General features: G+C 60.6%; 55 protein-coding genes (2 of these 55 running past the window's edge). 24 read left to right on the top strand and 31 right to left on the bottom strand.

Translation table 11 applies throughout. The annotated features are described in order from the left end of the window. Positions 1-191: the end of an aldolase/citrate lyase family protein gene (locus tag R3F07_12505; protein ID MEZ5277194.1), read on the top strand. It extends 586 nt beyond the left edge of the window; only the last 191 of its 777 coding nucleotides appear in the window; its start codon lies beyond the left edge, outside the window; it ends in the stop codon at positions 189-191. Between the two features lie 314 nt (positions 192-505). Further along, a complete protein-coding gene (locus R3F07_12510; GenBank protein MEZ5277195.1) occupies positions 506-2,956 on the top strand; it encodes a TonB-dependent receptor in 2,451 nt (816 codons plus the stop codon). A 233-nt stretch (positions 2,957-3,189) separates the two neighbouring features. Here R3F07_12510 and R3F07_12515 read toward each other — a convergent pair whose 3' ends face one another. The 10 genes from R3F07_12515 to R3F07_12560 form a co-directional block, all read right to left on the bottom strand. Beyond that, complete coding sequence (locus R3F07_12515) at positions 3,190-4,347, bottom strand: ABC transporter permease (GenBank protein ID MEZ5277196.1); 1,158 nt, start codon at positions 4,345-4,347, stop codon at positions 3,190-3,192. Then, positions 4,344-7,652, bottom strand: coding sequence for an ABC transporter substrate-binding protein (locus tag R3F07_12520; GenBank protein MEZ5277197.1), 3,309 nt, complete (start codon positions 7,650-7,652; stop codon positions 4,344-4,346). Before R3F07_12520 ends, R3F07_12515 begins: the two co-directional genes overlap by 4 nt. Before the next feature lie 137 nt (positions 7,653-7,789). Then, positions 7,790-8,491, bottom strand: a complete 702-nt coding sequence (locus tag R3F07_12525) for a peptidase E (GenBank protein ID MEZ5277198.1) — start codon at positions 8,489-8,491, stop codon at positions 7,790-7,792. 62 nt (positions 8,492-8,553) lie between these two features. Beyond that, positions 8,554-8,904, bottom strand: a complete 351-nt coding sequence (arsC, locus tag R3F07_12530; GenBank protein ID MEZ5277199.1) for an arsenate reductase (glutaredoxin) — start codon at positions 8,902-8,904, stop codon at positions 8,554-8,556. Positions 8,905-8,948: 44 nt separating this feature from the next. Continuing rightward, the gene (eno, locus tag R3F07_12535; GenBank protein MEZ5277200.1) at positions 8,949-10,238 is read right to left on the bottom strand and encodes a phosphopyruvate hydratase; all 1,290 of its coding nucleotides are present in this window, start codon (positions 10,236-10,238) and stop codon (positions 8,949-8,951) included. Then, the gene (locus tag R3F07_12540; protein ID MEZ5277201.1) at positions 10,226-10,762 is read right to left on the bottom strand and encodes a phosphotransferase; all 537 of its coding nucleotides are present in this window, start codon (positions 10,760-10,762) and stop codon (positions 10,226-10,228) included. The genes eno and R3F07_12540 overlap by 13 nt, the downstream gene beginning before the upstream one ends. Before the next feature lie 152 nt (positions 10,763-10,914). After that, a complete protein-coding gene (locus R3F07_12545) occupies positions 10,915-11,235 on the bottom strand; it encodes a hypothetical protein (GenBank protein ID MEZ5277202.1) in 321 nt (106 codons plus the stop codon). Between the two features lie 19 nt (positions 11,236-11,254). Further along, complete coding sequence (locus R3F07_12550) at positions 11,255-12,118, bottom strand: PIG-L deacetylase family protein (protein MEZ5277203.1); 864 nt, start codon at positions 12,116-12,118, stop codon at positions 11,255-11,257. A 3-nt stretch (positions 12,119-12,121) separates the two neighbouring features. Next, on the bottom strand, positions 12,122-12,946 hold the full coding sequence (locus R3F07_12555; protein MEZ5277204.1) for a sugar phosphate isomerase/epimerase family protein: 825 nt from the start codon (positions 12,944-12,946) through the stop codon (positions 12,122-12,124). Between the two features lie 14 nt (positions 12,947-12,960). Continuing rightward, positions 12,961-13,734 carry a sugar phosphate isomerase/epimerase family protein gene (locus tag R3F07_12560; protein ID MEZ5277205.1) on the bottom strand — a complete coding sequence of 258 codons (774 nt, stop codon included), beginning with the start codon at positions 13,732-13,734 and terminating at the stop codon, positions 12,961-12,963. 245 nt (positions 13,735-13,979) lie between these two features. Here R3F07_12560 and msrB point away from each other — a divergent pair, with 245 nt between their 5' ends. Then, positions 13,980-14,570: a peptide-methionine (R)-S-oxide reductase MsrB gene (gene msrB, locus R3F07_12565; protein ID MEZ5277206.1), complete on the top strand. Its 591-nt coding sequence runs from the start codon at positions 13,980-13,982 to the stop codon at positions 14,568-14,570. A gap of 66 nt (positions 14,571-14,636) precedes the next feature. On the opposite strand, the gene R3F07_12570 is transcribed toward msrB, so the two are convergent. Next, entirely contained in the window at positions 14,637-15,533 is an 897-nt protein-coding gene (locus tag R3F07_12570) for a DMT family transporter (GenBank protein ID MEZ5277207.1), read from the bottom strand. Continuing rightward, positions 15,530-15,955 carry a VOC family protein gene (locus tag R3F07_12575; protein MEZ5277208.1) on the bottom strand — a complete coding sequence of 142 codons (426 nt, stop codon included), beginning with the start codon at positions 15,953-15,955 and terminating at the stop codon, positions 15,530-15,532. The genes R3F07_12570 and R3F07_12575 overlap by 4 nt, the downstream gene beginning before the upstream one ends. Positions 15,956-16,210: 255 nt before the next feature. Between R3F07_12575 and R3F07_12580 the strand changes: the two genes are divergently transcribed. The 3 genes from R3F07_12580 to R3F07_12590 all read left to right on the top strand — a co-directional run bounded on the left by R3F07_12580 (position 16,211) and on the right by R3F07_12590 (position 18,095). Then, positions 16,211-16,705 (top strand): hypothetical protein, encoded by a 495-nt coding sequence (locus R3F07_12580; GenBank protein MEZ5277209.1) that lies wholly within the window; start codon positions 16,211-16,213, stop codon positions 16,703-16,705. A 66-nt stretch (positions 16,706-16,771) separates the two neighbouring features. Then, positions 16,772-17,434: a DUF4136 domain-containing protein gene (locus R3F07_12585; GenBank protein ID MEZ5277210.1), complete on the top strand. Its 663-nt coding sequence runs from the start codon at positions 16,772-16,774 to the stop codon at positions 17,432-17,434. 25 nt (positions 17,435-17,459) lie between these two features. Continuing rightward, positions 17,460-18,095 (top strand): hypothetical protein, encoded by a 636-nt coding sequence (locus R3F07_12590; protein ID MEZ5277211.1) that lies wholly within the window; start codon positions 17,460-17,462, stop codon positions 18,093-18,095. Here R3F07_12590 and R3F07_12595 read toward each other — a convergent pair. After that, on the bottom strand, positions 18,064-18,600 hold the full coding sequence (locus R3F07_12595) for a thermonuclease family protein (protein MEZ5277212.1): 537 nt from the start codon (positions 18,598-18,600) through the stop codon (positions 18,064-18,066). The genes R3F07_12590 and R3F07_12595 overlap by 32 nt on opposite strands. A gap of 241 nt (positions 18,601-18,841) precedes the next feature. Between R3F07_12595 and R3F07_12600 the strand changes: the two genes are divergently transcribed. Then, on the top strand, positions 18,842-19,240 hold the full coding sequence (locus R3F07_12600; GenBank protein ID MEZ5277213.1) for a rhodanese-like domain-containing protein: 399 nt from the start codon (positions 18,842-18,844) through the stop codon (positions 19,238-19,240). Between the two features lie 90 nt (positions 19,241-19,330). Here R3F07_12600 and R3F07_12605 read toward each other — a convergent pair whose 3' ends face one another. Beyond that, positions 19,331-19,825 (bottom strand): hypothetical protein, encoded by a 495-nt coding sequence (locus R3F07_12605; GenBank protein ID MEZ5277214.1) that lies wholly within the window; start codon positions 19,823-19,825, stop codon positions 19,331-19,333. A 55-nt stretch (positions 19,826-19,880) separates the two neighbouring features. Continuing rightward, positions 19,881-20,411 (bottom strand): ACT domain-containing protein, encoded by a 531-nt coding sequence (locus tag R3F07_12610; GenBank protein MEZ5277215.1) that lies wholly within the window; start codon positions 20,409-20,411, stop codon positions 19,881-19,883. Positions 20,412-20,693: 282 nt separating this feature from the next. Here R3F07_12610 and R3F07_12615 point away from each other — a divergent pair, with 282 nt between their 5' ends. The 3 genes from R3F07_12615 (at position 20,694) to R3F07_12625 (ending at position 22,840) form a co-directional block, all read left to right on the top strand. Continuing rightward, entirely contained in the window at positions 20,694-21,188 is a 495-nt protein-coding gene (locus tag R3F07_12615; protein MEZ5277216.1) for a thermonuclease family protein, read from the top strand. Positions 21,189-21,530: 342 nt separating this feature from the next. Then, on the top strand, positions 21,531-22,133 hold the full coding sequence (locus R3F07_12620) for a sigma-70 family RNA polymerase sigma factor (protein ID MEZ5277217.1): 603 nt from the start codon (positions 21,531-21,533) through the stop codon (positions 22,131-22,133). Then, on the top strand, positions 22,130-22,840 hold the full coding sequence (locus tag R3F07_12625; GenBank protein ID MEZ5277218.1) for a hypothetical protein: 711 nt from the start codon (positions 22,130-22,132) through the stop codon (positions 22,838-22,840). Before R3F07_12620 ends, R3F07_12625 begins: the two co-directional genes overlap by 4 nt. A gap of 21 nt (positions 22,841-22,861) precedes the next feature. Here the strand turns inward: R3F07_12625 and ruvA are convergent, their stop codons facing one another. From ruvA to dapA, 3 genes are read right to left on the bottom strand one after another with little or no spacing between them, the layout of a single operon-like run. After that, a complete protein-coding gene (gene ruvA / locus R3F07_12630; protein ID MEZ5277219.1) occupies positions 22,862-23,479 on the bottom strand; it encodes a Holliday junction branch migration protein RuvA in 618 nt (205 codons plus the stop codon). Then, complete coding sequence (dapB, locus tag R3F07_12635) at positions 23,476-24,204, bottom strand: 4-hydroxy-tetrahydrodipicolinate reductase (protein MEZ5277220.1); 729 nt, start codon at positions 24,202-24,204, stop codon at positions 23,476-23,478. The genes ruvA and dapB overlap by 4 nt, the downstream gene beginning before the upstream one ends. Positions 24,205-24,230: 26 nt before the next feature. Beyond that, positions 24,231-25,115 carry a 4-hydroxy-tetrahydrodipicolinate synthase gene (gene dapA / locus R3F07_12640; GenBank protein MEZ5277221.1) on the bottom strand — a complete coding sequence of 295 codons (885 nt, stop codon included), beginning with the start codon at positions 25,113-25,115 and terminating at the stop codon, positions 24,231-24,233. A gap of 142 nt (positions 25,116-25,257) precedes the next feature. Here dapA and R3F07_12645 point away from each other — a divergent pair, with 142 nt between their 5' ends. The 4 genes from R3F07_12645 (at position 25,258) to lepB (ending at position 30,535) form a co-directional block, all read left to right on the top strand. Next, complete coding sequence (locus R3F07_12645) at positions 25,258-26,358, top strand: PilT/PilU family type 4a pilus ATPase (protein MEZ5277222.1); 1,101 nt, start codon at positions 25,258-25,260, stop codon at positions 26,356-26,358. A gap of 116 nt (positions 26,359-26,474) precedes the next feature. Beyond that, positions 26,475-27,365, top strand: a complete 891-nt coding sequence (gene fabD, locus R3F07_12650) for an ACP S-malonyltransferase (GenBank protein MEZ5277223.1) — start codon at positions 26,475-26,477, stop codon at positions 27,363-27,365. A gap of 64 nt (positions 27,366-27,429) precedes the next feature. Further along, a complete protein-coding gene (gene lepA / locus R3F07_12655; GenBank protein ID MEZ5277224.1) occupies positions 27,430-29,226 on the top strand; it encodes a translation elongation factor 4 in 1,797 nt (598 codons plus the stop codon). A gap of 13 nt (positions 29,227-29,239) precedes the next feature. After that, a complete protein-coding gene (lepB, locus tag R3F07_12660; protein ID MEZ5277225.1) occupies positions 29,240-30,535 on the top strand; it encodes a signal peptidase I in 1,296 nt (431 codons plus the stop codon). A 135-nt stretch (positions 30,536-30,670) separates the two neighbouring features. On the opposite strand, the gene R3F07_12665 is transcribed toward lepB, so the two are convergent. Then, the gene (locus R3F07_12665; protein ID MEZ5277226.1) at positions 30,671-31,579 is read right to left on the bottom strand and encodes a cation diffusion facilitator family transporter; all 909 of its coding nucleotides are present in this window, start codon (positions 31,577-31,579) and stop codon (positions 30,671-30,673) included. A 234-nt stretch (positions 31,580-31,813) separates the two neighbouring features. Then, positions 31,814-33,874: a hypothetical protein gene (locus R3F07_12670; protein MEZ5277227.1), complete on the bottom strand. Its 2,061-nt coding sequence runs from the start codon at positions 33,872-33,874 to the stop codon at positions 31,814-31,816. Between the two features lie 230 nt (positions 33,875-34,104). On the opposite strand from R3F07_12670, the gene R3F07_12675 reads away from it, so the two are divergent. Together R3F07_12675 and R3F07_12680 are read left to right on the top strand one after the other, a co-directional pair. Continuing rightward, positions 34,105-34,689: a sigma-70 family RNA polymerase sigma factor gene (locus R3F07_12675; GenBank protein ID MEZ5277228.1), complete on the top strand. Its 585-nt coding sequence runs from the start codon at positions 34,105-34,107 to the stop codon at positions 34,687-34,689. A 16-nt stretch (positions 34,690-34,705) separates the two neighbouring features. Further along, positions 34,706-37,312 carry a serine/threonine-protein kinase gene (locus R3F07_12680; GenBank protein ID MEZ5277229.1) on the top strand — a complete coding sequence of 869 codons (2,607 nt, stop codon included), beginning with the start codon at positions 34,706-34,708 and terminating at the stop codon, positions 37,310-37,312. A 32-nt stretch (positions 37,313-37,344) separates the two neighbouring features. Here the strand turns inward: R3F07_12680 and R3F07_12685 are convergent, their stop codons facing one another. From R3F07_12685 to dctP, 3 genes are all read right to left on the bottom strand, one after another. Further along, positions 37,345-38,805 carry an MFS transporter gene (locus R3F07_12685; protein MEZ5277230.1) on the bottom strand — a complete coding sequence of 487 codons (1,461 nt, stop codon included), beginning with the start codon at positions 38,803-38,805 and terminating at the stop codon, positions 37,345-37,347. Between the two features lie 151 nt (positions 38,806-38,956). Beyond that, complete coding sequence (locus R3F07_12690) at positions 38,957-40,843, bottom strand: TRAP transporter large permease subunit (GenBank protein ID MEZ5277231.1); 1,887 nt, start codon at positions 40,841-40,843, stop codon at positions 38,957-38,959. Next, the gene (dctP, locus tag R3F07_12695) at positions 40,821-41,855 is read right to left on the bottom strand and encodes a TRAP transporter substrate-binding protein DctP (protein MEZ5277232.1); all 1,035 of its coding nucleotides are present in this window, start codon (positions 41,853-41,855) and stop codon (positions 40,821-40,823) included. The genes R3F07_12690 and dctP overlap by 23 nt, the downstream gene beginning before the upstream one ends. Positions 41,856-42,122: 267 nt before the next feature. On the opposite strand from dctP, the gene R3F07_12700 reads away from it, so the two are divergent. Together R3F07_12700 and R3F07_12705 are read left to right on the top strand one after the other, a co-directional pair. Next, on the top strand, positions 42,123-43,271 hold the full coding sequence (locus R3F07_12700) for a uroporphyrinogen decarboxylase family protein (GenBank protein MEZ5277233.1): 1,149 nt from the start codon (positions 42,123-42,125) through the stop codon (positions 43,269-43,271). 115 nt (positions 43,272-43,386) lie between these two features. Continuing rightward, entirely contained in the window at positions 43,387-43,749 is a 363-nt protein-coding gene (locus R3F07_12705) for a DUF5658 family protein (protein ID MEZ5277234.1), read from the top strand. 25 nt (positions 43,750-43,774) lie between these two features. Here the strand turns inward: R3F07_12705 and R3F07_12710 are convergent, their stop codons facing one another. Then, positions 43,775-44,947, bottom strand: coding sequence for an alginate lyase family protein (locus R3F07_12710; GenBank protein MEZ5277235.1), 1,173 nt, complete (start codon positions 44,945-44,947; stop codon positions 43,775-43,777). A gap of 181 nt (positions 44,948-45,128) precedes the next feature. On the opposite strand from R3F07_12710, the gene R3F07_12715 reads away from it, so the two are divergent. After that, positions 45,129-45,914 carry a UvrB/UvrC motif-containing protein gene (locus R3F07_12715; GenBank protein ID MEZ5277236.1) on the top strand — a complete coding sequence of 262 codons (786 nt, stop codon included), beginning with the start codon at positions 45,129-45,131 and terminating at the stop codon, positions 45,912-45,914. Positions 45,915-45,960: 46 nt separating this feature from the next. Next, positions 45,961-46,947 (top strand): aldo/keto reductase, encoded by a 987-nt coding sequence (locus tag R3F07_12720; GenBank protein ID MEZ5277237.1) that lies wholly within the window; start codon positions 45,961-45,963, stop codon positions 46,945-46,947. Positions 46,948-46,952: 5 nt separating this feature from the next. On the opposite strand, the gene R3F07_12725 is transcribed toward R3F07_12720, so the two are convergent. From R3F07_12725 to R3F07_12740, 4 genes are all read right to left on the bottom strand, one after another. Further along, positions 46,953-48,530: a pyruvate formate lyase family protein gene (locus tag R3F07_12725; GenBank protein MEZ5277238.1), complete on the bottom strand. Its 1,578-nt coding sequence runs from the start codon at positions 48,528-48,530 to the stop codon at positions 46,953-46,955. Continuing rightward, positions 48,506-48,784 (bottom strand): hypothetical protein, encoded by a 279-nt coding sequence (locus R3F07_12730; GenBank protein ID MEZ5277239.1) that lies wholly within the window; start codon positions 48,782-48,784, stop codon positions 48,506-48,508. The genes R3F07_12725 and R3F07_12730 overlap by 25 nt, the downstream gene beginning before the upstream one ends. Positions 48,785-48,878: 94 nt before the next feature. Continuing rightward, positions 48,879-49,229, bottom strand: a complete 351-nt coding sequence (locus tag R3F07_12735; protein ID MEZ5277240.1) for a hypothetical protein — start codon at positions 49,227-49,229, stop codon at positions 48,879-48,881. 233 nt (positions 49,230-49,462) lie between these two features. Beyond that, positions 49,463-49,804, bottom strand: a complete 342-nt coding sequence (locus tag R3F07_12740; protein ID MEZ5277241.1) for a hypothetical protein — start codon at positions 49,802-49,804, stop codon at positions 49,463-49,465. Between R3F07_12740 and R3F07_12745 the strand changes: the two genes are divergently transcribed. Next, the gene (locus R3F07_12745; protein MEZ5277242.1) at positions 49,803-50,261 is read left to right on the top strand and encodes an NAD(P)-dependent oxidoreductase; all 459 of its coding nucleotides are present in this window, start codon (positions 49,803-49,805) and stop codon (positions 50,259-50,261) included. The genes R3F07_12740 and R3F07_12745 overlap by 2 nt on opposite strands. A gap of 57 nt (positions 50,262-50,318) precedes the next feature. Here the strand turns inward: R3F07_12745 and R3F07_12750 are convergent, their stop codons facing one another. From R3F07_12750 to R3F07_12760, 3 genes are all read right to left on the bottom strand, one after another. Then, positions 50,319-50,621, bottom strand: coding sequence for a hypothetical protein (locus tag R3F07_12750; GenBank protein ID MEZ5277243.1), 303 nt, complete (start codon positions 50,619-50,621; stop codon positions 50,319-50,321). A 287-nt stretch (positions 50,622-50,908) separates the two neighbouring features. Then, positions 50,909-52,087, bottom strand: coding sequence for a glycosidase (locus tag R3F07_12755; protein MEZ5277244.1), 1,179 nt, complete (start codon positions 52,085-52,087; stop codon positions 50,909-50,911). 46 nt (positions 52,088-52,133) lie between these two features. Continuing rightward, positions 52,134-54,527, bottom strand: coding sequence for a N,N'-diacetylchitobiose phosphorylase (locus R3F07_12760; GenBank protein ID MEZ5277245.1), 2,394 nt, complete (start codon positions 54,525-54,527; stop codon positions 52,134-52,136). Between the two features lie 163 nt (positions 54,528-54,690). Between R3F07_12760 and R3F07_12765 the strand changes: the two genes are divergently transcribed. The 3 genes from R3F07_12765 to R3F07_12775 form a co-directional block, all read left to right on the top strand. Continuing rightward, a complete protein-coding gene (locus R3F07_12765) occupies positions 54,691-55,191 on the top strand; it encodes a carboxypeptidase-like regulatory domain-containing protein (protein MEZ5277246.1) in 501 nt (166 codons plus the stop codon). A gap of 278 nt (positions 55,192-55,469) precedes the next feature. Beyond that, positions 55,470-55,721 carry a hypothetical protein gene (locus tag R3F07_12770; GenBank protein MEZ5277247.1) on the top strand — a complete coding sequence of 84 codons (252 nt, stop codon included), beginning with the start codon at positions 55,470-55,472 and terminating at the stop codon, positions 55,719-55,721. Positions 55,722-55,725: 4 nt separating this feature from the next. Continuing rightward, positions 55,726-56,158, top strand: partial view of a hypothetical protein gene (locus R3F07_12775; GenBank protein ID MEZ5277248.1) — the 5' portion only. It continues 95 nt past the right edge of the window; the window shows 433 of its 528 coding nt (coding positions 1-433); its start codon is at positions 55,726-55,728; its stop codon lies off the right edge, out of view.

Consider the following 56,158-nt stretch of genomic DNA (forward strand, 5'->3'; position numbering starts at 1 on the left):
AAAAGCGGGTCGCCGCGGCTGCCGCCCGCCACGGGAAGGCCTGGGGCCGTCCGGTCGGCTCGAAGGAAGACATGGCGATCATCGTGGAACTGGGTGCGCGCTTCGTCATCATGGGGGGGGATTTCACCTGGGTCATGAACGGACTTAAGTCGGTCCAATCGGTCTTCAACGAGGTTCTGGGCGAAGCCTGAGGGCTTCCCCCCCGTTATCCCTGAAGTCCGGCGGGTCCGGATTCCGAGTCGTCACGCCGAGTCGTCAGCCCGGAGCAATCCGCGGGACCCTGCGGATTCGGTCCACGGTGTCGGGACAACACCGCGCCGGTCAATGGAGCGAACCAAAAAAAGTCGTCGCCCCATGGAATGAGATTGCTGCAGCTAATGGATGCTATAGGCCGACTCTTGTCGGTTGATTGGCTGTATTTACTGTGCACTCTGCTCCGACGGCGAGTTCTCACTGCATGCAAACCGGATCGTCACTTTCAAACGTTTCGACGGCTCGATTTCGCATGGCGAGCGCTTCGATGCGGTTTCTGATACCGACAATCATCATCTTCCAGCCCATCGGGATTCGGGCTCAGGAATCTTCAGGTGGGAATGCGAGCCCACAGGTCGCTTCGCAGGACTCAGCCAAGACGTCCGAGGCCATCACCAGCACCAAGGACGAGGTCAACCTGGTGAAGGATGGTTCGGTGGCCGACTCCCTGAAACGCAGGCCGGACCTGCGCTTTGGCAATGTGACGGTCGATGGTGAGAAATCCCAGGTCTCGCTCTCGTCCATGTCGTCGGCCGGAGTGGAAGCCGTTGAGGTGCTCAAGGCGATCACTCCCGATGTGGACGCGGATTCAATCGGCGGTTCGGTCAGTGTTCGGTCGAAACCCGCCTATGACCAGGGAGAGCGAACCCTGCAGGGCAGCGTGACATTCGACTACGCCTCCCTGTTTGATACCTGGAATCCGAGCGCGAGCGTGACCTTCGGTGAGGTATTGGGGGCGAACCGGAATCTCGGTTATCTCTTCACCGTCAACGGGGGCGACGATACCCACGGATTCGATCGGCTCTTCCATCAATGGGGACCGTCACCGGTTGAGGGCGGAGACTTTGCCTTCATTGATGAGACCTACTTCAGTCAGCTGAAGGAGGAGGTGGTTTCGCTGGAGCTGACAGGGGCGGTGGATTTCCGGTTGAACGAGGTCTTTTCCTTCTTCGTCAAGGGCAACTATCAGGACTCAACAGGCGACCTTTTCATGCCCCGTTACCGGCAGCGCTTCGGTGCTGGTAATGTCGAGTCTGCTTCCGCGGACAGCGCGGTGGTCCGCGATGCCTCGGTCAAGCGGGACATCGTGGATGATGAATGGAAGTACCACCTTTATTCCGTGGCGGCAGGAGGCTACGCCAAGACGAAGGACATCGACCTGGACTACAGATTGTCCTATGAGACATCGGGATCTGACGAGGAGGACTTCTTCACGCTCGACTTCCGGGCGGACGGAGTCGATCTGAGCTACGACCGGAATGACCGCCAGTTTCCCGAGTTCGCGGCGACCGGCGACCAAAAGATCGATGATCCGTCCATCTTCCTTTTTGAGGACATGATGCGCCAGGTCTGGCGCCAGTCCCAGAGCGACCTGATCGGGACGGTGAACCTGAAGGTCAAGCACGGTCTGGGCACAGCGGGGACCGGATTCTGGAAAGTCGGGGCCAAGGCCCGATCACGTGACGTCGATCAACTGGCGGACTCCCGGATCTACGATGGCTTTGACGGGGATTTTTCACTGGCGGACGTGGTGGCACCGTATGGTGACGACAAGGTATTCGAAGGCCGCTATCGACTTGGTCCGATGGCCGGCCCGAGCCAGTCGCGGGCGTTTATCGATCAGAACTCCGACCGGTTTGTCTACAATGTAAACCGATCCAGGGAGGAGTCCGATCCCGCCACCTACAATGCATCCGAACTGATCACGGCGGCATACGGGATGGGCAGTTATGAGACCGGGCCACTGCGATTTATCGCCGGCGTCCGCCTGGAGAAAACCTCCATTGACTACCTGGGCCGCGAGGTGGTCTTTGGAGAAGACGGTGATTATGAGGGGACGAATGAACAGACGGGCAGCAGCAGCTATACCAACGTCTTCCCCGGTCTCCACGCCCGGTATCGTTGGGGTGACCGGTTGACCGTCATCGGCTCCTACACCCAGTCGATTCAACGGGCCCCCTATTCGCAGATCGTCCCCTACCGACTGGTCTACCGCGAAGACCTCTTTGTCGAGGAAGGCAATCCCGGCCTGGACCCGACTCTCTACGACAATTTCGACCTCGCCTTCGATTTCAATCTGCCGGCGGATGGACTCCTCTCCATCGAACTCTACTCCAAGAAACTGCACAACGTCGTGTATCCGTCGACCTTTCTCCTGGTGGATGGCCCATACGCCGGATTCGAGCGGCGCAGGCTGGAGAACGGTCCCGATGGAACCATCCAGGGACTCCAGGTCACCTGGTCGCAGGGGCTGGGCGCAGTGTCGGAGTTCCTCGAGCCGATTTCATTCAACGCGAACCTGATTCTGCAGAATTCGGAGATCGAATTCGACGAACGTCCCGACGAAAAGCTTTCCATCACACGAATACCCGGGGAAGAATTCTCGCTGACCCTCGTCTATGAACGCGCATGGTTCTTTGGCCAGGTCGAGCTCAAGCATGTCAGCGACATGCTGCTATATGTCGGGGATACCGCAGCATTCGACCACCGCGGCTACCCGACCGATGTGGTGAATCTGGCAATGAGCTTCCAACTGTCAAAGGGCATCCGCCTGATCGCCGAAATCGACAATCTGACGGGCGAGCCTCCGTCCTATTCACAAGGCGGTCCGCAACCCTACAGTTATGAGGGCGATGAGGACCGGCCTTATCAGCATCTTCAGAACACCTGGGTAGGTCGCCTCGGGGTTCGATTCGAACTCTGAACCGGGCCTGGGTCGGTTGATTCAATCGGTGCCAGCACGATCTGGACTGCGTATGGTCCGAGCCGCTGTCTCCCGTTGATGCCCTTGGAATGGATTGCCCCATTCCGGATCCTCCCGCTATGAACGGGAAGTCGTGCCTATTGCAGTCAGGCTTCGTATTTGCGCTTCTGGACCTCTCGGCCACCGAAAGTCGGGCCAGGGGGGGCTTTCCCAGATCTTCAGCCGGAACCTCACTAGGAATAGGGATCAGCCGCATCCCGAAGACCGTCGCCGAGGAAATTGAAGGCGAGGACGGTCATCACGATGAAAACCACCGGCATGAGCAGCCAGGGATAGTTGGCGACCACTTCGAGGTTGAAGCAGTCCTGAAGCATGACGCCCCAACTGACCACCGGGGCCCGCAAGCCGAGTCCAAGGAAGCTCAGGGCGGTTTCGCCGAGTATCATGCCCGGTACGCTGAGGGTAAGGGTCACGATGATATGACTGGTGAAACCGGGCACGAGATGCCGGAAAATGACGCGGGCGTGCCCCGCCCCGAGAAGCCGGGCGGCCACCGCATAATCCTCTTCACGCAGGGAAAGAATCTTTCCCCTGACCACCCGGGCCAGCCAGGTCCAGTTGAGGGCACTGAGTACAACGGTGATCGCGAAATAAACCTGCAAGGGCGACCAGTCCTTCGGCAGGATGGCCGCGATGGCAATCCAGAGCGGCAATTGGGGGAAGGCGTTGATGATCTCGATCGTCCTTTGGATGAGGTTGTCGATGGATCCGCCCACGTAACCGGAAATCCCGCCGATAATCACGCCGACCAGGAAGGTGACGGAGATTCCGGCCAGGCCGATGGAAAGACTGATGCGGGCTCCGTGGATGATCCGGCTCCAGATGTCATGACCGTAGCGATCCGATCCGAAGAGGAAGAAAGTTGCCTCCGCCGGAGAGGGACCATGGTCGGACTCGGCCAGGCGTTCGTAGTCCACGCCGAAAAACCTGTGCTCGAACGGCACGAGACCGAGCAGGCGATAGGGTTCGGAACGGACGAAGAATCCGAGCGGAACTTTCAGGTCGGAGTGCTCGACATAGAAGTTCTTCAGGTTGGTTGGACTGATGTGATTGGAAATCGCGTAGGTGTGCAGGCCGTCTTCAAAGTTGAAATGAGGCAATTGGGGAGGAGCGAAGATGAAGTTCATGTTTCGCTCGTTCTGGCCGACCGGCGCCATGAAGTCGGCGAAGAGCGCCAGGGCATAGATGATGCACAGGGCGATGAGTGAAACGAGGGCGAGTCGGTGTCGCGCGAACCGCAGCCGGATCAGCTGCCATTGGGTCAGGACCCCGAGGTCGATTCCTTCGGGTGTGATCAGGACTGTTTCGTCAGGTGCCCGTGCATCGGTCATCGGCTGCCTCCTTCCATTCGAATCCGGGGATCCAGGGCCAGCAGAAGAAGATCGCTGACCAGCGTACCCATTACGCCGAGCAGGCTGAGCATCATGAGCATGGAGCCGGCCAGGTAGATGTCCTCGGCAAAAAGTGACTCGAGGAGCAAGGGTCCGACTGTGGGCAGGCTGAGGACCATGGCGACGATCGCTTCGCCGGACACGAGAGCGGGGAAGAGGCCACCAATCCCGGAGATAAACGGATTGAGGGCCAGGCGGACGGGGTATTTGACCAGCAGTTTCATCGGCCGGACGCCCTTGGCGCGGGCGGTGGTGACGTACGGTTTCCTCAACTCGTCCAGGAGGTTGCCGCGCATGACCCGAATCATTCCAGCGGTGCCGGCAATGCCGATGACCACGACGGGAAGCCAGATGTGCAGCAGCAAGTCCTTAATCTTCGGCCAGTCCCATTCCGGTTGGGAAGCGAACTGTGGTGAAAAGAGCCCGGAGACATTCAGTCCGAGGAACTCGCTGCTCCAGTACATGAGCAGAAGCGCGAGGAGGAACCCTGGAACGGACATCCCGATGAAGCCGATGAATGAAACGACATAGTCGAGTATGGAATACTGCCGGACGGCTGAGAAAATGCCGATGGGCAGGGCTATGCACCAGGTGAAGAGTATGGTGAAAAGCGAGATGACGATGGTCAGGGTGAGCCGGTCGCCAACGATGGAGTTGACCGGATCGCCGTTGAACATGGAGCGGCCCATATACCCCTGAAGCAGACCGAGGTCCTCGCCTGAAAACGTGGTGAACCAGAGCAGGCCGGTCCACCGGAGATACTGGACGAATTGCGGGTCGTTCAGGTGAAAATCGCGCTTCAGTCGTTCAATTTCCTGCAGGTCGGTCGAGGCGCCGGTCTGCTCCAGTTCAAGGATCTTCGTCGTGGCGAAATCTCCGGGAGGGACCTGGATCACCGTGAAGACGATGATGGAGATGACGATCATGGTCGGAACCATGATGGCAATCCTTCGACCAATATAAGGATGCCTGACCGCCACGAGGATCAGAAAGGTGACCAGGATGCCCAGGAGAAGGAACTTGAGGAAGGGAATGCCGCCGTTGTCACTCTGAATCTCCGAACCCTCCGTAATCTGGTTCGGCCGCGGGGTCACCGTCAGCACCTCGCGACGCATCTGTTCCATGGCGCCTTCGGAGTCACTCCGGCTCTGGAAGTAGAGTGTTTCCATGCCGATGTTTTGCGGACTGAGGACGTCCCAGGTGACCACCGCCATCTCCGGCACATTGTGAAGGTCGTTGGTCGCGGTCATGATGCGGGGCGGTGTTGCCGAAACAGCGATGGTCCAGGTGTTTTCCCTGGCGATCTCGAGGATCTGCAACATGATCTCGGCGCGTTCCTCTTGCGTGAGGGCCTCCTTGACGCCTTCATAGAGCTCCATTGCCCGGCGCAGCGGATGATCTTCGGGCGGTTCCACGGCGCCCGGGATGTCGGCCAGAGGGTTGTCGTAGAGACCGCCCCGCAGGTACCAGGTCGCATAGGAGCGGGCATAAAGGCAGAAGATGTTCAGGGGAACGAAGAAGCGTGGTTCCAGAATCGGCATGAACTCCCCGTTGCCAAACCAGACCCCGATATCGTGGCTCTCGGCGGCCGTTTCGGTCCCAAACAGGCGGTCGGAGCGGTTCAGGAAGGTGATGCGCAGCCCGATATCCCGCCAGAATTCCGTGATCGAATGGTAGAGGGCGGAGGCATTCTGGCTGGCGTTCTGGGCATAGAGGAAGAACTGCGCCTTGGTGCCGTCCGGAAATGTGCGCATGCCTTCCGCGTCCCTTTGGTCAAGGCCGATTGAGTCGAGCAAATGGGCCGCCCGTTCCGGGTCGTATTCGATAAATGCTTCCCGCAGGCCGGGAAGAAAATAGTCGCCCGACTCCGGACCGGGCCCGATCTGGGCCGGGATCGGCACGTTGCTGTATTCATATCGGATGATCGGTCGCCGGTCGATGGCCAGCGAGAGCGCCTGTCGAAATTCCTTCTTGTTCAGGTATTCACGTTTCCAGACGGTGGACGGATCCTCCGGGTCGATGCGGCGCAACAGGTTGGGCTGAATGACGAACGGGGATCTTGCGCTCTCGTACCAGTGGAGGACCCGGAAACCCTTCGCCTCCTGGTTGTCGACCAGAAGGGTGTATTGCCCCATGCCGACTCCGCTGGGTTGAAAGTCGAGTTCACCGTTGGTCGCCGCCACCTGGATCATTTCATCGGTCTTCACCTCGACCATGACCCGGTCAATATAAGGGAGCTGACGGCCTTCGGCATCGACTGCAGGGTAATAGGGATTGCGCACCCAGCCATGCGGCGGGTTCGGTTTGAAGGTCCGGTAAACCCAGGGCCAGAGGCGGGGGTGCTCGGGGTTGTTGAATTCCTTGATCCGTGTGTAGACCGCGTTGTCCGTGCTGACCCGGAGGGCTGAACGCATCTGGCGACGGTCTTCCGGGTTACCCAGACGGGGATGGTACTTGCGCAGGTAGTGGGCCGGGGCATTGACCATGCCCTGTCCGGCCCAGGAGGCCAGTCTCTCGAGAAAAATCCCGTTCGGGTGGGGAAAAGTGAAGCGGACCGTATAGGGGCCGAGCGCCTCGACCGTTCCGAGTTTCCCCCTGACCATCATGGCATCAAGCGGGGCGGGAGTCAGCTCGGTGTCCGTCTGTTCTTCTTCCCACCAGTAGAGGATGTCCGCCGATGTGAACGGCTCGCCGTCCGACCACCGGATGCCGGGCCGCAGTTCAAAAGTGTAGGTCTTCCCGTCCTCGGACATTTCCCAACTCTTGGCCAGATGCGGGACAATCGGATAACCGAGAGGCGACCACCGGACGAGCCCCCCCCCCGAATAATAGAACTCCATCAGGCGAAGTCCGTTGGTGCTGTTGGTCAGGACGTTCATGGTACCGCCGTAGCGCCCCGCGCCCTCCGCCCCCTCCATCACGATCGGCTCGGGACCGATTCGATCAATCACCGGATCGAGTTTCCCTTCCTCCACCAGCGGAGCCAGCAGCGGCGGCTCACCTCTTGGCCACCAGTCCGCTTCGGGTCCGAGGGAGTAGTCGACTTCCACCGTAACGACCGGCGGGTTATCAATATCGATGGCAACCGCGCGCGCCTCTTCCATCATGGCGACTTCATCCGGATCGAAATACGGCATTTCCGTCGGCAGTTCCGGCTTCATCACCCAGCCCCAGAAAAGCATGAAGGCCGCGAATCCGGATAGGACCGCGAGGCAGAGGGCGGGAAATCGAAAGCGATGGGGCACGAGAGAGCTAGGGACGAAAGTTGTGCACGGATCCACCGGATGGCAAATCGGTTTTCCGGAACCGGGCGAGCGACGGTCAGCGGGAATACGAAAAACTCTTGCGGCGGCGGCGGTCAGCCGCCTCCGGAATCGCTGGATCACGCGCCCAGATAATCCGTCGGTTGCACCTCTTCGCGGACCTGTCCATCGACTCGGTCGACCCGGTAGACCTTGGCGTTCGGCCGGGAGGAGACCATCCGATGAGGTTTGCCGTCAATAAAATGGACGGCGGCACCGTCGTCCGCCGCCCAACCCGACGGAAGCTCTCCGTCACGCATCATCCGGTGAAGGGCGGGGCGCCGCCCGATCTCACCGTCATAATGAGGCGTAAAGCAGCCCTTGAGAATCCCCAGGCAGGGAAGGGCACTCAGCGTCCCGGGCAATGAATCCGTCGTACAGGCCTCGAACCAGCAATTGGCGCCGGCACTCACCCCGGCAAGAACGGTCCCATTGCTGCAGGCCTCGATGAGAATACGTTCAAGCCCCCATTCCCGCCAGAGTGCGAGCATGCTCTTGGTGTTCCCTCCGCCGACATAGATGATGTCCTGGGTCATGAGGAAGCCCTCGAGATCGATGGTGTGGGGCGCAAAGAGGGACAGGTAGGTTGGCCTGGACGGCAACTTCGCGTAGGCCTTGAAAAAGGCAATCGTCTGGCGCTCCGCATTGTCGGTGCCATGCGGCAGAAAACAAACCGACGGCCGCTCCGCCCGCGATAGGCCCAGAAGATAGCGGTCGAGCAGGGGATTTTCGGGTTCCATCAGGAAGCTGCCTCCTCCCATCGCAAGAATTTGACCGTTCATGGATGTTGGTTGGAACCGGGTTCAGAGCTCGGGCGAGCTGGGGAAGTGTGCGCTTTCACGAGTCAGAGGAGCCCGAGGACGTTTTCGGGCGGTCGACCGAGGACCGCTCGCTCGCCGCGTATAACGATAGGCCGCTCGATCAGGGCGGGATTTTTCGTCAGGAGGTCGATCCAGGCGGAGCGGCTTCTTTCGTCCACCGGAGATAATCCCAGCTCCCTGGCGAGGGGTTCGTTGAATCGCACAAGGACGCGGGGATCCACCTTCAACTTTTGTATGGTATGGGTCAGCTCCCTCTTGGTCAGCGGCTCTTCCAGATAGAGAAGGAGTTCAGGCTCGATGCCGCGTTGCCGAAGCAGCTCAAGAGTCTGCCGGCACTTGCTGCACCGCGGGTTGTACGTGATCGAAGTGGGCATGGGCGGGGGACGGGGAATTCCGGGTTGGGTTCAAGAACAATCTCTCAGCGAGCACAGTCAAAGGAATAGGGCGCGCGACGTGCCCGGTCGCCGAGAGTCTCGGCGATACGAAGGACCTCGTTCCACTTGGCGGTTCGCTCACTGCGTTGGATGGAGCCGACTTTCAACCAGCCGGCATTGGTTCCGACTGCCAGGTGGGCGATGAAGACGTCTTCCGTTTCGCCGGATCGTGCCGAAACCACCGGCTCCCAACCGGCTCCCCGGGTCAGGGTGATGGCGTCGAGTGTCTCTGAGACGGTGCCGATCTGGTTGAGCTTGATCAGGACGGCGTTGCCGGCTCCGGCAAGAATTCCTTTGCGGATGGAGGCTGCGTTCGTGGTGAAGAGGTCGTCTCCGATCACGATCGTCCTGCCGCCCTGTTCCCTGGTCAATTGAGCCCAGCTCTCCCAGTCGTCTTCACCGAAGGGATCCTCGAGCATCCGCACTCCGTAGGCTTCGATCCACCGATTGAGCCGCTGCCTCCAGGCAGCCGGATCGAGGGTGGTTCCTTCACTGGCGAAATGGTAACCGCCATCCTCCGTCCTCAATTCGGTGGCCGCGATATCAAGGGAGAGCACGACGTCGTGTCCGAGTTTCAATCCGGCCGAGGCCACGCTTACCGCCAGAAACTCAAGCGCCTCTTCGCAGGATGCGAATGCCGGCCAATATCCCCCCTCATCGGCGCAGCCGCAGAATTTGCCTTTGGCTTTCAGCCGACGTCCGGTTTCCCGAAAGACCCGATCGGTGATCTCGAGGCATTCCCGAAAATCCCGGGCATGTGGAGCCACCACCATCAGGTCCTGAATGTCGAGCGAACCGGGTGCATGAGCGCCTCCGCCGATAATCTGTATCTCGGGCCGCGGCAGGATGTCGCCACTGGTCGACGCAAGGGAAGCGATATGTTCAAAGAGGGGAATGCCCCGGGAACGGGAAGCGGCCACGCAGGCGGCCATGCTCACGCCGAGGATGGCGTTGGCTCCGAGCCGTGACTTGTCAGGGCTCCCATCGGCACGGCACAAGCGGGCGTCCACGCGGGCTTGATCTTCGGGATCCAGACCCATGACGGCGTCGGCCAGTTCGGTTTCCACATGGGTGACCGCCCGATCAACGCCCTGGCCATCGAAAACGCCGCCACCATCCCGCAGTTCCAACGCTTCCCGCGAACCGGTGCTGGCTCCCGAAGGCACGATGGCCCGTCCGAGGGTTCCATCATCGAGGATGACGTCGACCTCTACGGTCGGTCGTCCCCTTGAATCCAGCACCATCCTTCCCTTCACTTCAGTTATCGCGGACATGGTCGGAAGCGGCTGGCAAAGTGTTCAATGAGTTCACCGGTGGCAGGAGGGGGATCCAGGATCTGGTCACGCGCGAATGCACGGGTGGCTTCGCGTTGTTGTTCGGTGAGATACTCGACCGGCGATTTGCCGTCAATACGCGCCAGCATGAGCATGGGAAGGAGCCGGCCGACCCGTTCGTCGGGGTCCGCAAAGGCGGCTTCCTGGATTTCGGAACAGTAGGCGGAGAAAAATTCGGTGATGCCCGCAAACACTTCGGTGAGCCGATCAGGTCGGCACACCCCTTTGAGCAGCAGATGGTTGATCAGGAAAGCCAGGTCGAAGGCTGGGTCGCCGAAGACGGCCACTTCATGATCGAGAATGACCATGCGCCCGTCTACCTGAAGCATGATGTTCTTTGGCGAGTAATCGCCATGGATCAGGCACACCCTGTTCCGAACCAGACTGTCAATGCCGGTGTTGATCTGCGATGAGAGGTCCGGGTGACGCCGGGCGACCGTCCGGAGGTAGGGATCGATCCGCAATTGATCGAAGAGGTCGTGGTGGGCAAACCGTCCCGCCAGTTCAGGGCGATGTGAGGTCCGGCTGTGAACCCGTCCACATTACGGCCGGCCTGTTTTGCGGTTGCCCGATCGGATTGCCCGTTCAGGTCGGATTTTCCAGGTCCGCGCGTCGGTCAGGTATTCCATGACAAGAGCTGCTCCACGGGATCTTCGAAGATCAACCTCGACGCTTGCGGCTCGATTGCGGCGTAGATCCGGATCGACGCCCGTTCCGCAGCATTGCGCTTGGGATCCGCTTCCCAACGGTCGGCTACTTTCAAGCGGGGAAGGGCTTTTTTCACGCAGACCGGAGGGCCGGAGGGTGGATCGGCTCTGAAAATCGATGATGAAACACCACCGGGCAACGCCTCGATCCGGGCGCACTCATCGTCCCCCATCAAGCCGGCCCGGCGAAGAGCGGATTGGATATCATCCAGGCAAGGAGGATGATTCATGACGGCGTATCCAACCCATCTATTCCCGTTCCGCCTGCCCGATCCCGGTGGGCGATCCGGTTTCGAGCGGGTCATGCCCGAAAACGCTCCGGAATTCGCCAGGTGTCAGCCTGCCGCCATATTCGCAGGCCTCAAAAGCTTCGAGCAGGAGGGGCTCGCCGGTCGAGATCTTCCGGAGTCGTGCCGGAATGCGTTCCCGATGGCGCCGGCCAAGATCGCCGTCGTGGGCCTTCATCCGGTTCGAAAGCCAGACCTCACGTTTGGCCGGATCTGACGGGACCTCGGCCTGCCCTTCGACATGTGGGAGCCACTCGAAGAACTGGCTTCGATGACAGGCCATGGCTTTGATCTTCCGGTCAAACGTCGGGTTGATCACGACAAAGGCGTCGGGCGTAAACGGATACGGCCTGGTGAATCCGTCCGACAGGTAGAAGATGGCGGGATTCCTTTGCAGCGGAGGGAACTCCGGGCAAACGTGCGGCACCATCACCATATAGGCCGCATCCTGGACAATCTGCGACGTATAGCGGTGATCCGGATGGTAGTCATTGGGCCGGTGGGTCAGCACGAGATCCGGGTGCCATTCCCGCACCAACCGGATGATGGCCCGGCGAGCTTCCAGGCTGGGTTCCAGGGACCCGTCGGGAAAAGGGAGAACCTCTGATTCGATGCCGAGGGTGTTTGCGGCAGCCCTGGTCTCGGCCAAGCGGATGCCCACCAATTCCTCCGGAGGGACAAGATGGTGGCCGCTGCGTCCATCGGTCACGCTGACAAACTTGATGACATGGCCGGCATCCACCCAGCGGGCGGCGGATCCGCCGCACTTGTATTCGGCATCATCCGGGTGCGCGCCGACAACGAGGATGCGGAGCGGGGCGGGCATGGTTCAGAAACGGTTGAGAAACTGGAAACTCTCGCGGATTGAGCCGACCATGTCGGCGTTGCCGGATTCATCCTCGATCGCAAAGACACCCGTATAGCCGATCGATTGAAGCGCGGCAATGTAGGCGTCCCAAGGCACGTTGCCCAAACCACAGGTGGCGCGCCTGGTTTCGGGGTTCCAGTCTTTGGCGTGGGTGTGCGCGATGTAGTCTTTTAGGGTGTGAACGCCGCGAACGGTGCCTTCTTCCGATCCAAAGCGAAGCAGGTTGCAGGGGTCATAGTTCACCTTCAGGGCGGGGCTTCCGATTTTCTCAAGGAACGTCCGGAGTGCCTCCGGGGTTTCCTGGCCGGTTTCCGGAGCAAAGACCGCTCCGACCTTTTCGGCGTGAGCCGCGATGGCACCGACGGACCGGAGGAGGGTCTGGTAGGACCCGGAACCGGTGTCCTCGGGTATCTCGCCCACGTGCGTGGTCACGAGCGGGGCACCCAGGTCGACGGAGAGGCTGAGAACCTCATTGGTTTTCCGGATGCGCCACTCCAATCCATCTTCCTCATCGAGCCCGCCGAAGGTCACGGAACCCATAAGTTGGGAGCAGAAGCCGCTGAATCCGATACCGAGTTCTTCGGCGATTCTGACCGCCTCCCGACGGACGGCCGGCGTGGCCATCTCAGGATCGAGGATACAAGGCGTGTATTCCACGTTGACCGCCCACGGTTGGACTGACCTGCAGCCAATCTCCGCTACGATTTCCATGTGGCGCCGCAGAGTGGCGAGATCCGGGGTCGGCCCGAGGGTCCAGATGGCGCATCCGATCTTGAGTGAGTTCATGGTATTCAGGTCTCCTAAAGCTTGGCCAGCATGGCTTTGAATTCGGCGAATGCCTTCGGGAGGTTGGCCAGCGGGTCCCCCTCGACCGACTCCATGGTGACAGTGCCGCGAAATCCGGAGGCCTTGAGTGCTTTGAGGACCCGCACAACTTCCGCGTCCTTCACCCGGCCCTCCTGGTCGCAGTAGGTCGCCTTGACGTGGGCATGGCACGCAAGATCGAGCAATTTGAGATTGCCTTCAGGCCCCTCGTAGAGGTTCCCCGTGTCAAAGTTGAGGCGGAGGTATTCGGAGGGGCATTCCTCGAAGAGTTGCCGAAATTCCGCCACATTGTCGGTCAGGGGACCGTGGGATTCGAGCGCCAGCATGACCGACCGCTCCTCAGCGTAGGCGGTGACCTCCCGCAGACATTCCATCATCTCCTTCTTCAGGCGCCGGCCCTGTTCCCGGTCGCCCCAACCGGCATGGAAGATGTTCAGCACCCGCGCCCCGAGGAACTCAGCGTAGTCGATGAAGTCCTTGGTCAGGGCGACTTCCCGCCGCCGCTCGACCGGATCGATCGCATTGAAGTGGTTCTGGGCGGCAATGGCGGCGCAGAAGATGCCGCCATCCTGAAGCATGCGCTTCAGGTTGCGAAGGCCCTGCCTGGACCAATCCGGATAGGTCGTCCTGGGAATCTCAATCGCGATTGCGTCGAGGTCGTTGGCCAGAAACTTCACGGCGTCGGGAAAGCTGATCTTTCCGGCAGCCAATTCCCTGTGGATGAGCCAGGTACTGATGACAGGTATCATGGTGTCGGGGCGGGGGAGGGGCAGTTGGGCGGAATGGACCTCTCCAGTCCAGTCGAGCCGGCGCAAGTGGCAAGAACTTCCGCATTGCCACGGGGTTCTATCTGGAGAACATCGCCGCCCATTCTACGCCTGAGCGGCGAGGTGTTGGTTCCGCCCGATGTTCCGAGCGCCTTCATGCGTGTCGATTTGCTGCCCGACTTGCGAATTTGGGGAATAGAAGCACCGTCAATCGTTCTCTCAATGTCATGAACGTCCGTTTTCAATCCAAGCATTTCATTCTTGCGCTCGCCTTGCTGCTGCCGATCCACACCCTGGTCCTGCAGGCGGGCGAGGATCCTGTCGCTGCCGCAACCGACACCGAAGTCCCGGCGCCCAAGCGACCAGCGGATCGCAGCAAGCTCTCAGACGAGGAGCTGCGGAGCCAACTGACGGATATCCAGTATTATGTGACCTGTCAGAATGGCACCGAGCGCGCCTTCGACAACGCCTATTGGAACAACAAGAAACCCGGCATTTATGTGGACGTGATCTCCGGCAAGCCCCTCTTTTCCTCGCTGGACAAATTCGACTCCGGGACGGGCTGGCCAAGTTTCACCCGTCCTCTGGAAAAGGATGCCGTGGTGGAGGTTGAGGATCGCTCCATGGGCATGGTCGTCACGGAAATCCGTTCGGAGTCCAGCGACGCCCATCTCGGTCATGTCTTTCCGGACGGTCCCCGGCCGACCGGTTTGCGCTACTGCATGAATTCGGCCGCCCTTCGTTTCATTCCGGTGGAGAAGCTTGAGGAGGAAGGTTACGGCGAATACCTGAAGCTCTTCAAATCCGGCAAGAAATAGCCTCTCGGCCTCTTCTATTCATCCGTTTCCAAAATCCTCCGGATCATGGGAGGGGGCCGCCCCCGGTCAAACAGCCGAGGCGCGCACGGTCTCCGGCCTGGGTCTTCCTCCGACGGCCATGCCAACCCCTCCGAGGATCAATCCGCTCGAAATAATCAGACGCAGAGAGAATGCTTCCGACAGGAAGAGGATGCCTCCCGCGGCGGCGATCAACGGGACCGAGAGTTGCACCACCGCAGCCCGGGTCGAGTTCAGGTGCCTGAGGGCCGCATACCAGACGACATACCCGCAGCCGGAGGCGAGCGAGCCCGAGAAGACCGCCAGAATCAGACCGGTGGCCGTGATTTCGATTGACCGAAACGCCACCGCACTGATCACCAGGGTGAGAGGCACTGCGACTATGAAGTTTCCCGCCGTCGCCGCCATGGGATTGATGCCACCCCGTCCGCGGATGGTGTAGAATCCCCACGATATCCCGGAGAGAGTCATCAGAAAGGCACCGGAGAGGGGCGGCGCCTCCACGCCCGGCGAAACGAGGTAGATCATTCCGGCAAAGGCCACGATCAGCCCCGACCATTCAAGCAGACCAGGCCTTTCGCCCGAGCCCAATGCCCAGAGGATCATGGTCAATTGCACGGATCCAAACATGATCAGCGCTCCGGTGCCGGTGCTCAGTCTGAGATAGGCGAACGAGAAGGTGCCTGCGTAAATCGCCAGCAGGACGGGAGAAATCCATCCTCCGCCAAACCAGGTCGGCGATCGGTCGCCGCTCAGCCGGAGAACGATGACAAGGGTGAGGGCCCCGGCAAGGATTCGAATGGAGGTGAAACTGGCGGCATCGATCTCCCCTCCGTCGAGGGCGGATCGGCAGAGCAAGGAATTGGCCGCAAACGCGACCATGGCGACGACGGTTTGGATCGCGGTGACCAGAACCGGAGGGTTCCCTGGGGAATCGGTTTTCACGGGGAGCCGTCGTGCGGCGGGAGATCCCATCCGCCGCCCCACAAGGTGGGAGGGGCGAATTCGACACTGTTTCCATCCGGATCCCTCACGTAGAGTGACCGACCGCCTTCCGCCCATTGGTGAACCTGCTCAATTTCCACTCCGGCAGCCAGGAAGCGCTTGCGCCATTCCTCGATTTCAGGATCGGTCGCGACGAACGCGATGTGTCCTTGGCCAATCATTCCGTGCGAAGGAACGGATCGACCGGACTCGCGGCTGAGATCGGGCTGAAAGACAAGAAGGACGCTCCCCGCGAGGCGATAGGTCAGAAACAGTTCGGATTCACGGATTCGTTCCAGCCCGAGAAGGCCGCCGTAGAAACGGTGGGCGGCCGCAAGGTCGGCGGCGTAGAGAATGGTCTCGAATATCCTCAGGGTGCGCATGGTGGAGGGTTGCTCGAGGCAAGTTCATCCCGCGCCCATGGCAATCCCGAAAGCATCGGTCGGCATGGGATGGCGCCGACGGACCGACCGGCGGAACCGTCTCTCCCCCTGTCGGGTTCGGGGGAAAAGAGATGCAGGCGATACTTGACCTGACCGCCAAAGGTGCTCACAACGGCCGACATCCCTATGTTCCTTCGAGCTCTTCACTTTCTGCTGCTCTGCACGAGTCCTTTCTTCCTGATCGGCTGTCAATCAGTGCCCACGGCCCAATCTTCGGGTGACCCGACGATTGACATCAGTGCATTCAAGACCTTCTACCTGAGCCCGATCCCCAAGGATGGCCCGGGCGTGGACGAGGGTTTGCGATCGCTCCTGACCAGTCTCGACCAATACGTGATCACGGCCATGACCCGGAAGGGTTACGTCGAAGCGACCGAGGATACGGCGGACATGATTCTTGCTCCGCGCGGACGGTTGAAGGCATCCAATTCGGTGGCCGGATCCCAATTCGGCAACTACGGCGCCGGCTCGTGGATGTCGGGAACTCCCTGGGGGACTTCGAGCGTGAACGAGTCAACCGCTTCGGTTCTGGTCTTCTGTTATGCCCGCGAAGTCGAGAAAATCGCGTGGCTGGGCTGGGAATCCAGCAAGAGCATGAAGAGCCGCCCGAACGACGTCTTCGAAGGCGCCGCAACCGCCCTTTACCAGATCATCGAGCAGTTTCCCGCACGAAATCGTTCGGCGCCCTAGACGGCAGCGCCGCGACTCCGAGAACGACATTCACCTCCACTCCTTTCATCATACCCAGAACGTAACATGCGCCTCACCAAACAAGCCATCCTGGCCGCCCTGGCGGTCTTTGCTCTCGCCGGTTGCGGAACACCTCCGCCGAAGATCGAGAGCCAGGTCAACAGTGCCATCGACTTTCGACCGTTCAAGACCTTCACCATTCTTCCCTACACCGAAGAAAGTATGTCAGGAGCCAGCCCCGGAGCTCTCCTGAGGGTCGGTCAACCGGTGGCCCTGGAGATTCAGAACAATATGCAGCGGCTCGGCTATATTCCGGTCGGAGATCTGGAAAACGCCGATCTGGCCGTCAACATTCGAGGGAAGTCCATCCCCAAAATGCAGGTCACTGAATATGGATACGGCGGTTACTACGGAGCGGGCGGATATCCCTACGGTGCCGGCGGATGGGCGGGCATGTATCCCTACGGCGGTTATGGCGGCTACGGGATGGGAGTCGGGATGGGCAGCACCGTCCAGGTGGACCAATACAATGAAGGGACCCTGGCGATTGACGTCTACGAGACCAAGACCAAGGAATTGGTCTGGGTCGGGTGGGCCACCGGAAGGGTGGCCAGCGATGGTCCCGATATGGACCGGCTGCGTGGCGCCATCCAGCAGATCCTCGCCCGCTTCCCCGTGGCGACCAATGACGGCCCGGGCAGCGCCATTTCCCAGGCCCCGGCCAACTGATCCATTCCAACCGTCGATTGAAGCTATGAAAACCCTGAGAACACTCCTGGCTCTCACTTCCCTTTCCCTGCTGGCCGGATGCGCGAGCGATTCCGGGATCAAGATCGACAATTCCTGGATCAACGGGGACTACACCGGGGACAGGCTCAGCAATCTGCTGGTGGTCGGTCTTGCCCCGAATGAGGCCAATGTCAAAATCTGGGAGGACGCCTTTGTCGCCCAGTTGCAGAAGAGCGGACGGCGGGGGACTCCCGCCTATACCATCTTCAACCAGGCCTTTCTGGCCGAGAACGGTGTCGACAACGAGGAGGCTGCCAAGGCAAAGATCCGGGAACTCGGTTTCGACGGGGTCATCCTCGGCAAAATCCGCGATGTGGAATCCGGTCCGGTGGTTGAAGGCGGAGAGACTCATGTGATCGCGACTCCGGCCTATTACTCATTCTACTCCTACTACGCCCCCCAGGTCTACCAGGTTCAGGACAAAACCCGGGTGGTGCAGGTGAATCGGGTTCGGATCGAGACCAACATTTACGCCGTCAAGGGCGAGACCCTGGTCTACACCGCGATGATTGACAGTATCAATATGGGCAATGATTCCCAGACCGTCACCGGACTGGTCGATTCCGTGATCAAGGACCTGAAGAGTCGGAAGGTTCTGTAATCGCCGGCTCGGCCTCCGGTTCTTCCTCATCGGGCGGACGCAATTCCTTCCAGACGCCAAGGCGCTCGCTTTGAGCGGCCTGTTCCGCTTCGGCGTAGTCGAACGCATCCGGAGCGACCGACTTGACCCAGACCGCAAAGCCCATCCGCAGGAGATCCAGGGCGAGATCCTGGGAACCCCGGTAGACCACACGGCCGTAGGAGCGCTCGGTTTCCTCCCGTGGAACAACCATTTGGAATCCGATCTCGCGGCCGAGGATGTAGCGCTCGGCATAGCGGCGGGCTTTCTGACCGATTTTCTGGCCCACGTCCGGGCATTCCACTCCCCAGAGCGCGATCCAGAGTTCCCTCCCGTCCTGGGTGCGGAGGTAGAAGGTATCGCCGTCTCCGATCGCGAGGACCTTTCCGATAAGGATTTCGTCTTCAGACTGCGACCAACCCCAGTGGGCCGCCGTCAAAAAGGCCAGGGAGGCGATCGCTAGCAGAATCCGGCAAGGGAGAAACACGCCCGATCTTCGACCCTGAAGGCCTTCCCGGCAAGCCGGAGATCAAATTGGCTGCGTTTGCCGCGCCGAAGCACCCAAAAAGTGAAACCATGAAAAAAAACGGGGCACAAACGGAATAGGGCCGGGTCTGGATGCTCTGATTGATGACTGGGCCCGTTCGATCGCGCGATTCGAACGGTTCGATGCATCCATGAAACCATCTCATGCGAATCAAAAGCGTAACCACACATTCTCACACACTATGAAAACAATACTGTCTTTGCTTGTTGCCTTCGCGTTTGCCCTTACCGCTCAAGCCGGTTCGGGGAATTCCGGGAAAGTCGCCGATGTCTCGCTTGAGTCACTGAAGCAGGCCATCGCCGAGGGATCGATCACCCTGATCGATGTCAACGGTTCCAAGAGCTATCAGAAGGGTCACATCCCGGGTGCGCTTGATTTCCAGGAGGTATCCGCCGATCTGGCGTCAGTCCTGCCTGCGGACAAGGATGCCCTCGTGGTGGCCTACTGCGCGAACACGCATTGTGGGGCCTACAAGCGCGCGGTCAGCGCGGCGGTCGCCCTCGGATACACCAACGTCGCACACTTTTCAGGGGGGATCGAGGGCTGGAAGAACGCCGGCGAAGCCGTCGAAGAAGGCTGAGGCCGGCCTCAGGCGAAAGCTCCAGTGAAAAAAAGGCCCGGATTCTTCCGGGCCTTTTTGCTGCTCTGAGAGTTCTTGGATTTGCGCAGACTACTTGGAGAGGGCCAGGACGTAATCCTTCAACTGGCTGCCGAAAGCAATCGCCTGCTCCGTGGATACTCCGTTCTTTTCCAGAAGGTCCTGGATGTTTTTCAGGTTGCCGGCCCAGGCCGGCAGCGGAATGCCGGCACTGTTGAGCACCGAATTGAGAGTCGAGGCCATCTTCTCCGCATCGGCGGAATTGAATGAGCCGGAGCTCCAGACAGATTGCACGGCCCGGGCCAGGCCGGTCAGGGACTCGCGGGAGGGAATCTTCCCACCCGTCATGGCCTCAAGTTGCTTGGCGATGGCGGAGGTTTGCTCGGGGTAGGCGGCTGCGCCCTGTTCAATGGCCGACAGGATGCTTGTCAGGGCATCGGACTGGGAACTATCGGTCTCAGCCGGTTTCGCAACGGCATCTGTCATGCTCTTCAGGTCAGGCATCTGGGCCTGAAGACCAATCCCGCCGAAACCCGCAACAACGATCAAAAGAATGATGGACTTCATGTGTTTCATTCCACTTCTGTGATTGGAAACCGTCCCGAAGGGAAGTCGGAATTTCTTATCCCGCGTTCTCCCCGAGGCGCAGCTCGACCATGAGATCGGACGCGATCTTCTCGAGTTCGGACCGAACCAGTGATTCCGGACAATCCGCTGGAAGGACGATGCGGGCCCTGGCCTGGAAAAGCATTCCGCCGGTCATCGGCGCACTTGACCGTTCGGTCTCCAGTTCCTCCACGTTGATCCGGAATCGGGCGAGGGTGCCGGTGATCTCACGCACGATCCCGGGCCGGTCGTGCCCGATCACTTCGAGTGAAAACGATCGCAGAAGCGATGCGGACGCCTCGATGGATTCGCCCCGATGCGCGATCACCTCCAGCTTTTCCGACTCAAGTCCACGGAGGGCGTTGAGCAGGGAGTCCACCGATTCTTCCGGGACCTGGACCCGGAGAATCCCGGCGAATTGGCCTTCGAGATGTCCCATCCGGCTCTCCAGCCAGTTGCCGCCCTGCGACGCGATCACTGAGGCAAGGCTGCCGACGAGTCCCGGGCGATCCGGGCCGATGATGGTCATGATCAGATTGGCGAGCATATGGTCATGGGGTTGGTTCGATCGGCGTGACTGACGAGAATTGACGATTGAGAATGGAAAAACCTGCGGACAGCTGCCACCTGAACAAATCAGGTCGCTCGAGGTCTTCTCATATTCGCCCGCTCAGTTCAATCTCAGGATCGCCTTTCTAGGGCGGATCCGATCGATCAACCGTTCAGCCAGCCTCTTACGCTTGCACCCTTGCCGCCAGTCCTACACTCTCAGTAGATTCCGGGTGGATTGGCTTGTCCGCTTCCCCCGGATCTGATGATCCCCAGAAATATGGCCACACGAATTTCCTTATTCACAACCTGCGCAGCCGTCCTTGGGACGTCCTGTCTCCTTGGATTGTCAGCCACCGCCGCCGACGCCCCGGCTCCTCAGGTTATCACCGGAATCATTGTTGAAGTGACAACGGGAGACAATTTCCTGCTGCGGACTTCCGACAATCGGGAGTTCCCGATCGGTATCTGGGGGGTCGACAGCCCGGAGATCAACAACCAGACCGGCCAGAGGGCCCGGAAGTTCTCGGCCAGGCTCATCCAGGGCGAGCAAATCAAGTTGACGATCCTCGGTCGCGACAGCGAGGGCCGGACACTCGGGCGTGTCATCTTCAAGGAGAACCGGGACCTGGCCCTTGAGCTCCTTAAGGAGGGCTACGCGGTCTGGATGACTGGGGCGGCACCAAACGAGGCTGCCTATGAAAAGGCTCAAATGGATGCCCAGGAAGCGCGCAAAGGGATCTGGAAGGAATGGCTCCCGAAGAAAGGACTCTGATTCTCCCGCCTCCGGAGTCGAGTCGATCCGCAATCGGAATCCGATTGACCCGGCGTGAGATCTGAGTTATTGTTAATCAAATAGTTATACTAATATTTTTCAACCGAGGGATCTGCGGCCTTCGGGTTGCGGACTCAAGCCCAACGATCAATCCACCCGGATTCTGAAACTTTGCGCCTCAAACGAGCGTATTTGAGAGAGGAACCGCCTGGTTCTCAGCCAGCCTTGCTCCGATGAACGCCTGTCCGTTTACCCATTCCGAATAAACAGGCAAACCACTCAAAAGAGGAAAAACCATTGGGAACAATCCAGGAAATCACACGTCCTAACAGTGCTGAACGCATGACGATGAAAGCACAGGAAGTGGCGATTGACCGGCTTCTGGTGGACCGTTTCAAAGCGGGAGACCAGAGTGCGTTCAATGAAATGGTTTCGCGCTACTGGGATCGCATCTATGCGATGGTCAACCAGTTGCTGAGGAATACCCAGGACGCTGAGGAAGTCACCCAGGACGCCTTCATCCGAGCCCATCGCGGTCTCGAGAATTTCAGGGGGGATTCCGCCTTTTCAACCTGGCTCTACCAGATTGCCACCAATCTGGCCCGAAACCGCTATTGGTATTGGTGGCGGCGGAAACGGGATCGTTCCATTTCCTTCGACCAACCCCTGACCGCCGACAGCGACACCACGCTGGCGGAGGTTTTTCCATCCGATGTCGAAACCCCGCAGGATGCCACGGTCTCACAGGAATTCGTCGACCGGGTCGCGGAATGCATGGGGATGCTCGCCGAGAAGCACCGCGAGATTCTTACCCTTCGCAATATCCAGAATCATTCCTATGAGGAGATTGCTTCCATTCTGGAGATCAGCGTGGGCACCGTGAAGAGCCGGATTGCCCGGGCCCGCGAAAGCCTGCGCGAGAAGATGGGGGACGAGTTGCTATGAACCAGAGGAAACTCATCGAATGGCTCAACCTCTATATCGATGGCGAGATCGAGGCCGATGATCTCGAGCGGCTCGAACGCCTGGTCAACTCCAGTCCGGAAGCCCGCCGCATCTATCAGCAGTATTGTCGCCTCGACCAGGCCACCCGGATGCTCCATCAGCGTTTCAGGCAGGTGGGACCGCCGGAACCGTTCCCCCTTTCCGTGAATCGCGGATTCTCCGGATCCAATGCCACCCGGCGGATACGGCGCCTGACTGTGATGGCCGGCGGACTGGCTGCCGCCATCGCCCTTGTTTCCGGTTCTCTCATTGTCTTTGGTCCCACGAATTCCGAATCGAGCGTGCTTGATTCCATTGCCTCGACACCGGCCAAGCCCGACAAGGCGGATTCGACCTACGTGGCGATCACGCCGTCCGTCATCCAGTCATTCAATTCGGATACCGCGATCTTCAACCTGGAGCCGGCGGGCGATGGAACCCTTGTTCCGGCGGCCTGGCGACCAAACCTCGAGATCCCGTCCGTTTCACTCGGCAAGGAAGAACCGCCCCAGGCCTGGCCCGTCTATGGAGGCATACAATGGAATGCCCCGGTCGGAATCGGTGACGGTCTCGAAATGACCGGATCCCGTGAACAGAGGATTTATCGGGGGCCGGAAAGACGGCCGGGCAGCCCCTACCAGACCGTCTCCTTCCAGTTTCAGAAGTGACGGCGGTCCTCAGCCTTCTCATCAGCCCAGGGCTGTCTTGACTAATTGCTCGGTGCTGGCGTCGGCACCCAGTCGACGGGCTGCCTCCCGAACGGACTTGTCCGCATCGGCCAGCTTGAATCCCAGAGCGGTCAGCGCCAGGACTGCGTCGCGCTGCCTTCCTCCCGGGGAATCCGCCGGGAGAATCGAGCCCGCGGCACCGCCCTGTCCGGGACCCGCCCCGTCCTTACCGGCCAGACCGGTTTTGTCTCGCAATTCGATGACGAGGCGTTCGGCGGTTTTCTTGCCGATCCCCGGCGACTTGGAAAGCAGTCCGACGTCGCCGTTCATGATGGCTGAGCGAAGAACCGGGAGTGCCAGTTTGCTCATGATGCTCAAGGCCACCTTCGGTCCCACTCCCGAGACCTTCTCAATCATCAGTCGAAAGAAATCGCGCTCGTCCGACGTCGCAAATCCGAAAAGAGTCTGGGAATCTTCCCGGTAGACCGCATGGGTGTGCAGCTTGGCGCGGTTTCCCACCTGGGGAAGACGCTCGGCCGTTGTCACCGGGACATTCACCTCGTATCCAATTCCGGATACTTCAATGACCGCGCTGAGGGGACCGGCGGAAACAAGGACTCCTTCGATGCTGACGATCATTTCCGAAACCCGAGAACGTCCTGCATGTCGTAGACTCCGGGCGCCTGCCTGAGGGCCCAGCGTGCGGCCCGCAGGGCACCGGTGGCAAACACCTGTCGGTCGGTGGCACGATGGGTCAATTCGATCCGTTCGCCCAGACCGGCAAAATAGACCGTATGATCGCCCACCACATCGCCACCCCGCAGGGCATGGACTCCGACCTCCTTCGAGGAACGTTCACCAGGCACACCGCTGCGGCCGTGTCGAAGCGCTTCCGGCCCCAATCCACGCTCCTCGAGGATTATTTCACAAAGGCGGACGGCGGTGCCGCTGGGGGCGTCCTTCTTCATCCGATGGTGCATCTCCAGAACCTCCGCGTCGTAGCCTTCATCGAGGACTGAGGCGGCCACCTGGGTCAGATGGAAAAGCAGATTGACTCCAATCGAGTAATTGCCGGCCCAGACCGTCGGGATGGCGGATGCGGTCTGTTTCAACTCGGCCCGCCTGACATCGGTGTGGCCCGTCGTTCCAATGACGAGAGCTTTTTTTAGCTCGACCGCCGTTTCGATGACCGAGGCAGTCGATTCGTGAAAACTGAAATCGACGATGACATCGGCCTCCTTTGCCTCCAGTTTCAGGTCACCGCCCAGGTCGCAGAGACCGGTGACGTTGATGCCCTCGGCCTCGGCGGCGGCAGCGATGGCGCGGCCCATGCGGCCGTTGGATCCGTTGATCGCGATATTCATGGTCGGTTTGTCCGGCTCCGGCGTCTTCAGCTGAGCGCTTCCAATGCCCCGAGGAGCAGGGCGCGATTTTCCGCGCTCATGGCACAGAGAGGAGGACGGACCTCGGCTGAGGAGATCATGCCCAGATGGTGCATGGCCGCCTTGACCGGAACCGGATTGGGCTCGCAGAAAAGCGCCTTGAAGAGAGGTTGGAATCGGTGCTGAAGGGCGAGGGCGGTCTTGAGGTCACCTTTGAGAAAGGACTGTACCTTCATCTGGATTTCTTCGGGGAAAACATTGGAGGCGACGCTGATCACACCCTTCGCTCCGATCGATAGAAACGGAAGGGTCAGGCTGTCGTCGCCGCTCAGGATGGTCATGGCGTCGCCCAGGCGCTGGCGGAGCTGATCCACCCGGTCGCAGGATCCACCCGCTTCCTTGATATGGTTGATATGTGGATGGGCTTCCCGCAGGCGCTCGACGGTCGAGACGGCGATCTCGATCCCGCAGCGTGAAGGGATGGAATAAAGAATGATCGGCTTGTCGGTCTCCCGAGCGACCGCCGAGAAGTGCTGGAAGAGCCCTTCCTGACTCGGCTTGTTGTAGTAGGGGGCCACCTGGAGGACACCATCGACCCCGCATTCGTGCGCGAGTCGGGTCAGGCGGACGGCTTCACGGGTCGAATTGGATCCGGTTCCGGCGATGACCGGAACTCGCCGCTGGGTGGCGGCCACGACTGCGCGCACGACATCGATGTGCTCATCGTGGTCGAGGGTGGGGGATTCGCCGGTTGTCCCACAGGGCACGAGCGCGGAAATCCCGGCCGCAATCTGTTGATGGACGACCTTCTCGAGATCGTCAAATGCGACCGCCTGATCCCGGAGAGGGGTGATCAGGGCGGTCAGGGTTCCGGTAAAGGTGGGGCCGCTCATTTCGGGAATGGGTTGGGTAAGGCCATCAGAGGCGCGAAAGACAGGATGGAAACCGGAACCCCGGCAAGTTCCAAGGATTGTTTTTGGGCAGTCCGTCTTTCCCGGCTAAGGAGTTTCCTTGGGATTCCGATAGGTGAATGTGATGAATTACCAGATAATCGACGATCTTCTCAGGCTTGGGGTCGAGAACGGGGCCAGCGATATCATGATCAAGTCGGATAAGCCCGGTTATCTCCGACTCAATGGCCGGCTCAAACCAGTGGAGATGGAACCTCTTGAAATGGATGTTCTTGCGTCGTTTGTCGAAGAGAATGTACCCGAGTTCCTGCGTGAGCAGATGGAACTCGAAGGCCAGATCGACTTCGCCTACGCCCTGGGCAACATCGGGCGTTTCCGGGTCAACGGCTTCAAGCAGAGAGGCTCGATCAGCATCGTCTTCCGTTATGTAAAAAGCCGGATCCCGACTTTCGAAGAGCTCAATCTCGAATCGGAGACCCTGACCAAGCTCTGCAACGTCCGCGACGGCATCATTCTTGTCTGCGGCGCGACCGGTGCCGGCAAGAGCTCCACCCTGGCCTGCATGCTCAATTGGATCAATCACCACGCCGACAAACACGTGGTCACGATGGAGGATCCGATCGAGTTCAGCTTCACTGACAACAAGAGCATTTTCAATCAGCGTGAAATCGGCGTCGACACCCCCAGCTTCGACATCGCGCTCAAGGCTGTTCTGCGTCAGAATCCCGACATCATCCTGATCGGTGAAATGCGCGACCGCATCACCTTCGAAACGGCGCTTTCCGCGGCGGAGACCGGCCATCTGGTCATGTCGACCCTCCATGCCGGCACCGCTCACCAGGCCATCGTCCGGCTCTTCGAGTTTTTCCCGCCGGAACAGCAGCTGCAGGCCCGCCGGCAGCTGGCCGCTTCCCTGCGGGGTGTCATCGTCCAGCGACTACTTCCCGCCCTCGAGGGTGGGGGACGGGTGCCCGCGCTGGAAATCCTCGTGGCCGATTCACTGGTCAGCAACCTCATCCTTGAAGGCGACTTTGAGAAAATCCCCTCCCTGCTCGACGTCACCAGTGATTCCGGGTCCCATTCCTTCAACCGGGATCTCCTCCGGCTGGTCAAGGCCGGGCGGGTCGCCCGTTCGGATGCCATGAAGGCGTCGCCCAATCCCAAGGCTCTGGAGATGAACCTGAAGGGCATTTTCCTCAACGAAGGCCGACGGATCATCGGCTGACGGATTCCCTCGGATTGTTGCCAGGCATCAGCGGGTGGCCCTGAACCGCCCGTTTTTCGATCTCGACCCTCCCGGTCGAGATGTCCACATTGGTCGGTTTCATGGCAACTGCACTCATGTTTTCAGGTCAGGGGGCCCAAAAGGTCGGTATGGGTAAATCGTTGTTCGACAATGACTCAGCCGCCAAGGAGCTCTATCGTCAGGCCAATTCAATTCTCGGATGGGACCTTGCCGGGATCAGCTTTGACGGTCCCGAAGATTCACTGGTCGAAACCAAGGTCTGTCAGCCGGCACTTTTCGTGCACGGCATGGCCCTCTACACCGTCCTGGAAAAGCAGGGCCGGCTGGACGATGTCGTGATGTCACTCGGCCTGAGCCTGGGCGAAATCACCGCCTTGACGGCCGCCGGAGTCTTCGATTTCGAGACCGGCCTCAGGGTCGTCGCCGAACGCGGCCGCCTCATGCAACAGGCCTGCGACCAGACCGTGGGCACCATGGCCAGTGTCATTGGCGAATCCCGGGAGGCGGTGGAGGCTCTCTGCGCCGATTTTGACGTGCAGGTCGCCAACCTCAATTGCCCGGGGCAGATCGTCATCTCTGGCGAGAAGGACAAGGTTCTGGCCGCGATTGAGGGCGGGCGGGAGCGGGGCTTCCGCCGGATCATCCAGCTCCAGGTGGCCGGGGCCTACCACAGCCGCCTCATGGAACCCGCCCGGGAGGCTTTCGGCGCCTTTCTGGCAACCGTCACGTTTTCCGAGCCACGATTCACCGTCCTGACCAATACGACCGGAGAGTCCGTCGGATCGGTAGACGCGATCCGCGAGGCTCTCATCCGCCAGGTGGTTTCGCCGGTTCTCTGGGAGGACTGCATGAACACCGCCGCCCGCAGCGGAGTTGACCTTTTCTGGGAACTGGGCACCGGTGCGGTATTGTCGGGACTGGCCCGCCGCACCAATCGAGCCTGGATCACCCGCTCATTTTCCGAATTTTCCGACCTGGCTTCCTGACCTCAAGAATCCGCGGTCACCGTTCTTTCCCGGTTCCGGTCCGGTCTCCGGCAGAGCCGTCATCATGCTCATCACGAAGAAACGCAATTTCTGCATCATCGCCCACGTCGATCACGGGAAGACCACGCTCTCGGATCGATTGCTTGAGTACACCAATACGGTGGCCAAGCGGGTCATGAAAGAGCAGTATCTCGACTCGATGGACCTGGAGCGGGAGAGAGGGATCACCATCAAGAGCCATCCCGTCTCGATGCTCTATCCGGCCAAAGACGGCGAAATCTATCAGCTCAACCTGATGGATACGCCCGGGCATGTGGATTTTTCCTACGAGGTCAGCCGCAGTCTGGCCGCCTGCGAGGGGGTCCTTCTCCTGGTGGACGCGGCCCAGGGCGTCGAGGCCCAGACCGTGGCCAACGCCCATCTCGCTTTCGGCCTGAACCTGAAGGTGATCCCGGTCATCAACAAGATCGACCTGCCCAGCGCGAATCTCGATCTCTGCACCCGCCAGCTGGAGGACATCCTCGCGATCCCCTCGGAGGAAGCGATCCTCGCCAGTGGAAAGAGCGGGATCGGGATCGAAGACATCCTCGAGGCCGTTGTCAGCCGGTTGCCCGAGCCCCGCTGGTCGGACCATTCCTCGACCCGGGTTCTCATCTTTGACTCGGTCTACGACGCCTTCCGGGGGGTCATCATTTACGTCCGGGTCTTCTCCGGCTCGATCGGTTCCGGAGAACAGATCGTCATGATGAGCGACAATTCCCGGACCGAGGTCAAGGAGGTCGGGGTCTTCACTCCGGCCATGCAGAAGGTGGACCGGCTCGAGGCCGGGGACGTCGGCTACCTCGTCTGCAACATCAAGAACCTCGGCGATATCCGGATCGGCGATACGATCACCACCGCCCGCAATCCCGCGACGGAGATGCTGCCAGGTTACAAGGAGGTCCGTCCGATGGTCTTCACCGGGCTCTACCCCTTGGATACCAACGACTACGAGAAGCTCAAGGCGGGGCTGGCCCGGCTGCGGCTCAATGACGCCGCCTTCGTCTACCAGCAGGAATCGTCCGTCGCCCTCGGTTTCGGCTTCCGCTGCGGCTTTCTCGGCCTGCTTCACATGGAGATCATCCAGGAGCGGATCCGGCGGGAGTACGATGTCGACATCATTTCCACGTATCCAAGTGTTATTTACAAGGTGCAGCTGCATGGGGGAGGGGAGGTCGAGGTCGACAACCCGATCAACCTGCCCGATCCCAGCTCGATCGCGGGCATCCTCGAGCCGACAATCAAGGCAACCATCCACATGCCCAACGAATGCCTCGGCGACATGCTGGGCCTGGTCATGGACAAGCGCGGCACGGTCGATCATACCGAGACCCTCGATGCCCAGCGGCTCATGCTCATCTGCACGTTGCCGTTGAACGAAATCCTCGTCGATTTCAACGACCGGTTGAAAAGCATGACCCGGGGATACGGCTCGATGGATTATGAGCTGGGCGAATACCAGCCCTCGAATCTCACCCGGATGGACATTCTGGTGAACGGCGATCCGGTCGACGCCTTTGCGTCGATCGTTCATCGCGACAAGGCTGCGGCCAAGGGACGTGATATCTGCGAGCGCCTGGCCGAGATCATTCCGCCGCACATGTTCAAGATTGCCGTCCAGGCCGCCATCGGCGGTCAGATCGTCGCCCGGGACAACGTCCGGGCCATGCGCAAGGACGTCACCGCCAAGTGCTACGGCGGCGACATCACTCGGAAACGGAAGTTGCTCGAAAAACAGAAAGAGGGTAAACGGAAGATGAAGCAGGTCGGCCGGATATCCATCCCTCCGGATGCCTTCATCCAGGTACTGAAGAACAATTGATCGGATTGCCCTGATGCTCGACTATTTCTCCGAAAACGGCCGGATGCGCCGCAACGCACGCAACTGGCTCCATCTGGCCGACAAGGTCTTCCATTTCCGGCGCGATATCCTGAATGAAACCGAGGTGGCCGCCCTCAACCAGGAGCGGTTCCGCCTGCGCAAGAAACTCAAGGGCCGGGCCAATGCCAGCGAGCTGAAGCTGTCGATTGAAAGCCTTGAGCACTGCCTGCGCCAATCCGGAGGCACCTTCTACCCGAAATCGACCACCGTCGAGTACGTCGAGTTCTTCCTCGTCGCGGCCATTCTCTTTCTCGGCATTCGGGCCTTCATTCTGCAGCCGTTCAAGATCCCCACCAATTCGATGTGGCCGTCCTTTTACGGAATGACCGGGGAGGTGTTCCAGACGGTGGACGACGAACCCAATGTGCTGATGAAGGCCCTGCGTTTCGGGGCACTGGGGGCCAGTCCCCGAAGGGTGGACGCACCCGTGGAAGGCGAGATCCGCCTGCCCATTGTCGGGAATTCCAACGGCCTGCAGATTTATTTCCGGACCGTCACCGGCCGACGCTGGTTGATTCTCCCGACCGTTCTCAAGGAATATTCCATCTTTGTGGGCGAAGAAATCGCCACCGTGCGGGTACCGTGGGATTTCCAATTGGAACCGATCCTTTCCGAAGCCTGGTTCGGCAATGCCGAGGGGCTGACCGAACACCTGCAGGCCCAGCTGAGCAGGCGCAACGCCCGGGAGGCTTTTCTCAAGAACAGGGACGGAAAGGGTTCGGTCCGGGTCATCTCGGTCCCGATCGGGCGGGAAATCAAGAAGGGCGAGCGGCTCCTGTCATTCGATATCCTGACAGGTGACCAGCTCTTCGTCGATCGCCTCAGCTACCATTTCATCAAACCCAAAGTCGGTGACGGATTTGTCTTCCGCACCCGCAACATTGCTGGACTGGCCCGCGACGGAGTGCCGGACGACAAGTACTACATCAAGCGCCTGGTGGGCGTCCCCGGTGACACTCTGGAGGTCCGGTCGCCGGTCCTCCTGCACAATGGCGAACCGATCTCCGGCTCCCGGGCGTTCGAACTCAACGCCAGACAGGAGTCGCGTTACCGGGGTTATGAAGCCCGCGGTCTTCTTGAACCGGGCCAGACCCTGACCGTTCCGGAGAAAAGTTTCTTCGCCATGGGCGACAACTCCTACAACAGTCTGGACGGCCGGATCTGGGGATTCGTGCCGGAAGGTGACGTGGTGGGCCGCCCATTGTTCATTTACTATCCGTTTACCCGGCGTTGGGGTCCCACCCGGTGACGGTGCGGGTTCCGGGCCTCGACGGGTCGTCTCCGCCCTTCCCTGTATTTCGCACAATATACATTATGTCTAATATAGGATTGGGCTGAAATCGGGATGCTCCCTGCCCTGCGCCCTTCCGGTCCACGCGATCGATCACAGATGCTTGGTCAGGCAGGCGCTCGCAACAGTTTCAAGTTCGATCGTGCTGTGGCCAATGGAGAAATCTTCCTCCAGCATGGCCTTGATCCGGTACTTGAGGGTCTCCGCCGCCTCGATCCCGCTGCCCTCATCCACCACGACATGAGCCTCCAGCGCCCGGACGTGCTCATCCAGGTCCCAAATGTGGACGTGATGGATTCCCGATACGCCAGCGATCGATTCGACCGCCGAACGGACCTCGGCAACATCGATCCCCTCCGGCGTCCCTTCCATCAGAATCGACGCCGTGCGCTTCAGCATGCCCACGGACATCACGAGAATGTATCCCGCCAGCAGCAATGTCAGGGCCGAATCCACCCAATTCCACGCCAGCCAGAAGACCGCCGCTCCGCCGAGAATGACCGCGACGGATGCTCCGGCATCGCTCAGGTTGTGGAGAAAGGCCGCCCGTACATTGAGGCTTCCTTTTGCCATCGACCAGAGAAACCAAGCCGTGACCAGATCAACGATCAGCGCGATGCCGGCCGCCGCCATCATCCACCCGCCCAGCAGCGGTTCCGGCGCGAAGAATCGTTTGACTGCCTCAAAGACCAGAAAGCACCCCACCAGGATCAAGGCGGTCAGCTGGATCATCGCTCCAATCAGCTCGGCCCGCCGGTAGCCGAAGGTGTACTGCCCGTCGGCCTCTTTCCGGGAGATTTTCCGGGCAATGTAGGCGATGAGCAAGGCAGCCGCATCATTTGTATTGTGGAGGGCGTCAGCCATCAGGGCGACACTCCCCGAGAAGAATCCAGCGACGAACTCGAAGAAGGACAGACCGGCGTTCACGATGACGGCCCCGAGAAGGCCGGCATCGCTGACTTCGTCCGTCGCGTGGGAGTGATGGTGCCCGGAATGACTCATGAGTCCGACAGGGTTCGCATGGCGAACCACGGATAGAGTGCCGGAAGGACCAAAAGGGTCAAGGCGGTCGAACGGATCAGTCCTTCGATTGCGAACAAGCCGAGCCGTCGCCGGACGTCACCTATTTGATTGGAAGCCCGGTCGAAACGTCCCCACTCCCTGGAGAGAGATGACATGAAAAGCGCATTGGTTCCTGGGACTCAGGGAGGGCCAACCGTCGGGGGCCGGATTCTTCTACCCGTCGGCCTTATCCAGAAGCCCGGCCAGGGCGGCGAGAATGGCGGTATCCTCTCCGTTTTCGATCCGGACCGCTGTGCCCATGTGTTGCTCCATCGCTTCGAGTTCCTCCCCGCCGAAGGTGTTCTTCATCGCGTCCAGGGGATTGATCCACCGGACCGGGCAACCGGCCGCAGTCAGCAGGTCCGCCACCTCGTAATGTTCCAGCACGCCCGGAATGAATACCTCGGGCGACCAGGCGCAATCCTCAGCCTCCAGCAGATCCTCGAAGGCGCGCAGACAATTCCAGATGACCACCCCGGCGAGATGAGCGTCAATGGCGGCCACGTGCGCGGCGATGAGTCCGCCCAGCCCACACCCGGTTGCGATGATGGGTGCTCCGGCACTTTCCGGCCGGTTTCGCAGGAAATCCAGCGCCGCCAGGCCATCCCGGATCCGCATGCCCATGGTGGAATCACCCAGGGCAAACGAGGAGTAGGCAAAGAACCGTTCGCGCGACGCCCAACCGGGTATCTCATAAGGAAGCATGGCCGGCTCGGAATCGCCCCACCCCCGGAGGTCGACGGCCAGGCACCCGCAGGTCGGGCCGTCCCGGTCAAGAAACCGGATCGCCCGTCCCAGTATCCCGCCCCCTTCAAGGAGCCGGTCCCGGCCGCCGTCATCGAAGTGCAGGAGGAACGGCGACACCCTTTGGGTCATTGGTGTGATCAGGGTTCCCGGGACCATGATGTCGGGCTCGGTCTGCAGGCTGACCTGACGGATCTGATGGACCCAGGCCTGAAAAGGCTCCCCCACCCTGGCGCGAACCGCCTCGCGGAAACCGTCCGTCCATCCGGCCAGCCGCGTTGCCGCTTCTCCTGTATCCAGACTATGGATTTCACGGCTTCTCCGCAACTCAACCGCCCGGTCGCGCGTCAGGGTCCGCATGTTCACATCCTGACGTGGATGGCACTGCAGCTCCGCGACCGGATTCAGGGCGAATCCCTCCATCGGCAGCTTCGGGCGCGGCGGCGGCCGGTCAAGGAATCGGCGATCGAGGAAATCCACGAAGCGGGCAGCCTGGTCCAGGGTGTAGGCGTGACCGCTCTCATCGATGAAAAACTCCACCAAATCCGCCGCCCCGGCCGATTGGTAGAACCGGCGGACCATCCCGACCAGTTCCACCGTATCCTCCAGGCGGAAAACCTCGTCCGCCCTTCCCGCCATGATCAGGACCGGCTTGGGCGCGGCCGCACAGAGAATGTCCACATAGTCCAGCCCGTCGGCGTAGCGACGCCACATCCGGCCTTCCGGGCACCCCGCATAACACTGGCGGATCGCCAGGTCGGCCAGCGGACTCAGGCAGCAGGAGGGACCCAGGACGCTGACCCGATCGTCGAGCAAGCCGGCCATCATGGTGGTGGTTCCGCCGCCGGATACCCCCGTCATGGCGACGCCCGGACGCAGATCCGCATCCGATCGAGTGTACAGATAGTCGATACAGCGAAGGGCGTCGGCTACGAAATAACGGCTCGAGGAATCGCCGGTCAGGTAGGGCCGGACGCCGTCGCGGAAATGATCGTTGCCCGCCTGTTTTTCCCCAGCCTGCCCGGGCGGATCGAAAGTGATGGTGAGGAAGCCCGAGCGGGCAAAGAATTGGCAGGGCAGTTGGTAGCTTGCGAATTGTTTCCCGGAATGGCCGACCGGAACGACGATGCCCGGAAAGGGCGGCTCGAAGTCTTCGGGCACGTAGACAGACGCATTGACCTGCCATCCTGGAAAGGAGTCGAAGAGCACATTCTCGATCCGATAACCCTTCTTCCGGTGCACTGAAACGGTCCTGGAATCGGGGGGCGGGACAGCGGATCCGACGGGAAGATCACGGTGGGATCTTCCCAGAAGGCTGCGCACGGTCCGTCCGTAGGCCCCGACCTCGCCCGAATCGATGGCGGCCTCCCGGCGACGGCCCGCCTCCGCCATGCACTCGAGGGATCGCCCGACGATATGGTTGCGCAGCATCATGCGCAGATCCATTGCGGGATCAATCGGGGCTTGGGGGATGGGTGACCTTTCCTTCATGGAGCGGCGGTTTCCTGGGGCGCCTGACCAGAAGGATGGTGAAGCCCTCCGGGTTTCCGACCGAGCCGAATCTGACGGGAATCGTTCGACCGCCCCGCCACGCACCGGTCGCACCCGGACGGATGTCACCCTCTCCTTCGCGTCCCGATCGGATCAGCTATAAGATTACACACGGGTAACCCGACAATTCTGCTTCTCGGCGTGCCGTGGTGCTGCTAGTGTCGAGTCTGGTGAGTGGCGACATAACCCAGATCCTCAGGGAAATCGAGAGCGGCGACCCGGCCGCCCCCAATCGCCTGATCACCATGGTTTATGACGAGCTCCGCCGGCTTGCTTCCTCGAAGATGGCGAGGGAATCCTCGGATCAGACCCTGCAGGCCACCGCACTGGTCCACGATGCCTGGATCCGCCTGGGAGGCGACCATCAACCCAATTGGCAGAACCGCCGCCACTTCTTCGGAGCGGCGGCCGAAGCCATGCGCCGGATTCTTGTCGACCGGGCCCGGCGCAGGCGCGCCATCCGGCACGGAGGCGGATTGGTTCGGGCCGACGAACATGAGTATGAACTGGCCGGCCCCGTGGCCAGCGACGAACTCCTCGCCGTGGACGAAGCTCTCGCGAGTCTGGCCCGGGTCGATCCAGGAAAGGCGGAATTGGTCAAATTGCGCTATTTTGTCGGAATGACATTGGTCGAGGCTGCGGCCGCCCTCGAGATTTCCGAACCCACGGCCAAACGCTGGTGGCGTTTTGCCCGGGCCTGGCTCCTGGAGAACCTGCAGACGAACGAGCCCGGCCCAAACGGGAACTCGGGTTGATCCTTCCCGACTCCAGATGAACCCACATGAATTCGAGGAAGCGCTCTTCGCGGTCGCATCCGAACTCCCGGTCGAGGAACGCTCCGGCTTTCTGGATCGGGTCTGCCTGGGCGACAGTGAATTGCGGGCCCGCCTTGACGCGCTTCTTCAAGCGGATGCGGATGAAGACACCCTCCTCGAACGACCCGTGCTGACGCCCGGCCGCGACGGGGACAAGACATCGACCGGGAATTCGGAGATCGACGAAACAATCGGTGACGAGATCGGCAATTACCGCCTGATCCAGAAGATCGGCGAAGGCGGCTGGGGTACGGTTTACCTCGCCGAACAGATCAAACCGTTCCGGCGGCACGTGGCCCTGAAGGTGATCAAGCTTGGCATGGACACCCGGGCGGTCATCGCCCGTTTCGAGATCGAGCGGAAGACCCTGGCCATGATGGACCACCCGGGAATCGCACGCGTTCTCGATGGCGGAGCGACGGCCAGCGGAAGACCCTTCTTCGTGATGGAACTGGTCCGGGGCGATCCGATCACCCGCTACTGCGACGAGCACCAACTGAGTATCAGGGAGCGATTGGAGCTTTTCATCCAGGTCTGCGATGCCATCCGGCATGCCCACCAGAAAGGGATGATTCATCGCGATCTCAAACCGTCCAATATCCTGGTGACCCTGCAGGAGGGAATTCCCCGTCCCAAAATCATCGATTTCGGAATCGCCAAGGCCACTCACCAGACCCACACAGGCCATTCCTACTTCACCGATTACCGCTCCTTCGTCGGAACCCCCATCTACACCAGTCCGGAACAGATTGAGATGAGTGGGGTTGAAGTGGATACACGCAGCGACATCTACAGTCTCGGCGTGGTTCTCTATGAACTGCTCACGGGACGGCTGCCCTTCGAGCGGTCGGCGACCCTCGAAGAGGTCCGCGAATCCGTTCGCGGCTCGGATGTCCCCCGCCCCTCGGTCCGGGCCCGTCTCCTCAATGAGGAGGAATCTGTGGCCATCGCCCGGTGTCGTTCGACCGATCCCCGGCAGCTGGTGGTTTCGCTTCGAACCGACCTCGACTGGATCGTGATGCGCTGCCTTGAGAAGGACCAGACCCGGCGGTACCCCACCGCCAACGGATTGGCCATGGATCTGCGGCGTTTCCTGTCCGGAGACCCGGTCGCCGCGCGCCCGCCGAGCACCACCTATCTTCTGAAGAAGCTGATCCAGCGCCACCGGTTCGGATTCGCCGCGGGGAGCCTGCTCGCCCTCGCCCTGATCGCGGGGCTTACCGTCTCACTCTGGGCCTTTCACCGAGAGCGCGTGGCCTACAGGAGAGTCGAGGCGGAATCGTGGCGTCGGGCCCAGGTCATCGACCTGGTGCAGAAAATGTTCCAGGACCTCGACTACCTGGTGGCACTCGGCCGCGATACCAAGCTCCTGCGGGAATTGCTTGATCTGCGGGTCATCCATCTTGAGACCATGTCGGGCCAGCCCGAGATCGAGGCGGATCTGCGCAAGACGCTGGGAGCCGCCTATTTCAATCTCGGCGAATATGGAAGTGCCGAGGCGATGTTCCGTCGCGAACTCGCCCTCCGGACCGACGTGCTCCGCGATCGTGATGCCGCCACGGCGAGAACCCTGAATGACCTGGGAGCCGTCCTGATTCGGGAGAAGAAAATGACCGAAGCTGAGGCAAGGATCCGCGAGGCCTTGTCCATCCTCGGCGAGTCGGCGATGACCGATCCGGCGGAAATGGCGGCGTCCATTTCCAATCTCGGAGTCATCCTCGCCCATCGCGGCCAGTTTGATGAAGCCGAGGCCCGGATTCGCGAGGCGCTCCGCATTCAGGTCGAATCGATCGGCCCGGAGCATCCCGATGTGGCTCAGAGCCTGAATCGGCTGGGAGTGGTCCTGGAACAGAAGGGTGAATTGTCGGAAGCGGAAGCCACCCTTTACGAAGCTCTCGCCATGAAGATCCGCTTATTCGGTCCGACCCATCCGTCGGTATCCACATCCCTGATCTTCATCGCCCTCGTCCAGGTTGGCCAGGATCGATACGCCGAGGCTCTCTCCACTTACAAGCAGTACCTCAAGGTCCGCTCCAGCCTCGGGGAGATGGATGCGGCGGTCACGCAAAGCCGGACTGCGTTCCTGACCGAGCGCGAAGGCACGTTCGCCGAAGTCTCTGCTGCCGTTGAAGAAATACTCCGGGTGATCGAGTTTCAATATGGGAAGGAAAGCTGGGAAGCCGCCAAGTACCTGGGAATGTTCGCCTGGGTGCTCCTGGGAGAGGGTAAGTACGCCGAGGCTGAAGCCTTCGGACGCCGCTCCCTCGACATTCGCGAGGCGACCCGACCGGATCATTGGCTGACCTGCAACGCCCGGAGTATCCTCGGAGGCGCCCTGGCCGGGCTGGGAAAGACGGAAGAGGCAAAGCCCTTGATCCTGAGCGCGGCGAACGGCCTGGTGGCCATCGCGGATGACATCCCGCCTGCTTCACGCTGGTTCATCACGGATGTTCTCAACCGAACCATCCGCTTTTTCGAGGCCACGGGCGACACCGCCGAGGCCGCCCATTGGCAGAATCAACTGTCGGTCATCGAGGGACATCCGGGTGCGACCAATCCCTGAACAAGGGGCGGGGCCGGCCCAGGCAGGGCACCCTATTCTTCATCCCGATCTTCACGCCGCGGCGGGGCGAGGATCGATTGGCCCGGATCTTCCTTTTCCTTCTTGGTGAAGGTGAAATTGACAAGGAAGCCGAGCCCGAGAAGAGCACCGACCTGGCGGTAGGAACGCATCGCGCCGATCACCTGGCTGAGCGGCGACGACTTCGGTTCGACGATCCGGCTGAGAATCAAGGCGGTCGAAAGAAGCAGGCCGTGATGGATGATCGCCGCCACGTGATAGGTCTTCAGTTTGTCGAACCCATGAGCCCAGGCATAGGCCAGGAGCGAGCCTCCCAGAATGGGAGCGATCGCCGCGGCCATCGAGGACAGCGCCACATTCATCGAGATGGCCGTGGTCTTGGCCTCAGGCGGGACCAGCTTGAGCAGGAGGTTGAAGGAGCCCAGGACAAACCCCGCCCCGAAAAGTCCACCGGATACGTGGATCACATAAAGCAGCCAGATCGAATCCTTGTCCACCGCAGACCAGAGTGAGCCGATGATCATCCACGGAAAGAGGACGAAGATGATGACCGGACGGTTGCCGAAGCGGTCGAGCAGCTGGCCCCAGGCCGGCAATGAAACGGCGCCTGAAAGGCTGGCCAGAACGACGAGAAAACTGACTTTGGCCACCGAAACGTTGAGGACCTCGTAGAGAAAGACATTGAAGAACGGGCCCAGGAAATTCGCGGCGAAACCGAAGGCCGACCCGAAGGCGATGAACATCATCATCGACGGCGCCCGCCACACCATGCCGACCTGGGCGAGGAACTTGTGCCCTTTTTCCGCAGCCACAAATCCGGAAGTCGCGAGGATCCTCTGCTGCCAGATGATCGAGACGGAGCGGAGGAGAATCGAGCCACCCACGACAATCTGGAACCCGAGGACGGGGTCGGACTCCTGCAGCCAGGTCAGTACCCAGCCTCCCACCAGCAGAAAGACAATCGTCGCCAGCTGCAGGGCACGGTTTCTCTGCCCGAAAAACTTGCCCCGCATCCGGGCGGGAATCCACTCCTGGACCCAGGAGGTCCAGGCGACCCCGACCATTGCCTGGAAGAAGCTGGAGAGGGCGAAGACGATGAAGAATATTTTGCCCGCCGTATCGGGATCGTCTGTCGGTATGAAAGAGAGCATGCCGCCCAATGCCACCCAGATGGCCAGGTGCAGCCACGAAAAGATCAGGGTGATTATTTTCTGCGAGAGGAACCGACCGAGAGTCGGCACGACCACCATCTGCGCGACGTTGCACCAGGCCGGTAATGAGACGATCAATCCGAAAACGGATTCACCCAGATGGAACGTCTGGGTCAGGATCATCGCAACGATGAAATTCCCCGGCAACGTGAGGAAGAGGATCGGCATCGCGATCAAACCCTCGCCCAGGCAGAGGCGAAGGTTTCGGCGAAGGAGAGATTCCGAACGCGATTCCCGCTCTGCCTGGTCAACTCTCGTTTCCATCACAAATCTCCCGACGATCAGCGATGGGACCGAACCACCGCGCAGCGATCACAGCCGCGATAAAAGGCAAAGACAGTCCGTCGACACAACGCGTTTCCGTTGCAATTGCACGGTTTCGGAAGATTGAATGGATCACGTTGTGTTTCGCGGATCACCGCGTGAAAAGTCCCGGCAGGAAGAGGCTGAGCCAGGGAAGATAGGTGATCAGGAGTACTCCAATGGCCAGAAGCAGGAGCACGGGCAGAACCGATCGAATGACCGTGGGGACACTCTGGTTGAACCGATAGGAAGAAAGGAACAGGTTCATCCCGACCGGTGGTGTGAGAAAACCCAGCTCCAGGTTGGCCAGGAAAATGATCCCGAGATGCACCGGATCGATCCCGAAGGCCAAGGCCACCGGAACGATCAGCGGAACAACCACAATGATGGCCGAGTAGATGTCCATCAGGCAGCCGACCACGATCAGGAACGCGTTGAGGGCGAGAAGAAAAACCCAGGGCGACTTGATTGTCGCCGTCGCCCAGTCCACAGCCAAATCCGGGATCTGTGCATCGACGAGGAAGTTGGTGAACCCCATCGCCACCCCGAGGATCAGCAGGACGCCGCCGACAAGCAATCCGCACTCCCCCATCACCCTGGGCAGGTCGCGGAACAGCTTGAGGTCGCGATAGAGGAAGGTTTCCACGGCAAAGGCGTAAAAGGCCGTGAGCGCGGCCGCCTCCACCGGAGTGGCGAATCCCCCGAAGAGGGCGGCCAATGCCACCACCGGAAGAAGCATCTCCCATTTGGCGTCCCAGAGCGCGGCTCCGGCCTCCTTCGCGTCGAAGCGGGCCTGAACCTCGGCTCTGCGCGGAGCGCGGAATACACCCCAACCCGCCGTCAGGCCGACCAGGAGCATTCCGGGAAGAATTCCCGCAAGAAAGAGTGAGCCCAATTCGACATGGGACCCCGCATTCGTCGCTATAACGGCGTAGAGGATCAGGGGCAGACATGGCGGAAAGAGAATGCCGAGCGAGCTCGAAGCCGTCAGCAGGCCGATTGCGTCGTTCTCCCTGATTCTGGCGGCAGTCAGGACGGGGAGAAGAAGCCCCCCGAGTGCCAGAATCGTCACCCCGGAAGCTCCCGTGAAGGTGGTGAAGAAGCCACAGACACAGACTGCCGCGATGGCGGGTCCGCCACGGATTCCCCCGACCACCGATTTGAAAACCCGGATCAATCGTCTGGACGCACCGCCTTCGGCGAGAAAATAGCCGGCGAGGGTAAAGAGTGGAATGGCCGGCAGGGAAGGATTGACCACCAGCCGGTAGTGATCGAGGGCAAGCGAGGAAATCGGGCTGTAGTCGCTCCAGAAAAGGACAAGGGCCGCGCCTCCCAATCCGGCGAAAATGGGGGCTCCGAGAATCACTCCGAGCAGGACAATGGCGAGTCCGACCATGGCGAGGGATTCCGGCTCGAGCGGCGGGAAGACGCCAAGAACCACGATCATCCCGATCAATCCCCCGGCCATCAGCCGCTCCTTCCAGCTCCGGCCCGATTGCCACCAGAGACGGACCGCGATCAGGGCAAAGGCCAACGGGATGATCAACTGCACCATCCAGGTGGGAATATCAAAAATGATCGTCTTGCCCAGTTGGCGACTGCTCAGGGCAAACTGAATACTGCCGACGGTGAGGAATACCGTGATGCCGGCTGCGATTCCGTGCGACGTTGTATGGGCTGCCGACTTCCAACGGCCTTTCAAAAAAGTGGTCAGGGTTGAAAGCGAAAGCAATCGCCCCTTCCGCGCGGCAATGGCCCCCCCGACCATTCCCACGACGAGGACGAGATGCTGGACGACAACCGTGCCGCCCGCCACACTTTGATCAAAACCTGCCCGGATGATGACCTCCGCCACAGGCAGGAGCATCATCACGGCCAGCGCCGTGATCAGGACAGTACTTTCCAGATGCTGCCAGATGCGGAATGGCAACCACCGGGCCGGCTCCGACCGGAAATCCCGGATGCCCGCAGCATCCTCAGTTGGAGGCTCGGTACTCATCAATCAGCTTCATGACCTCATCGAAAATGGCGGGCGGAACAAGACCACCCCGGATTTCCGGATAGGCCGCAGAAACCGCTTGTTCCCATTCGGCCATCGCGGCAGGCGGGACGTCATGAACCTGGACCCCCCATTGATCGACCAGTGCGTCGATCGCTTCTTCATTTTCGCGCCGTCCGCTTTCCAGGACGAAATCACCGGCCCGGCGGGCCGCTTCGAGAAGCTTCGGCCGGATCTCGGCCGGGATTGAATTCCAGGTCTCCTCCTTGATGACGGCAGCCCCCATGATCGGAGCCCAGAGCAGGTTCGTCATATGCGGCGCGGGCCCGTAGGTCTGGATGGCAAGGGCGTAAAGCGGCGGAAGCGGAACGGCATCGATCAGGCCGGTCTGCAGACTGATGAGGATGTCAGTCAGGTCGAGCGGGACCGGATTGAGTCCGGTCGAGACCATGAGGGCCTCCTGCTTGGCATCACCGGCCACCGTGAAAAGCTTGAGCGAACGGAGGTCGTCGAGTGTCACGACCGGCTTTCGCGAGAAGAAGCGGAGAAACCCGGCATCAGCCCAGAACAGGGTCACATAACCCTTTTCCCTGAGGCTTTTCTCCAGGCGCGGGTAAATGCGCTTGGAGACATAGTCGAATTCGTCAACCGAGCGAAAGACCATCGGCATGGTCTGGAGGCCGGTCACATCCCGCTCGATGTCCGCCAGGCCCACGCCCGTGAGGAGGGCGGCCTGAGTCTGATTGATCGTCATCCGCTCGACCATGGCCGACTCGCCTCCCTGGATGCCGCCGGCGTAGACGATCAGATCGATCCGCCCATCGGAAGCCTCCTTCCAGGATTGGCCCATTTCCATCAGCGCCTTGTGGAAACTCGACCCCTTCGGCGCAAGGGTGGTCAGCTTGATTCGGATTCTCCCGGCGGCCTCGGCCTTTCCGGCATGTTCGTCAACCCCGGTCACAAAAAGCGTGACCGAAAAGAGCAGGAAGAGTCTGAAGAGAGATGTCATCATTGTGTTTCGGGAAGCCAGGTTAACCGCTTCCAGATATCTTTTGCCGGGGGCGGTGCAAGTGCCTTCGGCGAACCCACCAAGCCGAAAATGGCCCGGATCGGGTTTCCCCCGCAATGGTTTTCTGCATTCGGCCGGAAATCGAACGTTCTCGGCGCGCGAATGCCGCCCGCCCGTCTACCAATCGTCGCAACCCGAAGTTGACTTCGATGACCGGAAGAAGGACCACTTTGTTCCCGACCTTTCCGCTCTGACCGCGGCGTCCGGACCATGACTCGTCCTCTCATGAATGAATTGGAGCGTTACCTTGCCTGCATGGAGTACCAGAGTGCGGACCGCAGGCCGAATCATGAACTCGGTGTCTGGGAACAGACCCGCCGCCGCTGGCAGGCTGAAGCACCGGAAGCAGTGGCGGACTTCTGCTGGGACTGGTTCTACCAGGAACCCGGCCTTTGCCTCGACCGGCGGGATTATGTTGATGTCGACTATGGTTTCATTCCCGCCTTCAAGGAGGAGATTCTGGAAGAGGATGCCGAGACCCGGGTCATCCGCGACCGCAATGGCATTGTGCGGCGCACCCTCACTGTCGGAATGGTCGGCGGGGCGTCCATGAGCATGGACGAGTTCATGGATTTCCCGATCAAGGGACCGACCGACTTCCAGGCGATCAAGCGGCGCCTGGTCGCTGCGATTCCCGAACGTTACCCTGCCAATCTGGCGGCATTGGAAGCGCAGTGGAAGATCCGGGATTACCCGTTGACCCTGGGAAAGAACTGCGCCGCCAACGGCTTCTATTGGCGGGCCCGTGAATGGATGGGCACCGAAAATCTTTCCTATGCCTGGTATGACGAACCGGCCATGATGCATGAGATGATGGAGTTTTTTGCCGACTTCATCATCGAGACGAGTCGTCCGGTCCTCGATCGGGTCAAGGTCGACTTTTTCACACTCAACGAAGACTTCGCCATGAAGGGTGGTCCGCTCCTTGGTCCGGACATCTACCGGACCTTTATTCTGCCCCACCTCAAACGCCTGGTCGTGTTTCTCAAGGGCCATGGAATCCGCTATGTCGGGGTCGACTCCGACGGAGACCCCACCCTTCTCATCCCCAGCCTCCTCGAAGCCGGAATCAATTTGATCTGGCCGATCGAGCGTGCGTCCGAAGTCAGTCCGGTCAAGTGGCGCTCCACTTTCGGGCGTGATCTCCGGCTCTCGGGCGGCGTGGACAAACGAGTCCTGCCGAAGGGCCCCGCCGCCGTCCGTCGTCACCTGGCCGAACTGATCCCCCTGATTGAGGAAGGCGGTTATATTCCGTCGATTGACCACACCGTGCCTCCGGATGTTTCCTGGGACCAGTTCCGCGACTACATGGACGCCAAACGTGCCCTCCTCGCTGGAGATTTCGCCGCTCTACGCTGATGGCTGACGCCATCGGAAACGACTGCACGCGTAAAGGGCTCAGGGAATCCATTACTGAAGGATCGGGTTCGATTGCACCTGACAAATCAGGATGAGCATTTACGCTCATATCAGGATGGCAATTCCACTCAGAGCGGCAGTGATCGGCCCGAGGCCGGCGACCATTCCGGTCAATCTCCAGCTGCTCGCCCTGCTCTTGGCCCTGAATCTGGCAGACGTTTTGTTGACCCACATCAACGTCACGCTCGGCCTGTCTTTCGAGGCCAATCCCATCCTGGGCTCGATGCTGGAGAATTACGGCTGGCCCTCCCTTTACCTCTTCAAAGTGGTCGGTCCCGTCGTCCTGAGCCTGACACTCGTCCGTTTCGCTTCGCTGATGACGGCCCGCTGGTTTTCCGGATTTCTCTGCCTCCTCTGCCTTCTGAGCCTCTCCGGAGTCTGCAGCGGGGTTTTTGTCATCGCCTGCATCCTTTACTGAACCGCGGTCCGGGCGGGGGCGTCACTCAAGACATCCCGGGAGCCGGACACGTCAATTGGATCCGATTGGCGGCCACTTGGTCTGTGCTGAGTCCGTCCAGTTCAGTCGCCATCTGGTCCAGTCCCCGGTCCCCGAACCCGCCGGCGGCGCGGCGCAGAATCTCCAACCAGATCTCACCGGCGCCGGACCAGCCACCGATCACCTGCCAGGGCCATTCCTGCCGCCCCAATGCCGCCGGAAGCATATAGTCGAACGACCGCCGCAGACTGCGTCCGTCGCCTGTCTCGTAGCCCCACAGGTCCACCCCAAGCCTCACGCCCATGTCGGCCAGATGCATGAGCAGGAGGAGATTGCCGCTGCTGTAGCCCCATGACTTGGTTCGCGCCACCTCCCAGGGTTGTTGACCGTTGTGTTCGAGCTGGATGCCGATTCGTCGATAGGCGACTTGCTCGGCGACCTGCCGGGCCACCCCTTCCCGACCCAGGTGATAAGCCATCATCATGACCTGGCAGTCATAGGCGGTTCCGTGGTTGTTCGGACGGTCCGCTTCAAACCTGCCGTGATCACTGTGGAGCAGCCATTCGAGGTAAGCCTCGATCCACCTGAGAAACCCGTCATGACTCGTCGGAGAAAGATGACCGGCCGCGACCAAAAGGGCGACCGCCTCAAGGAGACCGACCAGGACATGGGTCCCGACGATACCCCACCCGGTTCCATTCCATATTCCCGGGGTATAGCCTCCATACTCCAGATGAGGATTCATCCGTGTCTCCGGGTCGATGAACCAGCGTTCCAGCACAACTGCGGCCCGCTCACCCGACTGAACCGATCCGCAGAAATAGGCGTGAGCGGCCAACTTCCCGAATGCATCGGCCATGGTCCGGATCGCCGGGCCATCATACAACTCCTGCTCGGGATTGACGACGCCGTCCCTGGGCACATAGGGCAAACCGTCCGCCCGGTCCGGATTCGGCCACCAATAGGCCGACAAGCCGACGAAATCGTGCGGATCCCCGCTGGGAGCCGCTCCCTTCTTGTCGATCACCGACCATGGGCCTGCCGTGATCACGTCGGCGGCCTCCGCCTCCAGCTTCCGCACCGCTGGTGCGAAATGACCATCCGCTGCCCGGACCCGGCTCCGAACCGCTGCCACGGCGCTTCCTCTCGTCAGAAAAAGGTTGGGTTCATCGATTGCCATCCCGTCACCCTAACGGATCAAGCCCCGCACGAACAGCTTTCATGAGGAAGAATTGATTCGACAGCCGACCTGTCCGTTTGACACCCCGCGCCTTTGAGCGCATGATGGCAAAAGGTTCATCAGGCGTCGGCCATCCCGTCGCCGCCAGGATTTCCCCCTCCCTTTTCTTCCACCCAATCCAATGAAGTACGATATCGGCGATCTGCTCAAAGACTGGCCCGCTTCAGACACGGAGAACGTCCGCAAGATCACCGACGCCAACGGGGTCGAGAAGATCCAGGTCAGGGTGGACCAGGGAGCGTTTCAAGGCATTCTGCAGATGAACCTGGACGGGCGCCCCGATGGCCGGAGGCCTCATCGGCGCGATTTTGTGCTCGATCATTTCAAGGACCGTCTCGCCCACCACCTTTCCCAGAGTGGCAATGATGATGCCTTCACGCTCTCCGAGGCCGATTGCGCCGAACTCTTCAATGAGAGCTACCGGATCTATCAGCGCTACGTCTTTCTACTCCAGGTCGAGGACTATCCGCGGGTGGTCCGGGACACCGAACGCAACATGGAGGTATTCCGCTTCGTCAACCGCTACGCCGACCGGCAGGAAGACCGGATGCACCTGGAACGCTGGTGGCCCTACATCATCCGGATCAACGCCACCGCAACGGCTCACCTCCACCTGGACAACGACGACTTCGACCGGGCTCTCCTCACCGTGGTCACGGCCGAAAAACGCATCCGGAGTCTCGATCCGGTTGATGCCGAAGAATTCGAACTCGAAAAGAAACGCTCCCTTGAAGCGCTGGCCGCCCTTGCTCTGGAAATCGAAGCGAAACGACCTCTGACCCGGACCGAGCAACTTGAAAGTGCCATGGCCGATGCGGTGGCGCGCGAGGATTACGAAACCGCGGCCCGCCTGCGCGACCAGTTGAGCAACCTCAATGCCTCCCGTTCCATCGACGGGACCCACTGACTCTCAATCCACCCCACCCACTCCGTCCTCGACCAACACAATCGATATGCAACACAAACACCTTGGAAGAACCGGGTTGATGGTTTCCCCCGTCTGCCTCGGAACGATGAATTTCGGCCCTTTGACCGGCGAGGCCGAGAGCTTTGCCATCATGGATCGCGCCCTGGAAGAGGGTATCAATTTTTTCGATACAGCCGATGTCTACGGCTGGGTTCCCGGCGAGGGCGTCACCGAACAGATTGTCGGCCGGTGGATCGCCCAGGGAGGCGGGCGCCGCGAAAACATCGTCCTCGCCACCAAGGTGTTCAATCCGATGAACAAGGCGGGGGAATCGAATCCGAACCGGGCGCGCGGTCTTTCCGCCGCCAAGATCATCCGGGCCTGCGACGACAGCCTTCGACGCCTGCAAACCGACTACATCGATCTCTACCAGATGCACCATGTCGATCGTTCCTGCCCGTGGGAGGAGATCTGGCAGGCGATGGAAACCCTGGTCGCCCAGGGCAAGGTCATCTATGTCGGCTCGAGCAACTTCGCCGGATGGGATATTGCGACCGCCAACCAGATCGCCTCGCGAAGGAACTTCGTCGGCCTGGTCAGCGAGCAGAGCGTCTACAACCTGGACAACCGGATGGTGGAACTGGAAGTGCTGCCGGCCTGTCGTCACTACGGTCTCGGAGTGATACCCTGGAGTCCCCTGGCCGGAGGTCTCCTCGCCGGCGCGCTGCGCAAGGCGCAGAGCGGACGCCGGGCCAATGAGCGTATCCGAAACCAGGTTGAGGCCAAGCGGAGCCAACTCCGCCGTTACGAGGCCCTCTGCAAGAAACTTGGCGAGAACCCGGCCACGGTCGGCCTGGCCTGGCTGCTCCACAATCCGGTCGTGACTGCTCCGATCATCGGTCCGCGCACGATCAAACAACTTGAGGACAGTCTTCGTGTTCCGGATCTCAAGCTCGACGCCAAGACACTGGCCAAGTTGGACGAAATCTTTCCCGGTCCGGGAGGCGCAGCTCCTGAAGCCTACGCCTGGTAGCCGCGTCAATCCGCCGCCCAATCGATCATTTCACGCTGGATCTCCGGCGGCAGTTCGATGAATCGGGCGCTGAACCGGCCCACCCGGACGATCAGGTCGGGATGTCTCGCCGGTTCAGCCCGGGCCGCTTCAAGCTCGCTGCGGGACACGACCGAGACCATCACCTGCGAGCCTCCGGACTCGAAATAGCCATCGAGCAGAGCTTCCATCTTCGGACGGTTCTTCTGGAAGTAATCCCGATCAAACCTCAGGTGATGGATATAGCCCGTATGGACCGACGATTCCACCGCTGCCAGTGAGTTGAGCAGGCCGACGATTTGCCTGTGATCCGCGCCTGCTGCCGGGGTGATCTGGGCGGCCAACGGGGCGCCTTGTGGACGTCCATCGGCCGACGCCTCACAATCCTTCCCCGCTGTGGCGTTTCCGCGGTTGGTGATGTGGACCAGCAGGAAAAAATCGAGATCCACCTCCTCGGCCTGTTGCCTCACGGCCATCGCCGCCTGGTCCGAAACCCGGCAGACCATGGCATCGGCCTCTTCATCGTCATGACCGAACTTCGGTGCCGCTCGCATCAATTGAACCCGCGCCGCCGCGTCCTCAGTGCGGCCTTCAAGTCCCGCGAGCATTTCATCCGGAGTCATCAAGCCGTTCTCATAGACCAAATGCCTGATTGCGGTCAGGCTGTCCGCCGCGTTGATCAGGCCGTGCGACTCGACCACGCCACCGGTGTAGACCGGACCCCGGTCGACCACGGAATGGCCATTCTCCAGGCATCCGTTGTAAAGCATGCTCGGGTAAAGCAGGGCGACGGAGTCGTTTTCCACTTCAAATTCGAGCACATGGCGCCGGGCCAGTTTCCCGGCGAAATACGCCATCTGCCGGCCGAAAGCGGCGAAGAGTTCCTCGAAATCACGGAAATCACGGAACTCCCCCAGGGCCAGACCCAGACTCTTCCCGGTCCGGGGATCCCGTCCGTTGTGGAGGGTGACCTCCAGCGTCTTGAGCAGGTTCAGGCGACAACTGGGGGATCCAAAGCTCCGGTGATCCAGTGCGTATTCTCCATCTCCATACGGGAAATAGTGCTCGGCGTCCTCTTCCGGTACGTCGAAGACCCGGGCCACTTCCGGTATGATGACGTCGTCGTTGTAGAGGATGGGAAACGTCCTTCCCTCTCCGATGACCTCGAACGCCTTTGCCAGCAGTCCGGGACTCATCCCACGGTGGACGCGGAGACAAAGTTGCGGAGTGGACTCAAGAACCGTCCGGGTCGCCTCCATCGCAAGGAGCGCGAATCGGTCGGCCTTGGCCGGATTGCGTCGTCCGCGCCCACCCAACATGATCCGGCTGCTGAAAACCAGATCCCGGTTGGCGATCATCCGCCAGAGCGCCTGAAGAAGCCGGAGGGATTCCTCCTCCGTCAGCCGGCCGTTGTCCAGATCCCGTGTGAGAAGGTCGCCCAGATAAATATCCATCCGGCCATGGTCGACAGCCCCCGAAACCAGGGTGTAGAGCCAGGTCAGCTGGATACCCTGGGACAGTGTTTCGGGCCGGGAGACAATCAGGTGATCGAGATCGTCCGCCATGCGCAAAGGACTCCCCGTCGGCGGGCACCCAGGGCAGCCCGGCCGCCAGATCCGCGCGCCTGGTTGCCGTAGTGGTGAATGATATCGATCAGAAGGCAAAGAGCGCTCGTCCATGCCCTCGAAGAGACCCGCATCTCCGGCCCGTGGCCGCAGGCGCGGTCGAGACCGTTTTCCACTTCGTTGATCAGACCGGGAATACCCACCCGGATCAGCTTGTCGTAATTGACGAGGACCCCGGAGAGTCGTCCGGTCATCCGCGCGACCGGGTTCGAAGTGGACTCGAGAAGGTCGTGCGGCAGGTCGGCGTGAGACGTCCCGTGACGGTCGCTTCCTCCCGCCAGAATTCGATCATTTCCGTAATCCCTGAGCGCGTTCCGCGGCCGAAACGGTTGCGGTGCTCATCTGCCTGAGTATCTCATCTTTTTCCCGGCAGTAGTAGCCCGGTCCGCCCGTGGCTTGTTCGAGGCCCAGGCCGACCAGAGGATAAGAATCGATCCTGCCGGCAAAATCGTCATTTTCACTGATCGGGCCGAGCAGATGAGGCAGGAGAACCCGCAGGCAGGCTGCTTCTCGAACTGCGGGGTGGTCACCCTGGTGCGCCTTGTAGGTCTCGGTGAAATGCAGCTCGAATTCGAAGACACGAGCCTGCGCAGCGGCCATGAGGTCACGGCCGCGTGGAGAATCAACGTCCATCGCCATAGCTGGATTATTGCTGAATCGGGAGCACGATGCACCTCGTTAATTCGCCCTCCGGAGAATATCAGCCGACCTTCATCCGTGGATAAGCCGGCGAATTCCGACAATCCTTCCCTTACCTCGCGCGGTTCGTGCACCTTAATTGGCTGCCAATGACAACCAGACTATCTCCCGAAAACACTCCCATTGCCTTTATCGGAACGGGCGTCATGGGCAAGGCATGGCCGGTCATCTTCTCACGGCCGGCTACCCGCTCCGGGTCCACAATAGGACCCGGGCCCGGGCTGAGGAACTGATCGCATCGGGAGCCCGCTGGTTCGACAGCCCGGGGAGAGGCCGCCAAGGGTGCCCGGGTCGTCATCACGATCGTCGGTTTTCCCGCGGACGTCGAAGCGACCTATCTTGGAAGAGGCGGTATTGTCGAGCGGGCTCCGGAAGGTGCCTTCCTGATCGATATGACAACCTCGAGTCCCGAGCTTGCCCGCCAAATCCAGCAGGCTGGCCGGAAACGGGGACTGCATGTGCTCGACGCGCCGGTTTCCGGGGGCGACGTGGGCGCGGCCTGCCCTGTCCATCATGGTCGGTGGAGACCCGGTCGACTTTGAGACGGTGCGCCCCCTTTTCGAGATCATGGGCAAGAATATCGTCCTGCAGGGGCCCGTCGGGAGTGGCCAACATACCAAGATGGCCAACCAGATCGTCATCGCGGCAAGCATGGTCGCGGTCAGTGAAGCACTCGTTTACGCCAAGCGGGCCGGCCTGGATCCGGAGACCGTTCTTCAGAGCATCGGGGGAGGGGCCGCGGCAAGCTGGACCCTGAACAACCTCGGCCCCCGCATGATCGCCGGCAATTTCGCGCCCGGCTTTTACGTCAAGCACTTCATCAAGGACATGCGCATTGCCATCGAGTCAGCGGAGGCGATGAATCTGGACTTGCCGGGACTTCGTCTGGCCAAGCGGCTCTACGACCAACTGGCGGCCGAAGGCGGTGAAAACGATGGCACCCAGGCACTCTACCGCCTGATTGACCGATAATTCCCCCCAGCGCGTCGTCCCCGGCGCACTCTGACGTGATCGGGCGACCGGCCAGACTCAGGTCTGATCGCTGTGCGCTTCCGCACCGCAAGGTGCGTGGCCAACGAAAAGAGCAATCCATCCATCGGGTTTCAACCTGGGATCCAGCTCATGAACGACGAATCGACGACCCGTCGAGTTCTCCAGGAGAACCTTTCCATCGTCGTGGCGGCGGATCACCACGCAGCGATCCCGGATGACGAAGATATAGGTATCTTCTTCTCCGGTCGCTGGGTAGGCATCCACCGCTCCCGGCACGGGTTTGCACCCGGATTCCGTTCGGTAATACGTTACCCGATCATTGATTTCCAGATGTCTCATGAGAGTGGTCCCCGCCCAACCTCCTCAGGCGGGGGATCCACCCGGAGAGAGATGGGATCGGGACCCCCGTAAGGTACGTGGCAAACGCCAGCCGGTCAACGGGGAAACGCGGAATCGTCGAGGATGCGACGGGAAGCAGTCCGGGTGCTCCCGGAGGCCCGGTGGTCAGCCACACAACAAACGCTGGTGGGCCTGGTGGGCGGGCGGCGGCCTGCCGGCCTGATCCCCCCTGCGAAAAGGCCCGCCCTACCGACTGAAGCCCCCGTCAATTCGTGCGTGATGGTCGATTACCCCTGTTCCAGCGCACGATTGGCCCGGATCAGCCTAATCCTCTGCCGCACGGACTCCGCTGAGCGCAATCCGTCCTCCGGGGTGTGCAGGACGTAGTCGAGCAGTCGCTCCACCCTGGTTGTGGCCACGTGCATCCGGGTATCGGAAGACGCATAGTAGATGAACACATCGCCGTTTTCCCGGCAGACCCAGCCGTTGGTGAAGATGACATTGGAAACATCACCGACCCGCTCCTCCCCGCGCGGGGCGATCAGGTAGCCCGCGGGTTTCCGAAGCATCCTGGCCGGGTCCTTCAGATCGGTCAGGAAAAGGTAGGCCACGTAGCGGAGTCCGGCCGCCGTCTCCCGGACTCCGTGCGCCAGATGCAACCAGCCCTCGGCCGTCTTGATCGGAGCGGGGCCCTGGCCGTTTTTCGACTCGTTGATCGTGTGATACATCTTGCGATCAATGATCCGCTCCGGTCCGGCAACCGGATGCTCGATGTCCTTTGCGAGGGCCCAGCCGATGCCTCCGCCTGAGCCGGTGCTGATGAAACCGTCCTGCGGACGGGTGTAGAAAGCGTATTGGCCGTCGACGAACTCGGGATGGAGGACGACGTTGCGCTGCTGGGCGGACGGCGTTTTCAGGTCCGGCAGGCGGTCCCAGGCTTTCAGATCCTTTGTCCGGATGATCCCGCACTGGGCGGTCGCGGAGGATTGATCGCTTTCCGGTGCATTCGGGTCCCGCCTCTCGGTGCAGAAGAGCCCATAGACCCAGCCATCCTCGTGCGCGACCAGGCGCATGTCGTAGACATTGGTATCGGGATCCGCGGTTTCTCCAATGACCAGTGGCTCGTCATGGAACCGGAAGCGGTCAATTCCATTCGGACTCTCGGCCAGGGCGAAGAACGATTTCCGGTCGGCCCCTTCGACCCGGACCACCAGGACGATCCTTCCCTTCCATTCGATCGCCCCGGCGTTGAAGGTCGCATTGACCCCCAGCCTCTCCATCAGAAACGGGTTGGTCGCCGGGTTCAGATCATAACGCCACTCGAGCGGCACATGGTCGGCCGTGATGATGGGGTGAAGGTGGCGTTCATAGACGCCGTTCTTCCAGGTCGTATCCACCGGATTGGGACGCAGGATCAGTGCCTCATGTTCCCTGCGCAGTTCATTCAGGCGCTCTTTGAAATTCATGGTCTTGCTGGTGACTTTCGCGATTGAAAAACAGCGGTCCGGGCCCTCAGCCCATCTCGACCACGATCCGGTTGGTCTTGCCGAGTTTCGTCACGGGAACACGACCGTCCGGGAATTCCACCCCGTTGACGGTCAGGCGCCGGACTCCTTTCTGGACTTTGTTGGGATTCCGCACCTCGACCTTCAGGCGTTTCCCCCGGAAGATTCGCTCCAGCTCGAATCCCGGCCATTCCGACGGAATGCAGGGATCGAAGCGGATCGCGTCGACCTCCGGCTGAAGGCCGAGTATCGAATGCATGGCGGAATAATAGGACCACGAGGCGGTCCCCGAAAGCCAGGGCACCCGGGAAACCCCAAACTGACTGGAAGCCTTCGAATGCGTGCTCTGGCAATGCACGTAGGGTTCACTTTGACGGATCTCCGCTCGATCATTGTAGGCGGATGGCATATACGATCGGTAGGTCCGGAAAGCCTGGTTCCCCTCCCCTCTCAGGCATTCCGCCATGACCACCCAGCCCTGGGTGTGATTGAAAATTCCCGCATTCTCCTTGGTTCCCGGATTGAAGAGAACCGCCCGCATGACCTCGATCGGGATCTTCTTGAAGGGAGGCGCACAGAGCATGACGCCGTATTCGGTCGCCAGATTCTCCCGCAGGGCCCGCATGGCCTTGTCCGATTGTTCCTCCGTGGCCGCGCCACTGATGATGGACCAGACCTGCGTGTTGAGATAAACCTGGCCCTCCTCACGGTTCTTCGTTCCGTAAATCGTCCCGTCCTCTCCAATCGCCCAGATGAACCACTCGCCGTCCCAGCAATGCTCCTGGATGAGCGCGTCGAGCGCCTCACGCCGGGAACAGGCCCAGACCGCCTCTTCTTCCTGACCCAGGCGTTCCGCGATTTCGGCATAGACACTGAGACCCAGGCGCACCTGAAAGGCGACAAACAGGCTCTCGCCGTGATACCCGAGCCGCAGGCAGTCGTTCCAGTCCGCCGACAGGCCGCAGGGCAGGCCGTGTGCCCCGGTCCGCGTCAGGTTGAAATCGAGGGCCCGACGCAGGTGCCCGAAGACGGTGGCCTTTCCTTCGTCGGCGAAAGGCAGTATCTTGTTGTAGAAGGCGACATCGCCCGTCTCCGCGACATAGGCCGGCACCGTGTTGAAGAACCACAGACAATCATCCGAACGGAACTCTTCGTCGGGTGGCGGTGCCTCCTGACCGGGACGATGGCCGAAGGGCTTGATCACCGGAATCGCTCCACCGTTGGCCAACTGCCCGGTCAGCATCAATTCCAGCCGCTCGCGGGCCGTATCCGGAATCAGGGGAAGAACCCCGAGGATATCCTGGACCGTGTCCCGAAATCCAAGTCCGTCGCGCTCCCCGTTATAGACCAGGCTGGCCGCCCGTGACCACGCGAAGGTGATCAGGCAATTGTAGGGATTCCAGACATTGAGCATGTGATCGAACTCCGGATCCGGAGTCTTCACCCGGAGGGATCCGATCCGGGAATGCCAATGCGCACGAAGCCGGACCAGTTCCTCTTCACAACGCTCCGCCGATCCATACTCCCTGACCGTTTCGTGCCCGACCGTTGCAACCGGCCCCAGGCCGAGCAACGCAACCAGGGTGGTTTCTTCGCCCGGGTCCAGCTCGATCGTGGTCCGGAGGCTGCCGCACGCATTGTCGCCGTAGGCGTCCGACCCGGTGGAGGCACCTGTCTCCACAACCAGGGGCCGATCATAGGAGCGATAAGGCCCGAGAAAAGCCGCGCGACTGGTATCATGGCCGGTGATCGGCGCACCGGTCAGACCCATCCAGAGTTCCTTCCCCTGCCCCCGGGATGTCGGATCGTTCGGGTCTGGCAGGAGGTTCTCGTTGATCGTCAGGCGCAGCAGATCCCCTTTCCGGGAGCCCCGTGCGATATATTGCGTATACTGAAGATTGACCAGGTCCTGGGTGGTCGACCAATCGTTGGCGAATTCGCAGTAGGTGAAAATCGAAAGCGTCTTCCGCTTCCTCGACCGATTGCGCACCTTGAGCCGCCAGTATTCGAAACGCTGTCCCAGGGGCACGAAGTAGGTCGTTTCCGTCTCGACCGAATTGTATCTCGACAGGATGGTCGTGTAGGCGGTTCCGTGCCGGCAGACCGAGCGGTAGCGCTTGAGGGGCTTGCCCACCGGTTGCCATGAACTGGACCAGAAATCACCGTTTCCATCGTCACGAAGATAGAAATACCGGCCCGGTTGATCCATCGGGATCGAGTTGAAGCGCAGTCGCAGAAAGCGGCCCTGGGCGGCCGATTGGAAAAAGCTGTAGCCTCCTGCGTTGTTGGTGATGACCGCACCATACTCGAGCGTGCCCAGATAGTTGCTCCAGGATTGTGGGGTGTCGGGGCGTTCTATGACGTATTCCCGCTTCTTGTCGTCGAAATGACCGTAGCGCATGATTTGGAGTGGGTTCGGAGGCATTGGTAACAGGAGGCACCAATCCCGGCGAGTCCCCGTTCGAACTCACAATAGAACGAGGGAAACGCTCCCGGCATGCCTTTTCTCTCCAGAAAAAGGTAAAACTCCGCAAGAGACCCCGATTTCGACCGATTATCCGTTTATGAATCTCCGGGCTTTTCCCCACGCAGGAATCTGCGGCCTTGCGTTTCTCGGTTTTCTGACCGGTCCGCTGGCCCTGGCTGACAGCCTGACAGTCAGTGCCGGGATCAGCGATATTGAGATCCTCATCGAGAATGTGGACAGCGGGAAGCTCGCGGCAACCCGAACGGGGGATTCCGGCCAGTTCAGTTTGTCCGGACTCGAACCCGGTGAGTATCGCCTGATCATCGGTCCGGTCCGTGGCGGGAAGGCGCTCCCGGTCTCGGACGGCAGCGAGCAGGAGGATCCGACTCCGCCGGTGGGCTACGACGTCAGACTGTCGGTCTACGGCGGTGCCATGACCGCACAGTGGGTACCCGTTTCCTCGCCGAAGGTACGCGTCGGTATCGTTTTCGCCGTTCCGGCTCGCGCCAGCGGCACCATCGCCGGCAGCATCCGCCCGGCGACTCCTCCCGCCGTCCAGACCTTGATCACCTGGGTTTCTCCACCAGCCTTTGAGTGAGCTGTCGCACCGGACGGTGCCTTCTCCGGGGAGAGGGAATTGCGGCCTGGAGGCGATCATTCTCACTTCCGCCACTCCAGCCCGGGCGGCGTAAGCAATCATGCGGATCAGGGACGCGGCTCGTCCGGTCCTCTCGATGAAGCGTCCGCTTTCGAAAGCAGTTTCCACAGGCCCACGCCAGTTAAGCTCCTTCCACCGAACGCGCGCCGATTCGTGAAAGGGAATAAAACCTCGCTTCTGTGCGTCTCCTTTGCCAACTACGGGACAGGGATTCCGCAATGAGTGAAATCGTTCTGGCAGGGTCAATGGCTTACATCGTCATTGGGATGGGCTTCACGATTTTCCTCCTTTGCGCCGGATTTGCCCGGATCGACTCCGCCGCGCGGGATTCCGGCCCCGGATTTCGATTGCTGATCATACCCGGTCTGACCGTTCTCTGGCCTCTCATGCTTATCCGATGGCTGCGTGGCGAAGGCCAACCACCCGAAGAACGGAATTCCCACCGCCGTCCCCCGGAGGAGTCCAATTGACCCGATGATCACCCGACTGCGCCGCAGACACCGCTGGATGTCGACCGTCTTTCTCGGACTGGTCCCGGCGCTGGTCCTTTTCGTCGCCATCGACAAGCGCCCGAACGGCCCCGTCGTCCTGAGCGAATCTCCCCCCTTTCCGATTCTGGATCCCGGAGATCTCGGGGACTTCATCGATTTTCAGACAGTATGGCCCGACCTTGACTGGCAGGTCGGTCAGACGATGCGACAAGGACAGAAAGCCCTCGTCCTGTTGCATCCGGCGCGTGAGCCTCAGGCCGACCTGATCCTTTACTGGATCCCTGCGAACCGCCCTCTTCGGCCCCCTCCGGAATCGGACGACGGTTTCCACACCGACCATTCAGGCCTTCAGTTGCCCCGCGAGGCGCTTTTTCTTGGCCCCCTCGCCGCAGGCTCCCGTTCGGTTTTCAACCTTC

It is taken from the genome of Opitutaceae bacterium (assembly GCA_041395105.1).
Lineage (GTDB): Bacteria > Verrucomicrobiota > Verrucomicrobiia > Opitutales > Opitutaceae > B12-G4.

Excerpts from the sequence above, each read along its gene's own strand:
- R3F07_12620 (MEZ5277217.1), top strand. The coding sequence starts at position 21,531 with ATGACGATGAAAGCACAGGAAGTGGCGATTGACCGGCTTCTGGTGGAC.
- R3F07_12525 (MEZ5277198.1), bottom strand. The coding sequence starts at position 8,491 with ATGAACGGTCAAATTCTTGCGATGGGAGGAGGCAGCTTCCTGATGGAA.
- dctP (MEZ5277232.1), bottom strand. The coding sequence starts at position 41,855 with ATGATGACATCTCTCTTCAGACTCTTCCTGCTCTTTTCGGTCACGCTT.
- R3F07_12745 (MEZ5277242.1), top strand. The coding sequence starts at position 49,803 with ATGGTCGGTGGAGACCCGGTCGACTTTGAGACGGTGCGCCCCCTTTTC.
- R3F07_12510 (MEZ5277195.1), top strand. The coding sequence starts at position 506 with ATGGCGAGCGCTTCGATGCGGTTTCTGATACCGACAATCATCATCTTC.
- R3F07_12750 (MEZ5277243.1), bottom strand. The coding sequence starts at position 50,621 with ATGAGACATCTGGAAATCAATGATCGGGTAACGTATTACCGAACGGAA.
- R3F07_12685 (MEZ5277230.1), bottom strand. The coding sequence starts at position 38,805 with ATGGAAACGAGAGTTGACCAGGCAGAGCGGGAATCGCGTTCGGAATCT.
- R3F07_12575 (MEZ5277208.1), bottom strand. The coding sequence starts at position 15,955 with ATGCGCACCCTGAGGATATTCGAGACCATTCTCTACGCCGCCGACCTT.
- R3F07_12700 (MEZ5277233.1), top strand. The coding sequence starts at position 42,123 with ATGACTCGTCCTCTCATGAATGAATTGGAGCGTTACCTTGCCTGCATG.
- R3F07_12515 (MEZ5277196.1), bottom strand. The coding sequence starts at position 4,347 with ATGACCGATGCACGGGCACCTGACGAAACAGTCCTGATCACACCCGAA.
- ruvA (MEZ5277219.1), bottom strand. The coding sequence starts at position 23,479 with ATGATCGTCAGCATCGAAGGAGTCCTTGTTTCCGCCGGTCCCCTCAGC.
- R3F07_12720 (MEZ5277237.1), top strand. The coding sequence starts at position 45,961 with ATGCAACACAAACACCTTGGAAGAACCGGGTTGATGGTTTCCCCCGTC.
- R3F07_12590 (MEZ5277211.1), top strand. The coding sequence starts at position 17,460 with ATGAAAACCCTGAGAACACTCCTGGCTCTCACTTCCCTTTCCCTGCTG.
- R3F07_12710 (MEZ5277235.1), bottom strand. The coding sequence starts at position 44,947 with ATGGCAATCGATGAACCCAACCTTTTTCTGACGAGAGGAAGCGCCGTG.
- arsC (MEZ5277199.1), bottom strand. The coding sequence starts at position 8,904 with ATGCCCACTTCGATCACGTACAACCCGCGGTGCAGCAAGTGCCGGCAG.
- R3F07_12615 (MEZ5277216.1), top strand. The coding sequence starts at position 20,694 with ATGGCCACACGAATTTCCTTATTCACAACCTGCGCAGCCGTCCTTGGG.
- R3F07_12725 (MEZ5277238.1), bottom strand. The coding sequence starts at position 48,530 with ATGGCGGACGATCTCGATCACCTGATTGTCTCCCGGCCCGAAACACTG.
- R3F07_12645 (MEZ5277222.1), top strand. The coding sequence starts at position 25,258 with ATGAATTACCAGATAATCGACGATCTTCTCAGGCTTGGGGTCGAGAAC.
- R3F07_12730 (MEZ5277239.1), bottom strand. The coding sequence starts at position 48,784 with ATGACCGGACGACTCTCCGGGGTCCTCGTCAATTACGACAAGCTGATC.
- R3F07_12770 (MEZ5277247.1), top strand. The coding sequence starts at position 55,470 with ATGAGTGAAATCGTTCTGGCAGGGTCAATGGCTTACATCGTCATTGGG.
- R3F07_12665 (MEZ5277226.1), bottom strand. The coding sequence starts at position 31,579 with ATGAGTCATTCCGGGCACCATCACTCCCACGCGACGGACGAAGTCAGC.
- msrB (MEZ5277206.1), top strand. The coding sequence starts at position 13,980 with ATGAACGTCCGTTTTCAATCCAAGCATTTCATTCTTGCGCTCGCCTTG.
- R3F07_12610 (MEZ5277215.1), bottom strand. The coding sequence starts at position 20,411 with ATGCTCGCCAATCTGATCATGACCATCATCGGCCCGGATCGCCCGGGA.
- R3F07_12600 (MEZ5277213.1), top strand. The coding sequence starts at position 18,842 with ATGAAAACAATACTGTCTTTGCTTGTTGCCTTCGCGTTTGCCCTTACC.
- R3F07_12760 (MEZ5277245.1), bottom strand. The coding sequence starts at position 54,527 with ATGCGCTACGGTCATTTCGACGACAAGAAGCGGGAATACGTCATAGAA.
- lepB (MEZ5277225.1), top strand. The coding sequence starts at position 29,240 with ATGCTCGACTATTTCTCCGAAAACGGCCGGATGCGCCGCAACGCACGC.
- R3F07_12585 (MEZ5277210.1), top strand. The coding sequence starts at position 16,772 with ATGCGCCTCACCAAACAAGCCATCCTGGCCGCCCTGGCGGTCTTTGCT.
- eno (MEZ5277200.1), bottom strand. The coding sequence starts at position 10,238 with ATGTCCGCGATAACTGAAGTGAAGGGAAGGATGGTGCTGGATTCAAGG.
- R3F07_12680 (MEZ5277229.1), top strand. The coding sequence starts at position 34,706 with ATGAACCCACATGAATTCGAGGAAGCGCTCTTCGCGGTCGCATCCGAA.
- R3F07_12605 (MEZ5277214.1), bottom strand. The coding sequence starts at position 19,825 with ATGAAGTCCATCATTCTTTTGATCGTTGTTGCGGGTTTCGGCGGGATT.
- R3F07_12715 (MEZ5277236.1), top strand. The coding sequence starts at position 45,129 with ATGAAGTACGATATCGGCGATCTGCTCAAAGACTGGCCCGCTTCAGAC.
- R3F07_12735 (MEZ5277240.1), bottom strand. The coding sequence starts at position 49,229 with ATGGCGATGGACGTTGATTCTCCACGCGGCCGTGACCTCATGGCCGCT.
- R3F07_12755 (MEZ5277244.1), bottom strand. The coding sequence starts at position 52,087 with ATGAATTTCAAAGAGCGCCTGAATGAACTGCGCAGGGAACATGAGGCA.
- dapB (MEZ5277220.1), bottom strand. The coding sequence starts at position 24,204 with ATGAATATCGCGATCAACGGATCCAACGGCCGCATGGGCCGCGCCATC.
- R3F07_12690 (MEZ5277231.1), bottom strand. The coding sequence starts at position 40,843 with ATGAGTACCGAGCCTCCAACTGAGGATGCTGCGGGCATCCGGGATTTC.
- R3F07_12545 (MEZ5277202.1), bottom strand. The coding sequence starts at position 11,235 with ATGAATCATCCTCCTTGCCTGGATGATATCCAATCCGCTCTTCGCCGG.
- R3F07_12705 (MEZ5277234.1), top strand. The coding sequence starts at position 43,387 with ATGGCAATTCCACTCAGAGCGGCAGTGATCGGCCCGAGGCCGGCGACC.
- R3F07_12555 (MEZ5277204.1), bottom strand. The coding sequence starts at position 12,946 with ATGAACTCACTCAAGATCGGATGCGCCATCTGGACCCTCGGGCCGACC.
- lepA (MEZ5277224.1), top strand. The coding sequence starts at position 27,430 with ATGCTCATCACGAAGAAACGCAATTTCTGCATCATCGCCCACGTCGAT.
- R3F07_12670 (MEZ5277227.1), bottom strand. The coding sequence starts at position 33,874 with ATGAAGGAAAGGTCACCCATCCCCCAAGCCCCGATTGATCCCGCAATG.
- R3F07_12560 (MEZ5277205.1), bottom strand. The coding sequence starts at position 13,734 with ATGATACCTGTCATCAGTACCTGGCTCATCCACAGGGAATTGGCTGCC.
- R3F07_12765 (MEZ5277246.1), top strand. The coding sequence starts at position 54,691 with ATGAATCTCCGGGCTTTTCCCCACGCAGGAATCTGCGGCCTTGCGTTT.
- dapA (MEZ5277221.1), bottom strand. The coding sequence starts at position 25,115 with ATGAGCGGCCCCACCTTTACCGGAACCCTGACCGCCCTGATCACCCCT.
- R3F07_12550 (MEZ5277203.1), bottom strand. The coding sequence starts at position 12,118 with ATGCCCGCCCCGCTCCGCATCCTCGTTGTCGGCGCGCACCCGGATGAT.
- R3F07_12625 (MEZ5277218.1), top strand. The coding sequence starts at position 22,130 with ATGAACCAGAGGAAACTCATCGAATGGCTCAACCTCTATATCGATGGC.
- fabD (MEZ5277223.1), top strand. The coding sequence starts at position 26,475 with ATGTTTTCAGGTCAGGGGGCCCAAAAGGTCGGTATGGGTAAATCGTTG.
- R3F07_12740 (MEZ5277241.1), bottom strand. The coding sequence starts at position 49,804 with ATGATGGACAGGGCAGGCCGCGCCCACGTCGCCCCCGGAAACCGGCGC.